A 57671-nucleotide genomic window follows, 5' to 3' on the forward strand; every position below is an offset into this window, starting at 1 on the left:
AAATATCGTTGAAAAAATGGTAACAGGTTCAGTTGAGAAATACTTGAACGAAGTTGTGCTTGAACGTCAAATGTACGTGATCGACAATGACAAGAAAGTCGCTGAAATTTTAAAAGCAACTGCAACTACAGTGGTTGAATTTGTTCGCTTTGAAGTAGGCGAAGGCATTGAGAAAAAAGCAGAAATGAGCTTCGCTGAAGAAGTTGCTGCTGCTCAAGCTGCTGCAAAATAATTTTTTGCTATACAGCTAAAAATATTTTGTAAAAAAGTCCCGAGAGGGGCTTTTTTTATGAAAAATAGAATTATAAAAAATTCAATTTTAAGGAATGCTCAAATGGCAAATAAAATGAATATGGGGATTGGTGTTGTCATTATTGTATTGATAGCGGCTTATTTGGGAATAGATTTAAAACAACAGCACAATCCTAGCCATCAGACACTGGATCAGTCTGTTTTAAAAACTGAAATTTTACCGAATTCCCATTTGGACAAAACGATCAATTCAAATCCAGTTAATGTAGCGGCTGAAAATGATGAAGATAAAATTCGACAAGCATTTAGAGATCAAAGAAGTAATATTCAAGTTCAATCGAGCGGACGCGTTAAAGCCATTTTGCGTGATGATAATGAAGGCTCACGTCATCAAAAGTTTATTTTAGAGCTTAAAAATGGCTTAACTGTTTTGGTTGCACATAATATTGATTTGAGCCCACGTTTAGATGGCTTGAAAAAAGGTGAGATTGTTGAGTTTTATGGAGAGTACGAATATAGCCATCAAGGGGGAGTCATCCATTGGACACATCATGATCCACAAAAAAAACATGCGGATGGTTGGTTGAAATATAAAGGAAGAACCTATCAATAACGGTTCTTTATCCGTATAAAACGATGATATAGCCTAAATGGCGTTCATTTGCGATTTTTGGCGTGTTTTCCATCTGGGTATAACTTTAGCTAAATAAGCATCCATGCACCATACCGGCCCAATGAGAAGGAATTGGAGGTCTTTTAAGAAAGAAGGCTTTTTCCCTTCAACTTTATGTCCATAAAACTGTCCAATCCAAGCCAAAACAAAAACTGCAATATAAAAACCGACCCCCACAGGTAAAATAACAATCAGCCAGACCATAAGCATCATAAGTGCAGCCATAGCTATGGCAAGAATCAAATCTAGTCGTGCATAAAACACTAAACTTAATACTAAGAGCAAAGCTGTTAATAGGGCACTAAAATGCATAATCATTCCAATAATTGAAAATAAAATAGCAGGTACGCATATCCAGTGAATTTTTTTATTAGTTTGGTTCTGATGACTCTCGCTGTACTCATTTAACCATTCAGCTATTGTTTTCATCTTCCACTCCTTTGGAATCACATTTATAAACTTATTTTTATTCAGTTCAAATATAAACGAGAAGGATGGACGGGTCAAAGTCTAGACGTATTTCAATAACATTCATTTTCAATTGAGTTGTCTATTTTGAAGCTAAAATTTAATTTTAAGATGAAAATTATAAAAGTTTAAGAACAAGGGATTTAGAATTAACGTAAGGGTTGTTTGAGGGGACTAGCATTTAGTGGGTGCTTTAAGCCAAGATTAAAATGAGTGGCTATGTCTATTCATATTGGCTCTAGAAGGTATGGTTTGAATATGTGAGAACAGGATGATTACTTGAGCAGACATAAAAAAGCCACCAAAAGGTGGCTTTAACGTCAAATGAATTAGGAGTTGAGTAATAGCTTATGAATTTGGACCATCTACACGTTCAATATTCACTTTGGCAGTACCTGCATTGGTAATACCCAACTGTTTAGCAGCACCATAAGACAAATCAAGTACTCGGTTACCATGGAATGGGCCGCGGTCATTTACTTTGACTACAACACTCTTACCATTATTTTTGTTGGTGACACGAATGTAACAGTTCAGAGGTAAGCTACGGTGAGCGGCTGTCATGGCATTCATATCAAAGGTTTCGCCACTTGCCGTTTTACGACCATGAAATTGACGACCGTACCAAGATGCTGCGCCAGTTTGGCTAAATTTACGTACAGTGTTAGAAGCAACATTGTTTAACTTTTCAATCACTGAAGGCTCATCTTCAGGAATTTCAATTTTTGCTGCAATAGTTTGACGACGAATTTTATCGCCAGAACGTTCAGTGATTGAAAGGCTATTTAAATTCGAAAAGTGTGAATTAAAATCTTGCGCATCTTTATTTAAAACGCGAGCAGCTAAACGTGAAGTATCGTTATCGGTATTGAATGAAGATTGTACCAGCTCTGCTTGAGAATGACTCAGGGCGAACGTGGTGGCTATAGCTAAAACATATTTAAGCGTTGACTGCATTATTAAACTCCTAAAGACTTTGACTTAATTTCGTTTAACTAATTGAAATATAAGTAATCCAGTCTGTTAATTCTCTTTTGCAACTACATTTGACGAAATGGATAATATTCATGCCACGCTTAAGCTGTCTACTTTTTAATTAAAATAATTACAAAAAGCACAGAAATATAACGTTTTTCGGTTAAAAAATAATCAATATTGTAACATTTTATTAAAATAGCGCATTATGTGCGCTATTTTGCATAAAAAATGATTGACTTTTGTGTTCTTTAGTAAAACATGTGTTTATCGGCTCGCAATTTCAGTGCCTAATTGCCACACTGCTGTGGCATACATACGACTTTTATTGTAGGTCGTAATCACTTGAAAATTAGGGTAAGTAATGTAGTAAATAGCTCCATAACGTTCTTGCAGTTGAATGATATTGACCATGTCTAAATCATCAATTTTAACAATAGGATTGATTGGACTAATATTCTGATTTTTAAGAATGCCATAAGGCGTAGGTTGTTCTAAGTTTTTAGCAATTACTGCCTCAGGATTGTTCCCTGTATATCGCGCAGCGAATCCAATCGGTTGATTACGTTGCCAACCATGTTGGGCTAAATAATTTGCAATTGAACCAATTGCATCTACTGCAGAATTTCTCAAATCAATATGTCCATTGCCGTCATAATCAACGCCAAATTTAGGAATATTACTCGGCATAAATTGAGGGTAACCAATCGCACCTGCATAAGAACCCACCACGGATTGTGTAGGCACATCATCTTTATATGACCAAGCAATCAGTGCTGAAAGTTCATCTTGAAAATATTGAGCGCGGCGTTCGTATCCAAACCCTAAAGTTGCTAAAGCATCACGGGTAATAAAATTCCCTTTATTGGCACCAAAACCAGTTTCTACACCTAAAATTCCAAGAATAACAGATTGAGGTACGCCAAATTGCTGCTCGGCACGATTTAAGGTGTCTGCATATTGATTTTTAAAGCGTATGCCGCGTTGAATGGTTCCTTCGGCCATAAAATTTGTTTTATATTCGTACCACGGTTTGCTTTCGCCAGGACGATTCATAATATTGATAATATTGGGTAGGTTTTTAGAACCATTCATTGACCAGTCTACTTGCTGTGCAGTCAGACCATAAGTTTGCATGGTTTTCTGTTTAAAACTGTTATAGCTAGGGTGATTATAAAAATCGTTGGCCTGACAGAAACTGGTAATAGAAAAAGCACCACAAAGCAAAGAAAAACGCTTAATCTTGTTATAAAAGTGAATATTTAACATATTGCTCGAAGTTCCAAAAACATGATCTGTGTACGATTAGAGAGTGCGACGCTAAAAACAGCGATTAAGGTCAAAAATTACTTCAATAATAAAGTGTAGACATACAGCCAAAATCTATATAAGAAGTAACATATCATCGACTAGTAGAGGATTAACAAATCGTCATATAAAAAACCACAAAGCGCATCTATTGATGAAGGATGCTAAATGATTATGAAGTCAATTTAAATGTAGCTATAAATTTTTAAGATAAAAATTCGACGTTATAATGCTAAAAGTCCAATTTATAGAATTCACCAGATCAGTAAATTAAATATTTTATATTTCAAGTTAATGATCCAGTTAACTAAGCTGCTATTTACTCAATCAAATAGAGCGAATTTAAAAAAAATGATTAAAATACGATAGGCAATAATGACATTTTTATTTCAATAAAAAACCTAGCAAAAGCTAGGTTTTTTAGATTTAGACATGGTTATACATGAAATAAAGTATCATGATATTCGGCCAGTTGCTTTAATTCTTCCTTGTTCAAATTGGGAATAATTTTATTCACAGCAATATGAACGGCTTTGGTCACAGCAGCAGCGCCAATATCAGCTGCTTTACGCTTAATCATACCTAAATCAAGGGTTTTGTTAAAGTCACTCATAAAGTGACGCACAGTCGCTTCAGCGAACTGTTTGTAAAGTTCGGTTAAAACTGCTTTATCAACTTCATTGCCAGCTTTAATTTCTGCAAAACTATTTTTAAGATTGATGACTAAACTTGCATCTAAAGGTTCACCGACGCGGAAATTACCATCTGCATCTTTAAATAAGCTTCTTTCAGAAAATTCGATCGATTGTTTTACCACATCATTTGAAGATTTTCCGAGCAACTGTTTCAATAACACCGCAACAGTTGATTTGATATAACCTGCAAGTTTCTCTGCGGTATCGCGTTTATCGCTAGGTGGAAAACGACGAACCAGTTCAGTCAAAACGGCATCAATAATTTCGTCATTGATCAGTAACGCTGTTTTATCACGTAAGGGATAAAGCGGTTCACTCGAATTTTTCTTTTCCTGACCTGTTTGAATACTGGCTAATAGTTCATCAGAAGGGATAAAACCAAAAAAGGGCATGTTTAAAACCTCATTGTTCTTTATTTTACTGTCGCGCCAAACGAATGGGGCGAGGCATCCATGTGAAATCTGAAACACGACAAGGATTAATATCTAATCCACCACGACGTGTATAAGTTGCATATACCATCAGCTTTTGTGGCGCAAAAATTTGCCAAAGATCTGCAAAGATTTGTTCCACACATTGCTCGTGAAAGCCATTATGCTGACGATAGGAAATAATATAAGCTAAAATACTGCGATAACAAGGTTTTTTGCCCTGATAGCGAATAAAAACTGTACCCCAGTCTGGTTGTCCCGTTACAGGGCAGTTACTCCGAAGCAAATGTGAATACAGTTGTACTTCAACATGTTCGCTATTTTCTGTATCAAGCTTTAATAGTGTCGAATCTGGATGATTTTCTAAACGTTCAGGAAGCAAGTCATCAATATTAATGCCTTCAGGTTTTGAAACCTCTAAGTCATCGGCTTGGAATAGACTTAGGCTGACCGCTGCACCTGCCGCCGCAGATAAATCTTTTTCTACGACGCTAATGAAAGTTTCTTTAGAGTCAAATTCGGTAAAGTTCATACTGTTAAAATAGAGTTTTAACGATTTTGATTCGAGCAAATTGGGAGAGGTTGCAGGTACTGAAATGCGACCAATGGCGACTTGGGGAATACCTTGTGGATTTAGCCAAGAAATTTCAAAAACATGCCACCAATCCTGCCCTTGTTGAATGCCTTCAATATGTGCATATTTTTCACGTGATTGAGCACGTGCAATAGCAAATAAAATATCTGGTTGATATTGAGTTGGATAGTGAGTGTCTTTACCGAGTAAAGAAAGTTCTACAGTCATTATTCACGCATTCCTGAACCACGAGACAGTAAATAGTAAGCAATACCGTAAAGTGCAATACAACAGCAAGTAATCACACTTAATGAAATAGACACATTGACATCGCTGTGTCCTAGAATACCAAAACGGAAAGCATTGACCATATATACGATCGGGTTAATTAAAGAGAGATTTTGCCAAAATGGCGTTAAAGCACTAATCGCATAAAATACCCCACCTAAATAAGTAAGTGGTGTTAGCACAAAGGTTGGAATAATTGAAATATCGTCAAAGGATTTGGCATAAACTGCATTAATAAGACCGCCTAAAGAAAACAATAGCGAGGTAATTAAAACGGTATAAATCGTTACAAACCAATTGGTAATGTAAAGGTCGGTGAAAAACAGGCTCATTGCAGTCACAATAATACCGACCAAGACCCCACGACAAACCCCACCAATCACATATCCCCAAAGAATCATGTGTAAAGGCACAGGACTCATAATCAGTTCTTCAATGCTTTTTTGAAACTTGGCACTAAAATAACTGGAAGACACATTGGCATAACTATTGGTAATCACTGCCATCATAATTAAGCCAGGTACGATAAACTGCATGTAGCTGAAACCACCCATTTGCCCAATACGAGATCCGACCAAATTACCAAAAATCACAAAATAAAGACTCATGGTGATGGCAGGTGGAAGTAAAGTTTGTGGCCAAATACGCATAAAGCGGCGTACTTCTTTATGTACCAAGGTATAAAGTGCTACGCATAACTGATTGAAATTCATGACGTAGCTCCTTCAAGATTTTTTTCAACCATTTTTACAAACAATTCTTCAAGTCGATTTGATTTAGTGCGCATGCTGGCTACTTGTATGCCTTGAGCTTCTAACAGTTGGAATAGCTCATTTAAAGTGTGAGCTTTGTCCATAGTGACTTCTAAGGTGACAGAGTCAATCAAATTAAAACGTACGCCAATAATGTCAATATGAATCGGTTGAATAGGTTCAACTAAATCGAAAATGAAGGATTCCTCACTCAGCTGATTGAGGAAAGATTTCATACTGGTATCTTCCTTAATCACGCCTCGATCAATAATCGCAATACGACGGCACAGCATTTCAGCTTCTTCTAAATAGTGGGTGGTTAAAATAATAGACGTGCCTTGCTCATTCATTTCAGTAAGGAAATCCCACATGGAACGACGCAATTCAATATCTACACCCGCAGTAGGTTCATCTAAAATGAGTAACTTAGGTTGATGCATCATTGCTCGTGCGATCATCAAACGTCTTTTCATGCCCCCAGACAGCATTCGGGCCTGAACGGCACGTTTATCCCAAAGTCCCAGTTTTTCTAAATATTGTTCGGCACGTTGTTCGGCAATTTTTTTGGGAATTCCGTAGTACCCAGCTTGAGTAACTAAAATATCAAAGGTTTTTTCGAATTGACCGAAATTAAATTCTTGTGGAACAACGCCTAAGCATTGTTTGGCATTAGATGGATGACTATCCAAATTATGTCCAAAAATTTCAACCGTACCCGAAGTTTTCTTGGTCAGTGAGCTAATAATGCTGATGGTGGTAGATTTACCTGCGCCATTGGGTCCAAGAAGGGCATAAAACTCACCTTCAGGCACAGTTAAGTCAATTCCTTTAAGTGCCTGAAAACCATTTCGATAAGTTTTTGATAACTCTCTCAAGGTCAATGCATCAGTCATAAAATTCTCACAGAGTGAATAATATGGGTATTGTGAGTGATCTTGCATAATAAACCAAGTAATTCAGGTGGAATTCTGCGTTTCAATATTGAGATATTGTTTAAACTATAAGCACAAAAGATGAATCAATTTATATAGGTACTTTACCTTATAGTTTTTTTTGTTATGATGTGCACGCGCGCTCATAGCTCAACTGGATAGAGTACAGGTCTCCGAAGCCTGTGGCGTGGGTTCGAGTCCCGCTGAGCGCACCATTTCCGTATTTCACTCCAGCAAATTAATTCAAAATAAAAAAATTCCCCGAATTTATTATCTGGTGTTGTCCAATAAAATATGATGAGGACGTTGTAAAAATACCTAAATGAGCAGTCCAATAAATAAGAAAATGTGCAATTAGCTCTGTTAACAATCCTGATTTTGGTTATTCAAAAACTTTAAACGAAATCAAAATATAAACTCATCGATTTTTAATTTTTATAAATGTGTTGAGCTTAAATAATTTTTTAAGCTCATTATGATCGAATAAGAAAAGTTACATACAAGATCTAAAGGGCTATAGAGCACAGAATAATCTACATGAGTGTCATGTATCTATGCCTAATTTACTGACTATGCTTCAGGTTTCTGATTTTAAAAAAATAGGCTCATCTGAAAAAGTAAACAGATGAACCTAATTTTAAAATACTGTTTGAATTAAAAATCTATTTTTGCTCTGATAGTTTTTTTAGAAACTCAGGCTCTATACATTTGTCATAAAAACAGTTCATTTGACCGTATTTATAACGTACTGGTGCATCAACTACGCCAACACGTTTGGCATAATCTGACCAGTCTTGCGCAAGTTCTTGGGTTTTACTCGGGTTTTGAGCCGCTAAATTGATACGATAAGATGGATCTAATTTACGATTGTAGAGTTCCCATTCTCCCGTGCCATAAGGTGGCACTTGAAGTTGTACTGCCCAATCGCCTTTATATAAAGCACGGCGAGTATTAAATTCCCAACCTAAAGTACGTTCAGGCAGCACTTTTCCTTTAAAAATAGGCAATAACGAACGTCCTTCCATTTTCAATACAGGTTGTCCATGCAGTGTATCTGGTCGCGTAGCACCCGTCAGTTCAAGAATGGTCGGAACAAAATCCATGACATGAATAGTTTCTGAATTTATTTGACCTGCTTTAATTTTATTCGGATAACGAATAATCGCAGGGACGTGAATGCCGCCATTTGACAGAATACTTTTGAAATAAGGCAATGGCGTAGATGAAACTTGTGCCCATTGTGGTCCTAAAGTCACATATGAATCTTTTTTACCCATATTTTCGGGGCTATTGTCAAATGTAGCATCGACCCATTCCCGGATTCCGTTTTTATCTTCAGTTGTGCCTAAAGACTCGGGTGTTGCTGATTCAGAACCATTGTCAGACATGAATAAAATGAGGGTATTGTCCAGTTCACCGGTACGTTTTAAATAGTCAATCACACGACCAATATTGTGATCCATATTGTCGATCATGGCTGCATAGATTTGCATGGTTTTGGTTTGATCTTGTTTTTGGGCTTCAGTTAATTTATCCCAAGCAGGGAATACATCCATGAGTGGATTATTCACTTTTGTTCCCTTTGGCATGATCCCCAATTGAATCATGCGTTTTAAACGGGCTTGGCGAATTTTTTCATAACCTTCTTTATAGTGACCTTCATATTTTTTAAGGTATTGATCGGGTGCTTGCAAAGGCCAATGAGGTGCAGTAAAAGCCAAATAACCGAAAAATGGTTGATCTTTTTTACGGTTATTTTCTAGGTAAGAAAGCATTTTAGTGGTAAAGAAATCACTAGAATAAAAATCTTTAGGTAAGTTAGTTTCTTTACCGTCTTCGAAATAGCGTGCTTTATAGTTGCCTGGGAACATTTGGCTCGCATCCATATGCGCAGCACCACCAGGCATTAATGTAAATGAGCGGTCAAAACCTCTGGCTTTGGCATGGCTGTCATCTGTTGCACCTAAATGCCATTTACCTGTGACAAAAGAGGCATAGCCTTGGGGTTTTAATATTTCAGCTAAAGTTATCACGCGATTATTTAAACGGCCTTCATACCCTGGTTTGCCTTTCTGTTCAGGTTGTAAAAACTCGGCCATGCTTCCAAGACCTGCTTGATGGCTGTCATTACCTGTTAATAACATCGAACGTGTCACTGAACAGGTTGGGCCTGCATGAAAGTTACTAAGTACCGCACCTTCTTTGGCCAATTTTTTTAAATTTGGCGTAGAAATTTCTCCGCCAAATGGTTGGATGTCAGAAAATCCCAAGTCATCTGCCACAATAACCAGGACATTTGGCTGTTTAGCAGGAGCAGCATGAGTGGATAAATTACAGAGTAGCGTGGGTAAAAATAACACCACTAGTGCTAATTTTTGAGTAACCATAACGAATCCTTGATAGTGGTTTTTATTTTATTGTTTGGTGACTTGTGTGATTAATTCTATGCTCAACCAGAATTAAGCGCTTACGCGACGACGTTCAACTTCAGAGCTAGGTGCAGCGTCCACATCTTTGTTCAGTTCAACATTGAACTGAATATGTTTGAATGGTTTGTCTAAGCCACGACGTGCGATCTCAGCTTCATCCGTAACATCTTCAGCTGTAGCCACTAAACCATCACGTGTTGCAAATGCGAAGTCATCCCAAAGATACTGGTCGCCTTCAATATTGAATTGCGTCGTTAACTTGCGATAGCCCGGTGCAGAAACAAAGTAATGCACATGAGATGGACGGTTTCCATGACGACCTAATTTGTCTAGCACAAACTGCGTTGTTCCTTGTGGAGGACAACCATAACCGACAGGCATCGTCGTTTGAGCAACATATTGACCTGCAGTATCTGTTAATACTGTACGACGTAAGTTGAAGTCAGACTGCGACTTATCAAAGAATGAATAATTACCTAAACTGTTGGCATGCCAGATTTCAACTTTAGCGCCTTCAATGATATTGCCTTGAGTATCCTTCACAATCCCTTCGATGAACAAGGTAGGGATTTTATCAGTTTCAGAACCATCATCCATACGGGTAAAGCCGACTGATTCAGGTGCACCTGCCACATAAAGTGGACCTTCGATGGTACGTGGTGTACCACCCGTAATCCCTGCTTTAGCATCAGCTTCATCCGCACGAAGATCAAGATAATGCTCAAGTCCCAGACCAGCAGCCAAAAGACCGAGTTCGTTGGCTTGACCTGCGTCAGTAAAATACTCCAGACCTTTCCACAATTCTGATTGTGAGATATCAAGATCTTCAATGGCTTGGAAGAAGTCACCGAGTAGGCGCACGACAATTTTTTGTACACGCGCATCGACAGGGCCAGTTGCTGTATCGACATTCATTTCTTTCACGAGAGCATCAATTTGTTGACGGTTCATTATGATCATCCTTTGATTGATGAGAAATAGATTCGAATGATCTGGAACGGACAAGAAACAGATCATTCGAAAGTGGGAGAACTCGGGAGAACGGAGTTCATTATTTTTACTTTTACATTCCGTGATGAGATTTTTGCTATTCAGCTAGAGTTTAAATTTCATCTAATATTTCAGGAATGATTAAATATGTCTAAATAAAGCGGAACGCGATTGATTAGAGGCACCATCTGCAGCACTTAAGAAACGTTCAGTATGTATATCTTTTTCAAAGAGACGACTTTGCATCAGTGTTGAAATAGCTGCATCAATCATAGGCGGTGGACCACATAAATAAGCTTTATGGCCACTGCATTTATTTTCAAAATAATCTGCTACGGCTTCATGCACAAAACCTGTAAATCCTGTCCAGTGATCTTCTGCTTTAGGGGCATTCAGTGCAGGAATGTAGCGGAAGTTTGGATAGTCTTTTACCAGTTTTTCAAATTTTGCATGGTTATACAATTCAGAAACATCACGCGCACCTTGGAACAAGTAAATGGTACGGTTATCACCTTGTTCCAATAAATCTAAAATCATTGATTGCGGGCTAGAAAGTCCAGAACCGCCAGCAATAAAGATGGCATCTTTTTCATCGGATTTACGCACAAAGAATTGTCCATAAGGTCCTGAAACGTCTAGTTCATCGCCCACTTTCAGGGTTTCATGCACATAAGTGGTGGCTGCACCGCCTTGTACTTGACGAATATGGAGTTCAATAATGCCTTCTTCACTTGGCGAATTAGCGATAGAAAATGCGCGTGTTCCTTCAATATTTGGTAATTGAAGATTGATATATTGCCCAGCCTGAAATTCCATTGGGCGGTCAATCTGTAAACGCACGCCTTTAATGGTCGGTGACAGTTGTGTGATCTCTAAAACTTTGGCTTGGTAGTCTTGGACTAAATAGCCTAAGAAATCCTCATCTTCATCCACATCGGCTTCAATCACCATGTCAGATTCAGGTTTACAACAACAGGCGAGAACTTTGTTTTCTTCACGCTCAATATCCATCAGCGCAAAAGGTGAGGCTTCGCCGACATCATAAAAACCGTCAGTGACCTGAACTTTACAGGTCCCACAGGTGCCATGACCACAGGCAAAGGGTAGCCAAACCCCTTGACGTAAAGCGGCATCTAAAATGGTTTGATCTTCTTCCACGTCAATGGTCATGCCGACAGGTTCAATCGTGACTTGATAACTCATGATCGTTCTCCCTTATACATGTGTGCCGTTGTAGCCATCTAAACCTGGCGTCACAAAGCGCAGTAGCGATTTATGATCAAAGTTTAAATCAGCCAAAGTCTGAGAAAAATCGATATCTGTTAAGCGTTCACGATTCAGGGTGAATTGCACTTTTGACCAATCGATATGTTCAAAGTCTGGATGTTGATTGAAACCCGCTTGAATTTGCTGATCAATCAAGTCCTGTAAACTTTGTTGTGGCGAGACCACAAAAGCATGTGCGGCACAAAACAGCGTGTGATGATCCCATCCTACATAGAGCAGCATGTTGTCGCCGTAATTTTTTTGTGCATCACGTGCATCAAATTCATAGTTTTTTTGAATCGCTTGTACTGGCATGAGAAAACTCCTAAATTCCTTGAGTGTGAAGCCATCTCGAAATTTTTATTCATGAGATGACTTCTGATCCTTTATTCTTTAAGTGGTTTGACCTTTCCATTTTCTCCAACGTTCTTGGTCTGGAGAACCTTCAATATCCATGTTGTCTGCGCCGACATTGAAATTGTAATAGTCACGTAAAATACTTTCTAAATCGGGACCGCCACAGTTGCCTTGTAAAATTTGGTTCACTGGCAACCACGCTTGAATATATTTTTCAGGTTCACGTTCAAAAATGTCATGACAGCCGTCTGAACAAGTGTGGTAACGCTCACCTTTATAAATACTGTCGCGGTAGCTGAACATGGTTGGGTCGCCATCCATTTCCGTAAAGGTCATTGGAATCTGACAAATTTGACACAGTTGCGGTAAGCCATTGCTATAGAAGCGTTTTCCTTCAGCTTCCAACTTACGCGCCAATTCCCATTTTGGACGGTAATATTTGTCAAAAGTATCTGGATATTTTTCAGATAACCAATCCATTTCTTCATCGGTTGGAATCCAAGTATGGAAACCTGCAGCATGACCAAAGTTATAGAAAATCCACCATGCTTGATGTGAAATATGTTCTTTTTCTTTCACAATCACGTCTGAGTATTTAGGCATACGAATACCGTAACGGCTGAGGTCTTTAAACAATGCGCCACCCGCTTCTTCGAAATAAGTTTCCCATGCTTCTTTCCAAGACATCACTTTGTTTGGCAACATGTAATCCATCATCATGCCGACAATAGACAGCAGGCGAGTACCGCGCCAGAACCATTTATCAATCCATTCCTGAACAATCGGAACGTTATCTTCATGCTGTTCAAGTAAGAATTTGACAATTTCCAAACCTAAGGTCATGTGACGTGCTTCATCCGACTGCGCACTAAAACCAAAGGTTACGGTTGCCATATCGCCGTTATATGCTGCACCTGACATAAATGGCACGAACAATAAGTTGGTGAGTACATATTCAAAGGAGAAACTAATCGCCAGTAAGAACTCAAAAGGACCTGCTGAACGCGCATCTTCAAAGAATGATTTTGGTACAGACAAGTACCAAACGCGGTCATGCATATGCGCCCAGTCTTGGAAGCCGTCAAAGAATTTGTTGTAATGGCTCATGGCATGAATTTGCGTCTGTACATGGCGCAGTTCATCAATCGATTGCATTTGCGAAGCAATACGTGCGCCGATTCCGCCAAATTGGCGCCCCACATGCGCATAACCTTGATAGGCTTGATATTCCAATGGCGTGACGGCGGTTAAAAACAGTTTAATGGCATTTAAATAGCGTTCATTACTGACATTCATCTGACCATTGTTTTGAGAAAAGGCATCAAAAATGGCATACAGTTTTTTCTCTTTTTCTGACTGATATTTCCAGTACGAATCCATGGTTAAACGGAACGGGTCTTCCCATTTTGACCAGTCCGTAATTTTAATCCCTTCAAATTCTTCGTAAGGAAAAGCCTCTTTACGATCTGCATAGGAAAAATCCCAATCCAGATCACGGGTCAACATCCGGTAGCGGTCTTTCGCATTTAGTTTTTTGGTGGCAGTTTTAGTCGCGCTTTTTGCTTGGCTATTCATCTTGATCATCCTTTTCAATCTGTTGAAGCGATTGGCTTCTTGTATTTTTTGTGTGGGATTAATTCCACTGCAAGGTGAAGGTGTCGTCATCTTCATCAACGTTGCCACCTAAGGTGATCATGTTGAGTTGCAATTCTTGAATGTCCCAATCTTGTCCTAGTTTTTCAGATACCGTTTCTGCACGAACCACAAGTTTTCCGATATTTTCCACACGGATCATGGCCGGAAGGTATTGAATGGTGGCTTCTGGGTTATCTTGTTCAATCGCTTCAATGATGTAGCGTGAAGTATCGTTATCTTGTAATGCCAAATAAACTTTTGAGCTCATGTCTGCGTATCCTTATGCAACTGAATCTAATTCAAGGGTTAAACCCGCTTTTTTACAGCGCTCTGCAATCACGGCTAAGCCATTGTCAATCGATGCATTCCCAAGTGCGGTCGTGGCCCATGCACTAAAAGCTTCTGTTACTTGAGGTAAAAGCGTATTGATCCAACCTTGAATTAAGGCTTTATTTTCTTCTGATTCAGCAACGGCTATTTTTAAAACAGGATCTGACCATTTGCGTAAATCGGTTAAACAGTCCTTCATAAATTCAGTCAACATCGCCACATCACGTGCGCCTTGTTCAACCAACCATTGATCCAATTCACCATAAACCAGTTCTTGAATTAAGCTGTCGATGATTAGGTTTTGCAGGACATACAGTTTGAACCAATCTTGTTCGGTTAAGCTTTGTTCGCATAGTTTGCGCAGCGGTTGCCAAGCGGCATCATTCATCCAACTGTCTTTGGCTTGCTGAAGCGATTCACCGGTATTGCCATCGATCAGTAAACCAATACGAGATAAATATTGCGCCATGCCTAAGCGATCCATTGCCGCATAAATACAAGCTTGAGTAATCACGGTACCATAACCATAGGCACTGCCTGACATCATGTGCAGATTGGCAGTTTGCTCGACATAACGGAATGGCAATAAGCAAGTGATGATTCTTTGTTTCACTTCATCACTTAAGTTTTCAACCAAATGGCGTTTTTCAAAAAATGAATAGCTCCCTTCAGCGGTTTCTTGTAAACGTGCACGATGCTGTACATATGAACCATAATAAAATTGACGTGGGTCTTTAAAGGCATACCAATCTTGCATCTGTAAGGCAGAATAGGTGTGATCATTTAAAGTTTTATCTTGTTTCCACAAAGGACGATAATGAAAATTGGTTGCCCCTTGTACATCAAAGCTGACTTCTTGATAACGCGTCGCTGGCTTTTTACCAAAACGACGTTCGATATAGGCATAGGTTTGACGAATCGGTTCGAGGTTGGAGGTTTTAATTTCTAAAGTCATCACGATTTCCTTATAAGTTTAAGATTGATCTTCTTGATCTAAATGTTCACGGACTTGGCTGAGCATGGTGGGTTCTACGCCATAACGCCATTTGTCTTCTTGGGCATCATTCCAAGCTTGCTGGGCTTCGGTCATTTCGATGACATGATTAATTTCACAGAAATGCTGAAAAGCTTGCTGAGGGAGAATCAATTCGACAAAAAGTGTTGGGTCGTGGATTGCAAAGTCAAATTCAACGAACTTGGCATGACGGTCACCTGTTACACGAATGTATTTGGTGAGTTGGTCATGTTGTAGCGCTTGAGTCATTGGAATCATCCTTTTATCTCTACACTGAAATCATTTCAGTGATGCAACCTTGCATTTATTGATAGAGATATATCAAAACTCATGCCAACTTTTATTAATTATTATTAATCAATTATTTATGTTTTTTTATCTGCTTTTTTATATTATTTGAGCGATAAAAATTCATTATTTGATGAACATAAAAATGTTTGATTTCATCAAATAATGAATGGTTAGGTGGGGAATTTGAAAATACTTTTTATAGGTCTAGTGATTTATATCTATATGATTTTATAGTTTTAATTCAAAAATACCTTATAGGTATAAAGTTATGATAATAAGGTAGTAAAACTTTTTAGTTAGAAGTGGGTAAGATAGGGGGGAGACCTATAGCCAAGGATGGATATTCAGTCATGCCTCAAGCCAAAGATGCGAATTTTTATACTCAAATTTTGGAGAAAAACAAAGATATTCAAGATTTACTGGATAAAATTCAGTTTGATAGTCAGCATGGAAAAATTTGGTTTGAAGAAAATCGTATGCTGCTGATGCATACCAGCATCATGGGCTTTTTAAGAAAAGATTTGTATAACATGTTGGGTTGGGAACGGACTAAGCGTTTTTTTATTCGTCTGGGTTATCAGGCTGGTGTGAGGGATGCAGAAGTCACTTCTAAATTACGTCCGAATTTAAATGAAGCTGAAGCATTTATGGCTGGACCGCAAATGCATGGTATTCGTGGCATGGTTCAAGTTGAAGTCAATGAACTTCAATTAAGTCATGATGAACATGAATTTTATGCGGATTTTAACTGGCGAAATTCATTTGAAGCGGAAGTTCATTTAAGTGAGTTTGGTGCTTCGGAAGAATCAGCTTGTTGGATGTTATTGGGTTATGCCTGTGGTTATACCAGTCTGGTCATGGGGCAAACTATTATTTATCAAGAAACCCATTGTGTTGCCAAAGGGGATGATTGTTGTCGAATTATTGGTAAACCTTTAGATGAATGGGAAAATGCCGATGAATTGATCCAGTTTATGTCACCCGATCCAGTGTCTGATGAATTAATTGCCTTACAGGCGGAACTGAATGAGTTAAAGAAAAATATTTATACAGATATAGAAGCAGACTACACCATGTTCAATTCTATTGGTGAATCAGTTGCATATCGTAAAGTCTGTGATCTTTTGAAAAAGGCAGCAGGTAGCAAGGTTGCTGTATTACTGCAAGGTGAAACTGGGGTTGGTAAGGAAGCTTTTGCACGAGGGATTCATGAAGGTAGTTCCCGTAAAGGGCAGCCATTTGTTGCTGTAAACTGTGCCTGTATTCCGCCAGATTTAATTGAAGCAGAACTTTTTGGTGTAGAAAAAGGTGCATTTACAGGTGCAACGCAAACTCGGAGTGGAAAATTTGAACGTGCCCATCAAGGAACTATTTTTTTAGATGAAGTGATTGAGCTTTCACCACGTGCACAAGCAGCTTTATTGCGGATGTTACAAGAAGGAGAATATGAGCGAGTAGGTGATCATCAAACTCGAAAGGCTGATGTGCGTCTGGTTGCAGCCACCAATGAAAATTTGGAACAAGCCGTAAAAGATGGGCGATTCCGTGCTGATTTATATTATCGATTAAACATTTTTCCAGTCATTATTCCACCGCTGCGTGAGCGCCGTGATGATATTCCGTTATTGATTACGCACTTCTTATCGCGTTTTGAAAATATGTATGGAAAGACTTTAAAAGGTTTAAGTGACAAAGCCAAAAACTTTGTGATGAACTATGAATGGCCTGGCAATATTCGGGAACTCGAAAATCTGTTGGAACGAGCGACTTTACTGACTGAGCATCAACAAGAAATTAAATTAAGCAGTTTATTTCCTCAAATTCAACATGACAGTGAATCGAAGCCTGAGAATGTAGATTTAAATGCAATCATACAAGATGGATTTTGCCTGGAAGAGCATGAAAGGCAGCTCATTCATATTGTAATGCAAAAAGTGAATCGTAATGTTTCTGAAGCAGCTCGTGTATTGGGGATTAGCCGAGCCGCTTTGGATTATCGGTTAAAAAAATATGATGCAAAATAATCTAAGATGCTTTAACGCATTAAATTAATGTTCTGATGAAATGAAAAAGACTGATTTCTATCTATTATAGAAACCAGTCTTAGAGTTTATTTATCTATTCCATATTTTTGATAAGAATAGATTAAATAGAGATTTAAAAATTATGCTTCAATCCAAGTATCTTTTACTTCTTGAGAGTCTTTATTTAAAATGACTTTCCCGTCTCGAATTTCACCTATCCAAGCAGAAGGAATCAAATGATGCTTACCATCGCCATGTTTGGTTAATTTAATATCTGAACCTTGAACATGATCTACATCACCCACTTTCGTACCACAAGCTGCAATAACGTTTGAATGTTCTTTAATATCTGTAATATTAATGGCTGTCATGTTGTACCTCTATAGAATGTATATTGGTTAAGAACAGCATTTAAGGTATATCATTTAAAAAATAAAGGGGAGAATAATAAAATAAGGCATACAAACAATAATGAAAAATTACTTTGTATGTCTGAGTTAAGTTTCATTATTTTATTGTAATAAGCATAATAATATAAAGAGCACTTTTAAATTTTAAAATTAATGACTGGATAAAGCTAAATGTAAATTTTTATTTTAAATTTATAGAAAGTCATGTTAAATGATTCAATAAAAAGATAAATATTTAATTTTAATGCGATTTAGTGGTTTTAATTTTTGATCATTAATGATTACACAATAAGAATTTTATTGGAGTGATGTGTATAAATGTTGATCGCTATTGCATAGGGAAAAATAAAGTTATATATTGATCATACAGTAGGTCGTTACAGACGCTACGAGGAAGTTGGACGGATCAATGACAGCTCGTTGAGTTTATAACCTTAAGGGTTAAACAATAAATCAGCACTAGCCTTCCAACATAAAAGCCCGCAGAAATGTGGGCTTTTTTTATTGTGCACCCATTTGAATGATTAATTTTTTGTTATTTATATTTAAAATTTACAAGACATTCTGTTTTCCTAGATAAAGAAAAAAACGTCATTAAGTGTTATAAAAAATTACATTGCCAAAAAATCTAACATTTTAAATGATGGTCTTTAAAATATCTTGTGCTATAAAAAAGATCAATTAAACACAAGAATAGGGAGTTCCAAAATGACGAAAATGATAGAGATAAAGGTTAAAGATCAATTTAGTGAAATACATGAAGTTCAAGCTTTACTTCGAGAAATTCCTCAACAAGCTGAATTGAATCAACTCTCATTGTTTCAGCGGATTGAACATATAGTTGTAAAGGGTGAAACCATTCGTCCCAGTATTGAATTACTATTTGAAAGTCGCCAGTCGGATAGTATCTATCGTGTGGTTGAATAGTTTTAAAATTAATTTAATATCATCTAAATAGAAATTGAGTTCATAAAATAATTTTTGAAATAAATCAATTATTAAAATAAAGCGTTTTTTTTGATTTTTTATATAAGAATAACTCGCTTAAGTAAATAATAGATTCTGCTGATCTCAAAAATCAAACTATGCATGCTATGAACTCATGATTTTTTGTAGTGAAAAATTGATTTGCTTTAAATGAAAATTTAACTCATTCGATGAAATTCGACTTTCTTGTAATGCCGTAATCCACTGCATTTGACATAATTTCAATTGCGCTAAATCAGAAGCCTGTAAAATACGATTAATCAGTTGTTTGGCTATTAAGCCACAATTTTGTTGGAGTAGCTGTGCCATCAACTGTTTTACTTCGTCAAAACCCAAAGTATGTAATTTGATTTCTAATGGATGATGAGTGTCTGTAATGGAAAGATCAGCCTGAATTTCAGAACTGAGATTATCGTTTACTCGATGCGTGATAATCGCATCGGTCATGTTTTCTTGATTTTTTTTGATTAACTGATTTGGATGAGTAATCTCACTTGTAGATTCGAAGCTTTTTAAGATGCTTGAAGAATTAACATGTGAAGGAGCGTCATCAGCAATCAATCCCAAATTGATTAATTGCTCCAATAATTCTGGTGAGGCAATTCGTTGTTTAAACTGTTCATTGAGTAGATCAAAATCTTCTGTACCAATGAGCAGTAAAAGCCGTCGTTGTCGAGCATTCAAATTCATAGAACGCTGTTTTAAACTTTCAATGCCTAAATCGGTTTTATAATACTGAGACATTGCTTAATTTACTCCCCCAAAATAAATTCAAGCAGATTGTAGGGGATAGATATGACAATATGATTTAAAAAATATTACAAATCAAAAGATTATAAATTGACAAGATTGGTGTTCTGTATCGCTTTACGCAGGTAGGGATCTAAATCTTCTTGGCGAAGCAGCCATTGCATATAATCAGCAGGCAAATCAGCAATCGCTGAACCGCGATGTTTACCAAAATTGATTGTGCGAGGAATACGCGCATCTTCGGAAGCCGCATAGAGTGCCTCAATATTTTGAATTTTTAAATGATGAATTTGATGCATCAAAATATTTGCCGTTAAAATAATATCCATGTCTGCACGATGGGCTTTTTTAATCATCTCACGTGCTTTTTCACTGCCTTTAGAAATCATATAAATGAGTGCTGAAATGTTATGTGCTTCAGCTTCTGGCCAAACTAATCGTGCAAGGGCAAGAGTACAGATTGCTTTAATATTCGAGGTATCGATACCACATTTTGCAATTGCACGAATGTCATAATCAATATTGTGACCAATAATATAAGTGGTATTTTCGGGAAGTTGAAACGTGGTGTAATGTGGCTGATCCACCAATTCTGATTCTAAAATATGATGAACAGCCATTGCTGCATAAGAAATCGGCTCATCGACACTGTAAAATTGATCAAAAATTTGGGTTTTATCTAGTGTGAGTTTGCCTTCATTCACTTGTATCGGTGCGTAAGCAATTTCAATCGGTTGTCCATTTAGGGTATGGGTTTCGGTATCGAGAATAATGGCTTGCATCGCTGATCACATGTGGAAGATGGCTAAAACGTCAATTTATCATTTGAATGGAACATTAACAAACGAAAGACTTATAAAAGTTACTTCTTTGGGCTTTGGGTGATGAAAATATAGCTGAATAAAAAAACTGCATAGATCTGATCAAATTTACATTTTATCAAATTAAAATAATTATCTACTGTCTGCATAACCCGTATTTGAGCTAAATCGCAACTTTTTACGAAGTATTAATTCAATTTTAAAAACAAAAAACTTTAAAGCGTTTTATTTTTCGCAAAATGTGTAATTGTCCTGTCACCCTATTGTGTTAGCTGCGAATACATGCAATAAAATTCAAATAAATATTTAAAAACAAAAACCAAGGAAGTTAGGGATGAATAAACATGTATTAACGGTTTTAATGAGCAGCGCATTTTTACTCACTGCCTGTGGTGGGGATGATGATCCTATTGTATTTGATGATGGAATACCCAAAAACAATATTGATAAGCCTTTTGTGACCTCAACTGAATATACACAAGATGGAATGTCTGAAATTGCAGCAGAAAGTCGCGTAATGACCTATAAAATGCTGGGTGTAGATGGAACGGAAACTCAAGCAACAGCGCTTATCTTTGTGCCTAAAACTGCTGCACCAGCAGGCGGGTGGAAAACGATTGTGTGGGCACATGGAACAACAGGTGTGGCCGATCAGTGTGCACCCAGTCAGCAGGGTTTAAAGGGGACAGAATTTTTATTACAACAACTTCTTGCACAAGGCTATGTCATTGTAGCACCCGATTATGAAGGTTTGGGAGAGCCAGGCGGTAAGGAGTCACATCCTTTCCTTAATGTTAAAAGTGAAGCATATTCCATTACCGATGCCGTTGTTGCAACCAGAGATTATTTAAGTCGCCAAGGAAAATTGGTCTCAAAAGATTGGCTGGCTATTGGACATTCACAAGGTGGGCAGGCAGTTCTTGGGGCGGCTCAATATGCATCACGGGCACAATTAAATTATAAAGGTACCATTGCGATTGCTCCTGCATCCAATTTAAAAACAATCTTACTAGGTGGTGAAGCGTTCGCTGTTGGCAAACCAGCAGCTGCTCAGAGTTATATTTACTCCCCGTTAGACGCATTTACATTATTAATTGTAGAAGGTATGCAAGGACATAAAACATCGATTGATTATTCGACTGTATTTAAAGGGAATTTGGCGGCACTTATACCGACAATTAAAGGGGAGTGTTTTGGCGACATAGAGGATGAGATTCAAGTTGATATGTCTGATTTCTCTATAGCTAATGGTAATAGTTTGAAAAATTATGGTCGTACCCAAACTGGGTTTATGGATTTGCCTCAAATTGATACTTTCTTAAATAAGACGTCACAACCCTTATCAGAAAAAGTTTCTACGCCTTTGATCATTTATCAAGGTGGAAGCGATCAGATTGTACCTAAAGCGGCTACAGATTTATTAAAAGCAACAGCTGAAGCCAAAGGGATGACAATTCAATACAAGGTAGATCCAAATTTAGATCATACGACTGTTTATACTAATAACTCTGCCAATTTTATCAAAGATATAAATACGTTAATGCCAAGTAAATAACTTGAATGAAATAAAAAGCTTATGGTTTTGTTAAACATAAGCTTTTTTATTTGGAAACTACACAAAGTTCATTCCCGATATTTATAAACTTCATGCTACAATACGCGCCAATCTTAGCACGGCTTAAAAGCCCTAATTCATAGGACCTCGCTAATGTTTGCCAATATCTCAATTGCTGAATTTGATCCAGAAATCGCGCAAGCAATCACAAAGGAAGATGCTCGCCAAGAAGCGCACATCGAACTGATTGCATCTGAAAACTATTGCTCTCCAGCAGTTATGGAAGCGCAAGGTTCAAAACTTACTAACAAATATGCAGAAGGCTACCCAGGCAAACGCTATTACGGCGGCTGCGAATATGTAGATGTGATTGAACAATTAGCCATTGACCGTGCTAAAGAATTGTTCGGTGCGGACTATGCAAACGTACAGCCACATGCAGGTTCACAAGCAAACTCTGCCGTATATTTAGCCCTATTAAACCCGGGTGATACTGTTTTAGGGATGAGCTTGGCGCATGGTGGTCACTTGACTCACGGTGCAAAGGTGAGCTTTTCTGGTAAAACATATAACGCAATTCAGTACGGTTTAAACACTGAAACTGGCGAAATTGATTATGAAGAAGTTGAGCGTTTGGCTGTAGAGCATAAACCACGCATGATCGTTGCGGGTTTCTCTGCATATAGTCAAATTGTAGATTGGCAACGTTTCCGTGATATCGCAGATAAAGTTGGCGCGTACCTATTTGTAGATATGGCGCATGTGGCAGGTCTAGTTGCTGCGGGTGTTTATCCAAGCCCAGTGCAAATTGCTGATGTAACAACCACAACGACCCATAAAACACTTCGTGGCCCACGTTCAGGTTTAATCCTTGCAAAAGCCAACGAAGAGATTGAGAAAAAACTTCAATCTGCTGTATTCCCGGGTAACCAAGGCGGTCCATTGGTTCACGCGGTTGCAGCGAAAGCGATTTGCTTTAAAGAAGCTATGGCGCCTGAATACAAAGAATATCAAAAACAAGTGGTCATTAATGCTAAAGCGATGGCTGAAGTATTAATTGCACGTGGGTATGATATCGTTTCTGGTGGTACAGAAAACCATTTATTCTTATTGTCATTGATTAAACAAGATGTGACAGGTAAAGAAGCAGATGCTTGGTTAGGCGCAGCTCACATTACTGTAAACAAAAATGCTGTACCGAATGATCCACGTTCTCCATTCGTAACTTCGGGTATTCGTATTGGTACACCAGCTGTTACCACGCGTGGTTTCGGTCAAGCGGAAGTCAGTGAATTGGCAGGTTGGATTGCTGATATTCTAGATGCGAAAGGTGATGAAGCAGTGATCAATACTGTGAAAGCAAAAGTTGAAACGCTTTGCGCTAAATTCCCTGTTTACGCAAACTAAGTAAACACTTGAGAAGGCTCCCTCAAGGGGGCTTTTTTTTTATATAGTGAAAAGTGATATTCTCAAAGATTATATTTCTGCTATAACAGAATAATATCTCATACCAAATATAAATCATTTTGCTGTTGCTCTAATGACATCTTTCATTCAAAGGAATCAGGTAAATGGCTAAACCCGCAATTATTATTTCTCAGCAAGATTTACAACGTTTAGAAACGATGCTTGAGCATCAATCGAAATTGACGCCAACGATGCAACATCTTGAAGATGAGTTGGCTCGTGCTGATGTGGTTGCTCCGCAAGAGATACCTGAAAATGTAGTCACCATGAACGCGCGCGTAAAAATAACGATTGCACCTGCCAATGAACCTACAGAAATTATTTTGGTTTATCCACATGATTTCCGCGGGGATAAAGGGCAGGTCAATGTGCTTGCACCAGTGGGTGCAGCAATTTTGGGACTGTCCGAAGGACAAGAAATCGAATGGCCACAACCAGATGGTCATTTAATGAAGGTTAAGATTGAAAAAGTGTTGTATCAACCAGAGCGTGAAGGCGATTATCTATAATCATAAGATCGAATCATGTAGATGCTAAAAAGCACTTTAAGTTTTTGATTTAAATGATGTGTTGATTAAAAATAAAATTTATGATGATTTGATTTATTTTAAATCGAATGAAAGCTGTACTATTTTTAAAATCATAAAAAAGGCAAAGTAAAAACTTTGCCTTTTTTTGATCTGTACAGATCTTAGTGGTGATGACCACCTGCGCCGTGTACATGACCATGTTCTAATTCTTCAGCAGAAGCTTCACGAATTTCAACAATTTCAACTTCAAAAGTTAAATCTTGACCAGCAAGTGGGAAGTTTGCATCAACAACGATGTTTTCGCCTTCAACTGCTTTAACAGTCACAATTTGAACGCCGTCATCAGTTTGCGCTTGGAATTGCATACCCGCTTGGATATTGTCCACACCTTGGAACATTTGTGCAGGAACTTCTTGAACTAATTCTGGGTTGTATTCGCCATAACCTTCAGCAGCAGGAACGTTTACAGTGAATTTTTCACCAACAGTTTTGCCCAATAAAGCGTTTTCTAAACCTGGGATGATGTTACCTGCACCGTGCAAATATGCAAGTGGCTCACCTTGTGATTGGTCGAGAGTTTCGCCCTCTGCGTTAGTCAACGTGTAGTGGAAAGAAACCACGAGGTCATTTGCAATAGCAGTCATGTCATTGATCCATTCAATTTTTAAAGGGTACATCATAAAGTGAAAAGCAGTTTTTGTAGACTATATTTATCAAAAAACTGCATTTTCCACCTTTTATATGGCGTTTTTTTATTAATAGGGACGGTTTTTTAAATTTCAATGCAATTTTATCTTAGGGCCGATTTTTCTTGTGACAAAATCTTTAGCTGTTAAAAGTCCTGCATGGGTATAGCCATGAATGGTGGCCTGATGCAAACGATACAAAGAAACATACATTGATTTGGCAATAAATCCTTGTACATTGACTTGTCCTAGTAATTCTCCCACTGCTTTGTGATGGCTTAAAGAGACGAGAGAACCTTTGTCAGAAAATTTAAACATGGGTTGAGATTTGCCTTGGATTCTCGCTTTCATCGCTTCAACGAGAAAGCTGGCTTGTTGGCTTGCGACTTGGGCGCGTGGGCCAAGTACTGGCTCATCGGCAGCCGGTTGGCAATGTGCACAGTCACCAAAGGCAAATACATTGGGATCAGAAAGGGTTTGTAAAGTCGCATACACTTTTAAACGATGAATATTGTCTTTTTGAAAGTCTTTTAACTTTTCAATCACAGCAGGCGCTTTAATGCCAGCAGCCCAGACTTTTAATTCAGCATCAATTGAGCTTCCATCGGTAAAATAAATTTTATCTTGATCGACTTTTGCTACACGATGCTGAGTCAGCAAATTAACACCAAATTGTTGTAATTGCGCATGGGTATGCTTGGCTATGGTATCAGACAGAGCAGGTAAAATTCGGTCAGCTGCTTCAATTAAGGTAATATTGACCTTGTTCGGGTCAATTTTGTTTAAGCCATATTTAAAGAAGGTTTGTTTGGCCTGAAAAAGCTCCGCAGCCAGCTCGACACCAGTTGCACCCGCACCAATAATGGCAATATTTAATGCGCGTGTATTTTCCTGATTTTGTGCTTCTAAATATAAGTGTAATAAGTCTTGCTGAAAAGTATCTGCTTGTTTACGGCTATCCAGTAAATGACAATATTGTTTAACTCCTGCAGTATTAAAATCATTTGAGGTTGAACCGACTGCAATAATCAGCGTATCGTAGTCTAAACTATGGTTTTTTATGGCCGATTCTTTTTGCTGAGCAGATGTGGTTTCAATGAGGACTTTTTTATTGCTTGGATCAACATCGATGAAGCTACCCAATACAAATTGATAATGATTTTTAGAGGCATGCACAAAGTAGTTGGTTTCTTCTGCATGCGGATTAAGGGTGCCTGCAGCAATTTCATGTAGAAGTGGTTTCCAGATGTGAGTCAGTTTTTGGTCAACCAAAGTAATCTGAGCTTTATGATTTTTACCTAAAGATTGACCCAGTTGCGTTGCCAGTTCTAAACCTCCAGCACCACCACCAATAATCACAATTTTATGAGGAAGATTCATTTTTAACCTATTTGTTATTTTGAAAATAAAAAAAGATGGCGTTAATATGCCATCTTTAATTTGCTGTTATTGTTAAAATTGTTATACAACTTACATAATTTAAATAAAAATAATTTCCTTATCCTAAAGGATAAGTTTTACTTTCTACCTGCTCATTGGAGAATAAAGTAAACAGTTGCTTGAACCAAAGCATGATTTTTTGCAAAAAATTTGCTTCTTCAATCTGTACGTGATCTTCAATATTAATGGTGCGAATAAGTTGATTATTTTGGTACACATGTACAGTGGCTAGTTGCATGACTTTGGCTAAAGGTGCAGTAAGTGATTTTTCATTTAGTTCAATATTTAAGTGTGTTTTGGTTTCTTGCAATGGTTCTACTGTTTGAAGTATGCCATTGCCTGTATTCAAGACAATACGCTGATTGACTGGATCAAAAGTTTTTAAATCTATTGCATAAGGTTGGTCATATAAAGAAGTGGTTATGATTTGAGGTTGTGTGGTTTCTAGCTTAAACATCTTAAGTGTGGATTTAATGACAGGCAATTCAGCAATCAGTTGTTTATTTTTAATTGCAATTTCATTGCGGGTATAGGTATAGCTCATATTCATTAAGTTATAAGCCACTTCCGCACGTTTTGCTGCACTCGGTGTACCTAAAACTATAACAATTAAACGACGTTCTGGATTTTCAGGATTTATAGAAGGGCGGTTAGCAGTCACTGCCAAATTATAACCTGCTGCTTTGGTGAAACCCGTTTTTAAGCCATCAACAGAAGGATCTAATTTCAACAGACTATTGGTTGCTCGGTGAAAGCGATTGTTATAAGAAAAGTTTTGCTGTTTTGAGTAATTTAAATACTCAGGTGTTTGAGTCACCAGTGCTTGTCCCAGACGTGCCAAATCGGCAGCTGTAGAATAATGTTCTGGCATAGTAATCCCTGCTGGATTTTGAAAATGTGTATCATTCATGCCTAAAGCTTGCGCTTCTTGATTCATCCTTTCAACAAAACGAGGAACGTCACCTGAAATCCGTTCTGCTAAGCTTACCGCAGCATCATTTGCGGACATGACCACCAAGCCTGCAAGCAATTGATCAATCGAAATTTGTTCACCCGGTTTTAAATACATCTGTGATTCATCCCACATGACTGTATTGACGATGGGCGTTGCCGTTAAAATATCATCCTTACGCAAATGACCTGCTGCAATTTCTTTTAAAGTAATATACGCCACCATCATTTTGGTGAGTGACGCAGGTGCGCGTTGCACATGACTATTGTGTTCTGCAATTACTTGTCCAGATTGGGTATCTAAAACAGTCCATGCTTGCGCTTCAACACTTTCAGGAACAAGGTTAAGGAGGGCGGCGTTTACCCAGCTAGAACAAAATATACTTAAAGATATAAGGAGATAAATAACAGCTTTCAATGTCGTTCCTTTATTTGTCAGTCCATTGACTAAAAAATGCAAAAAATATGGCGAATGCTATGCCTTTTTTAAAAGAATGGCTAGTCTCAATTGTAGACAAATGCGACAGTTCAGCACTGCTTTGTAAAAAATGCTAAGCTAATTGTTAGATTCTCTTTTTAAACTTTATATTGCCTATTATGTTGCATTATCAAATCGAATTTGACGATTATCGTCAGCATTTAATTCACGTGACGATTCGCTTTTTAGCAAACCCAACGCAAGTATTATCTCTTCCGACTTGGATTCCAGGAAGCTATTTAATTCGTGAGTTTTCAAAACATATAGAATCTGTGAAAGCTTATGATGAAGATGGACGCGTTTTAGAAATCAGTAAATTTGAAAAAAATAAATGGCGTTTATTTAATACCGACCATGAACTGATTACGGTTGAATATGACGTTTATGCCTATGATTTGTCGGTGCGAGGGGCGTATGTCGATCAAACTCGTTTATATGTGAACCCAGCCTGTACTTGTTTAGGCTTGGACGATCAGGAAGATAAGGCCATTGAGGTTGAAATTTTCCTACCAACTGAATTAAAGCATTTCCAATTGGCGACTGGCCTTGAAAACAAAAGCTTAGTTAAAGGCCGACATACTTTAAAAGCGAAAAACTATGCCGCACTCATCGATGCGCCTTTTGAGCTGGCAGAGCAAACTCGTTTTAGTTTTAATGCAGCTGAAATTCCACATGAGTTTGTGATTTCTGGCAAACATGCTATGAATGCAACACGCATGCAGCAAGATATTGAGAAAATCTGTAGTACAGAAATTGAGATGTTTGGTAGTGCACCTTTTCAAAATTATACGTTTATGACTATGGCAACGGGCAATAGTTATGGTGGATTAGAGCATCCCAATAGCACCAGTTTGATTATCCCCCGTGATGACTTACCCAAAGCTGATGAACCTGTCGAACCGTCCAAAGATTATCAGCGTTTTCTGGGTTTGTGCAGTCACGAGTATTTTCATTCATGGCTGGTTAAATTTATTCGACCAGAAAATTTCGTCAATTACGATTTAAACAAAGAAGGTTATACGCCACTGCTTTGGATTTTTGAAGGATTCACTTCTTATTATGATGACTTAATTTTGCTACGTAGCGGAGTCATTCATCAAGAATCATATTTGACGTTACTCAAACTACAGATTGATCGTTATTTACAAAATCCTGGTCATGCTATTCAGACTGTCGCAGAGTCAAGTTTTGATGCATGGGTAAAATTTTATCGTCAAGATGAAAACTCCAATAATGCTGAAACAAGTTACTATAACAAAGGTTGTCTGGTTGCACTTTGTCTGGATTTAGGACTACGTCTACGTGGGTCAAGCCTTGATGCCTTAATGCGTAAACTCTATGAAAATGCACAAAATGGTATTCAGGTCAATGAGCGGACTATTTTTGAGCTGTGTAAGCAATTGACGGGTCAAGATTGGGCAGAGCAAATTAATCATCTCATCAATACGACAGATGACTTGCCCTTAGAACAGTTAATGCCAGAATTTGGCCTGTCTTTTGAGCTTAAAAATGAGCAAAATTTAGCTTTCGGTTTGAAGTTTGCAGATAAAGCAGAAGGGGTATTGGTTCAAACTGTTCGCCGTCATGGTGCAGCAGCAGAAGCAGGACTTGCTGCGGGTGATATCATTATTGCGATTGATGGTTTAAAAGCCTCTGAAAAGCTTTTAACCAAATATGCAAAACAAAATGAGATGTATTGTGTTTATGCGTTCCGCCGTGATGAATTGATGCAATTTGAAATTCAAGGTAGTGAAGTTGAGTTAAGTACTGTTGAATTAAAGGTCATAGATCAAAGCAAACTTGACCAATGGTTTAAAACTAAGTAGGAAAGTTTGGTTTTATTGAATAAATTAAAAACCGATACTTGTATCGGTTTTTTTATTTAAATAAAAATCAAGATCAATCAGGTTTAAAACGTATACAGATCAATCGTTATTTTGATGATAAGCCAAGAAGATTTTATTACTGATTCTAATATGTATCACCAATATTATTTACCTTGCAATCATGCAAATAAATATATGTATTCGGTATTTTTGCTGAAATTTACCCTTCAACGTTAAAATGAGTGCAATATAGTGGCAAATAGCGCCTCCTAAACTATGCACTTTTTTGACCTAATCAGAAGAAATTTAACCCATATTTTGATATACATAATTTATTTGCATGATACCCAACATGTTCTAAGTAATTGGGCTAAAAAACATCAAATTTAGTCGTTTAACTTTTAAACAGTTTTACTTGGTTTTATTTAATTAAGTATTTAATAAATAATAATTATTTTAAAAAATACTGGAATTAATGCTGGATTGGTAAGTTGGGTTGGAGTACTTCCAAAGATCGAGAAGAGAGGTGTTTATTCGAAAAAAGATGAAATTTCAAGTAGAATATGGGCGTTGGTGAACAACACTGATGTGTATAAATATTCAGCCAGAGTCATATGAATAGTGATGACTTTGCTGAGGTGCGAAGAGCATCCATACTTTAAATGTTTTATTTAAATAAACCGGTTCGCAGGATTGAGTCACAAGCTTGATCCTCACAAACTTAATCTAAAGCAAGGGGCTATATATGGCTGGTGGAAAGTCAACAATTATTTACACACTGACCGATGAGGCGCCACTACTAGCGACCTATTCGTTACTGCCGATCATTGAGACCTTTACTAAGCCAGCTGGCGTCGAGATCGTCAAAAGTGACATTTCTGTAGCCGTACGTGTGCTTGCAGAATTCGCAGATTACCTCAGTGATGAACAGAAGGTCCCTGACACGCTCGCAGAGCTAGGTCGTCTTACTCAAGATCCAGATACTAATATTATTAAGCTCCCAAATATCAGTGCATCTGTTGGTCAATTAACAGCATGTATTAAAGAGCTTCAGTCTAAAGGATATGCAATTCCTGATTATCCTGAAAATCCAACAACTGATGAAGAAAAAGCCATTAAGGCGCGTTATAGCAAGTGCTTGGGTTCTGCTGTAAACCCAGTATTGCGTGAAGGTAACTCTGACCGTCGTGCACCTGCTGCGGTAAAAAACTATGTGAAAAAGCATCCTCACTCTATGAGCGAATGGAAGCAATGGTCACAAACACATGTTTCACACATGGAAGAAGGCGACTTCTACCACGGTGAAAAATCAATGACGCTTGACCGCGCACGCAACGTGAAAATGGAATTGATCACTCAGTCGGGCGAAACCGTTATTCTTAAGCCAAAAGTTGCGCTTAAAGATGGCGAAATTATCGACTCTATGTTCATGAGCAAAAAAGCACTGTGTGATTTCTACGAGAAACAACTCGAAGATTGTCGTGAAGCAGGTATTTTGTTCTCATTACACGTCAAAGCGACCATGATGAAAGTTTCTCATCCGATCGTATTTGGTCACTGTGTGAGAATTTATTACAAAGAAGCGTTCGAGAAGCACGGTAAATTATTCGATGAGCTTGGCATTAACGTGAATAACGGTATGTCGGGTCTTTACGAAAAAATCCAAACTTTACCGACTTCATTACGCGAAGAAATCATTGAAGATTTACACGCTTGTCAGGAACACCGTCCTGCATTAGCTATGGTCGATTCAGCTAAAGGAATTACCAACTTCCATTCACCGAACGACGTGATTGTAGATGCCTCTATGCCTGCAATGATCCGTGGTGGCGGTAAAATGTGGGGTGCTGACGGCAAGCAATACGACTGTAAAGCGGTGATGCCTGAATCAACTTTCGCACGTATTTATCAAGAAATGATTAATTTCTGTAAATGGAATGGCAATTTCGATCCGAAAACGATGGGTACTGTGCCTAACGTTGGTTTGATGGCGCAGAAAGCGGAAGAATATGGTTCTCACGATAAAACTTTTGAAATCGCTGAAGCGGGTATTGCGAACATCACTGATCTAGATACTGGTGAAGTGTTGATGACTCAAAACGTTGAGGAAGGCGATATTTGGCGTATGTGTCAGGTGAAAGATGCACCGATACGTGATTGGGTAAAACTTGCAGTAACACGTGCACGTAATTCAGGCATGCCTGCAATTTTCTGGCTTGACCCGTATCGTCCACATGAAAATGAGTTGATCAAGAAAGTCGAAGAATACTTGAAAGAGCATGACACTGAAGGTTTAGATATCCAAATCATGTCACAAGTTCGTGCGATGCGTTATACACTTGAACGTGTGGCACGTGGTCTTGATACCATTTCAGTGACGGGTAATATTTTACGTGATTACTTGACTGACTTGTTCCCAATCATGGAATTGGGTACGTCTGCGAAAATGTTGTCGATCGTACCATTGATGGCTGGCGGTGGTATGTACGAGACTGGTGCAGGTGGTTCGGCTCCGAAACATGTTCAACAGTTAGTTGAAGAAAACCATTTGCGTTGGGATTCACTGGGTGAATTCATGGCTTTGGCCGTTTCGCTAGAAGAAATGGGCATTAAAGAAAACAATGCTGGTGTAAAATTGCTTGCGAAAACACTTGACCAAGCCACGGGTAAGTTACTTGATAATGACAAGTCACCATCACGCCGTACTGGTGAGCTTGATAACCGTGGTAGTCACTTCTACTTAGCTAAGTATTGGGCTCAAGAACTTGCTGCGCAGGATGAAAATGCTGAGCTGAAAGCGAAGTTTGCTCCGCTTGCGAAAACATTGGCTGAGAACGAAGATAAAATTGTTGCTGAACTTGCTTCCGTTCAAGGTAAGTCAGTTGATATCGGTGGTTACTACGCTGTAGATCAAGAGAAAGTAGATGCGATCATGCGTCCAAGTGCTACGCTTAATGCAGCGCTTGAAGCTGCTCAAGCTTAATGTGAAATTTGGGTGAACTAGTTGCTCAAATAAAAAGCCGGTGCATATGCACCGGCTTTTTATTTAGGATATTTCAATATTTAAATTTGTTCTAAAAGAAAAATATTTAAACTAAAATTTAACGTGCATTACGTCCACGACCCCGAGGTGCTTTGCTATTCGGGCGCGTTGTACCATTGGTTTTACGACGTGGTTTATCAGCATCATCCATTTGCCAAATACGGGTCGTACCACCACCGGCTTTCTTCTTGCCTTTAAAAGGCGCTTCGCCTTTTTCTTCTCGAGCTTTATCTTTTGCCACAGAAAAGTGCTGTTTTTTTGGTGTGGTCTTTTTCGCAAAAGAGCGACCTTCATACGGTTTATCCGCGGGAACATCTTTAAAGTCAGGATAAAGTAATGGTTCAATTTCCACTTGTTCACCTGGCTGCAAACCCAGCTTGATAATACTGATGGTCCCGATTTGAGTACGAATTAAACGTAAAGTTGGAAAACCCACTGCAGAAGTCATACGACGCACTTGACGGTTACGACCTTCACAAATTTGAATTTCTACCCAAGATGTTGGCACTGATGCACGAAAACGAACGGGTGGAGTACGTTCCCATAACCAATCCGGCTCATCAATTTTTTCAGCTTTTGCGGGTAGGGTAATACCATCTTTAAGTTCAACACCTTTGCGAAGTTGTTCTAATGCTTCGTCAGTAATCTCGCCATCTACCTGAACCACATAAGTTTTAAATTTCTTACTGGCTGGGTTGGTAATAAATTGGTTTAAACCACCGTGATCAGTTAAAAACATTAAGCCTTCTGAGTCTAAATCAAGTCGACCTGCAATGCGTAAATCAGGGTCTTGAGTGAAATCAGCCATGGTTTGATGTTTCTCATCGGCACGGAACTGGGAGAGAACGTCATAAGGTTTATTCAGGATGACGATTTTCATAAAAAATAACTACTTTAATAAAGGTAAATACTGGAAACATTGCGTTTTATTTTGTAGGGAAATGTGATGATTTTCCCTCTAAATCTTAAAAACACTTAAATTCGATTAGAATATTATGCGTTAAGAACAATTGAAAGTAATGCTTATTGGCAATTATTTTTTAGATCCGCCAGCGACAAAGGGAGAATTTGTACAATGGGATACCAAAAAATCACAGTTCCTATGGATGGTAGCAAAATTACTGTAAACGCAGACTTATCACTTAATGTTCCAAACCATCCTATCATCCCTTTTATTGAAGGTGATGGAATAGGGGTTGATATTACACCAACCATGAAGGCTGTGGTAGATGCAGCGGTTCAAAAAGCCTATGGTGCAAAACGTTCGATTGAATGGATGGAAGTCTATTGCGGTGAAAAAGCAGACAAAATTTATGGAACTTACATGCCTGAAGAAACTTTCGAGGCACTGCGTGAATATGTCGTTTCGATTAAAGGCCCATTAACCACTCCAGTCGGTGGCGGTATTCGTTCACTGAACGTTGCATTACGTCAAGAACTTGATCTTTACGTGTGTGTCCGTCCAGTTCGTTGGTTTGAAGGTGTACCTTCACCTGTTCATCATCCTGAATTGACTGATATGGTGATTTTCCGTGAAAATTCTGAAGATATTTATGCAGGAATTGAATGGAAAGCAGATTCTCCAGAAGCTAAAAAAGTCATTAAGTTTCTGAAAGAAGAAATGGGGGTGACTAAAATTCGTTTCGAAGAGAACTGTGGTATCGGCATTAAACCAGTCTCTAAAGAAGGAACACAACGTCTGGTTCGTAAGGCCATTCAATTTGCAATCGACAATGACAAGCCAAGCGTAACTTTAGTTCACAAAGGCAACATCATGAAGTATACCGAAGGTGCATTTAAAGAATGGGGCTACGAAGTTGCGCTTGAGCGTTTTGGTGGAGAACTTTTGGATGGTGGTCCATGGGTCACGATTAAAAACCCGAAGAATGGCAAACATATTGTTATTAAAGACGTAATTGCTGATGCATTCTTACAGCAAATTTTAATGCGCCCTGCAGATTATTCCGTTATTGCAACGCTTAATTTAAACGGTGATTATATTTCCGATGCGCTAGCTGCTGAAGTAGGTGGAATAGGCATTGCACCCGGAGCAAACATTGGCGGCGCAATCCAAGTTTATGAAGCCACGCATGGCACAGCACCAAAATATGCAGGCCAAGATAAAGTTAACCCAGGTTCAATTATTCTTTCTGCTGAAATGATGCTCCGTGACATGGGATGGACTGAAGCAGCCAATTTAATCATTAAAGGAATTTCAGGTGCAATTGCAGCAAAAACGGTGACGTATGATTTCGAACGTTTAATGCCGGATGCAACCTTGTTACGTTGTTCAGAATTTGGTCAAGCTATTATTCATAATATGGATTAGATTTTTAGCTAAAAATTATCTTAGAAAAACCCGTATTTGATGCGGGTTTTTTCTTTACAGAAATGATATTTCTTTAAATAATTTGAAATTCATAATGTTGAGATCGCTATTATTCATCCCAATTTAATTGATAAATCCTATGTCTGAATATCAAAAAAATACCAAATGTATTCTGTGCTTCATCACTTTGATGCTGGGAATGATCACGCTATCAGGTTGTCAGCCGCCATCCTCAGGTGAAGCCGTGGGTATGCGTTATCCAATTTTGTATATGCAATTACAAAAAATGGATCTACCTACACAAGTTGCAATTCCTGTGGAAGATATTCAATCACGTCAAATAGCGGACACTTGGGGGGCAGCACGTAGCGAAGGACGTAAGCACGAAGGCGTAGATATTTTCGCGAAACGAGGAACACCAGTACTCAGTGCGACTTCAGGAATCGTATCGCGAGTGGGCACCAATCAGTTAGGTGGAAACGTGATTTGGATAATAGGGCCAAATTTAAGTCGACATTATTATGCGCACTTAGATGCATATGCAGATGACATTCAGGCGGGTGATTGGGTCGAAGTAGGACAAATTATTGGTTATGTCGGAAATACGGGAAATGCTAAAAATACACCCCCACATTTACATTATGGAATTTATCTAAATGGTCAAGGGGCCGTTAATCCCTATCCTTATTTGGTTTCTACTTCAAACCATTTATAAATTGACGACTTTATTCTGTTATTTAATTTTGTTTTTTACGAGTCATCCAAATGAGCTGTAAAGTTCCCAAAAGCAAAATAAAAGAAGCCAATAAGAATTGTTGATGATAGCTGACAGCAAAATGTTGTAAAGCACTAAAGCTTAAACCGCCAATAAGCTGAACAGAAGCAAAACATAGCGTCGCAATACTCCAGAGTTTTTTATAAGCGATGCCATAGAGTTGTAAAATCGTATAAGAGGTAAGAAATACCACTGCGGGGTTAAGCATACCGGTAAAAAATGATGAGGTCAGGGTCAACATCGGATGGGTGGCTAAAGTAGCAATAAAAATAGCCACAATATAGAGACTATATAAAATTTTGAGTGCATTGAAATTACCAAATTTTCTGGCCAGTACATAGGCCGTAAAAGCACCCAAGGCACTGCCTAAACCATAAAGAATCCAATTAAAGTTAATCCAAAACAAATTCAGGTTTAACGTATGCTGAAGATAGTCAATCCAAAATAAGGAATGTGGAATATAGGCAAAAGCGCTACTACTATAAGCAATGAGTAAGCTATAAAATAAGGCATTTAAAGGAATTTCTGTTGAACTAGCTACAGTCTCAGTCGATAAATGATGTTTAAACTGGTGTAATAAACGACTCAAGCAAATACAGATGATCAGTGCAAAACTACATAAAATGAGCCAAGCAGTGTGAGTCGAAATTTGATCTAAATACGGCAGAAATAACGTGGCCAATAAAACGCCAATGCCAATTCCACTAAAACCAATAAAATTAATTTTAAAGCGATCTTGAAGATCACAGCATTGTGCGACCACACTGGGGGATAGAATCATCAGCAAGCCACCACTAATCCCAGAAATAATACGCCAAAAAATATACCAAATCTCAGAAAAACCAGAAAATGCGCAGCATAATAAACTCAGCATGCCGGCAATAGCGGCAATTTGAATATAAAGGCTCATAATTTTAGTTTGAGGTAAACGCATCGCAATCAATGCGCCAATCAGATATCCCAGTAGATTTGCACTACTTAAAAGACTGGCAAATTGTACTGTCCATTCAAATGCTTCGCGTGTGGAAGGCAATAAAGCAGTATAAGAAAAACGTAAGATACCAATTCCCAAACACATGCTAAGGCATAAAAAAATACTGAGTCTAATGGTATTTGAAGACATGTGGATGATCACGGCTTAGGATGATTTATTAAGACTATCAATAACATGATTTGTATTGTTTTAATAGGACTGAAAAATAAATCAAAAAATTGAAATAAATGCGTTTATTGATATGCATTCATTATTTATAGACATTAAGCAGAATGTACTATTTTAAAAAAGTACCATTAAAAAAATTAAAATAATAATGCCAGTCTACGCATGGATAGACTGGCACGGGTATGTTTAATTCCTATTTCAAAAACAGAATTAACGCATTTTTGCGAGGAAACGACTTAAACGTGTGAGTGCTTCACGAAGTTCATTTTCTGCAGGTAAAAATACGACACGGAAATGGTCTGGGGTAGGCCAGTTAAAGCCTGTTCCTTGCACCAATAAGACTTTTTCAGCACGTAAAAGATCGAGCATGAGTTTTTCATCATCTTGAATAGGATAAATTTCTGGGTCAAGACGAGGGAAACAATACATTGCGCCTTCAGGTTTTACACAGGTTACCCCTGGAATTTCACTGAGCATTTCCCATGCAATATTGCGTTGTTCATACAGTCGACCGCCTGGACGAATCAAATCATTGATAGATTGATAGCCGCCTAATGCCGTTTGAATAGCATATTGTGCTTGATGATTGGCGCATAAACGCATTGAAGCCAGCATATCTAAGCCTTCAATATAGTCCATCGCACGAGATTTATCGCCAGTAATGGCCATCCAACCTGAACGGAAACCTGCAATACGATAGGCTTTAGATAAACCATTGAAGGAAATACACAATTGATCGCCAGCAAGCGCGGCCACCGCTACATGTTCAATTCCGTCATAAATCACTTTGTCATAGATTTCATCTGCAAATAAAATCAGATCATATTTTTTTGCCAGTGCAACAATTTGTTCAAGCACATGTCGCGGATAAACTGCACCGGTTGGATTGTTTGGGTTAATAATCACAATACCGCGCGTGTTTGGCGTAATTTTGCTTTCCATATCGGCAATATCAGGATACCAATAGTTTTCTTCATCGCATTTATAGTGAATTGCAGTGCCACCGGATAGATTCACCGCAGCTGTCCAGAGTGGATAATCTGGCATCGGCACGAGCATTTCATCGCCATCATCTAATAAGCCTTGCATGGCCATCACAATCAGCTCAGACACGCCATTTCCGATATACACATCATTGACATGCATATCACGGATACCTTTTTGCTGGTAATACTGGCAAATGGCTTTACGCGCAGGGAAAATACCTTTTGAATCGGTATAGCCAACCGCATTTGGCAGATTTAATGCCACATCATTGATAATTTCTTGTGGTGCTTCAAAACCGAATGGGGCGGGATTGCCGATATTCAACTTAATAATTTTATGACCGGCTTCTTCCATTTCATTGGCCGCTCGTAACACAGGTCCACGAATGTCGTAGCATACATGCTCGAGCTTAGACGATTTTTTAATTTCGCGTGGCGTAGTGTTACCTGAAACGGACATATTTCCATCCAATTATATTAGAAGTTAAGAAAATATAGATTACTGAAATATCACAATCTATTTTGAAATTTAGCTAGATATTTTATTTGCTCTAGCGTAAATATGAAGTACTGAAGCATGACACTGAACGTCAAAGATTTAAAGGAGTTAGTGATGGGAAAACTCAATAAAACAGACCGAGAATGGCAAAGAGAGTTATCACCAGACGAATTTCGCATTACGCGACAACATGGAACCGAAGCTGCCTTTACAGGAAAGTACTGGAATACTAAGCAAGCGGGGACGTATTTATGCCGATGTTGCGGCGCAGAATTATTCTCGTCCGAAACTAAATATGATAGTGGTAGTGGTTGGCCAAGTTTTTACAAACCGATCAATAACGCTGCAATTGAAGAGAATCAAGATGCCAGTCATGGTATGGTCAGAACGGAAATTATTTGTCATCATTGCGATGCACATTTAGGCCACGTTTTTGAAGATGGTCCACAACCTACGGGCTTACGCTACTGCGTGAATTCCGCTTCATTAGAATTAAAATCACAAGAAAAAAATGACGAGGAAACTTATCCATGACCAACATTTATCAGTTTGAAGCTGAGTTGCTAGATGGAAAAAATAAATCATTTGCCGATTATAAGGGTAAAGTTTTATTAATTGTAAACACCGCCAGTAAGTGTGGGTTTACACCACAATTTGCGGGGCTTGAAAAACTATATGAAAAATACAAGGATCAAGGTTTAGAGATTTTGGGTTTTCCATGTAATCAGTTTGGCGGACAAGACCCAGGTACAAATGAACAAATAGGCGATTTCTGTCAAAAAAATTATGGTGTTCATTTCCCTATGTTTGCCAAAGTAGATGTGAAAGGGCCAGAAGCACATATTTTATTTCGTTATTTGACTAATAACAGTAAAGGAATTTTAGGCAACGGGATTAAGTGGAATTTTACCAAATTTTTGATAGGTAAAGATGGCACGATTTTAAATCGTTATGCACCTACGACCAAACCTGAAACTTTAGAAAATGACATACAAGCTGCACTAGCGAAATAAATTTTTATGGATAAAAAAATCAGGGCGATTTAAACATCGCCCTGATTTTTAATACTTGTCGATATTTACAGAATAGCTTTTAGTCGTTTTACGACTTCTTTACATTGTTCAAGATCTGCCACCAAAGCCAAACGAACATGATTTTCACCTGGATTGCCGTGCTCTGTTTCACGAGATAGATAACGCCCAGGCAGTACTTTAATGTGTGCTTTTTCCATTAAAAGACGAGCAAATTTTTCATCATTGTCCACTTTTAACCAATAATAAAAACCTGCATCTGGTTTTTTTAGTGGTAGTAAATGACCAAGTTCTGTTTGGAAAAGTTCGAATTTTGCACGATATTGTTGACGGTTTTCTTCCACATGGGTTTCATCATTCCAAGCTGCAATCGAAGCCAGTTGATGTTGAACCGACAGCGCTGCACCATGATAAGTCCGATATTGTAAATAAGGTTTAAGCAATGCAGCATCACCTGCAATAAAACCTGAACGCATGCCGGGCAAGTTTGAGCGTTTGGAGAGTGAATGAAATACGACACAGTTTTTATAGTCATCACGGCCCATTTCAGCACAAACTTCTAATAAACCTATGGGTGCTTCATCAAACCAAAGTTCGGAATAACATTCATCCGATGCAATCACAAAATTATATTGATCAGACAGCGCAATTAATTTTTTAAATTGTTCTGCTGATAATACAGCGCCAGTAGGATTGCCAGGTGTACACACAAAGAGTAATGCTGTTTTTTCCCAGACTTCAGCAGGCACTGAATCAAAATCACCAAGGTAATGGTTTTCTTCCGTGCAGTTAATAAAGTAGGGTTGAGCACCCGCTAAAAGTGCTGCACCTTCATAGATTTGATAGAACGGATTAGGCATTACCACATAAGGTGCATCTTCACGATTGACCAAGGCTTGAACAAAAGAAAAAATTCCTTCACGTGTTCCTGAAACGGGAAGAATATGGGTTTCAGCATTGATACTATTGAGCTTGAAACGACGTGTAAGCCAATCTGCAATACTTTGGCGTAATTCAGGTAGACCTTTGCTATTTGGATAAGTCGATAAATGGTGAAAGTTGTCAATAATTGCTTGCTTTACAAACTCAGGTGCAGGATGTTTAGGTTCACCAATGGATAATGGAATGAGGGGTAAATTTGCAGGTTGAATATCCTGAAAAAGTGTATTGAGCTTTTCAAAAGGATAGGGATGCAATAATGACAAACTTGAATTCATGAAATCGATACCGCTTAATCTAAATTAATGTTGACCAGAAACTTGGTTAGATGCTTCATCCAATGCTGATTTTAATTGTGCAGCAAAAGTTTTGGCTTCTGAATTCGACATGGGAATATTGTCTTTTTTAGTGACAAAGAAAATATCTTCAGCACGCTCCCCTAAAGTGGCAATTCTGGCTGAATGAATATCTAAACCTTGCATCATAAATAAACCCCCAATTTTGGCAAGTAAACCCGGATGATCTAGGGTCGCAATTTCCACCATATTTTGTTGCAATGCAGCATTTAAAGTAATATCGACGGTATTTTCAATATCAAAATGGCGTAATTGACGAGGAATACGACGTTGCATTAAATTTGGATATTTATCAGATTGGCTCAACGCTTTCACTAAAGCTTCAATCACTGTTTTTGCGCGGTCAGGGTCAGTGAGTAAAGTACCAAATCGATCTAGCACAACATAAGTATCTAAACTAAATGCAGTGGTGGCGGTAATAATACGTGCATCTTGAACGTCCAAATTCATACGATCAAAAACGGCAACTGTGGTGGCAAACAAATTTGGCTGATCTTGTGTATAAATAAAGAGTTGAACAGCATCTTGCGCAAATTGTCTGTGAGCACGCATAAGAACTAAAGGTTCGGGATTATTGCCATGTTGTAAAATAGCACGGGTATGCCATGCGATTTCATCAGCGGATTCTTTAATGAAGTATTCATCACCCAGTTCTTGCCAAACTGTTTCAACATCATATAAAGAAAAATCATTCACCAGCAGCTCACTGGCTGCAAATTTAGTGTCTTCAATTAACATTTGATAATCTACAGGACGACCTAAACCTGAACGAATGACGTCACGGGCATGGGTATAGAGTTGACGCATGAGTGACGCACGCCACGAATTCCAAAGCTTTGGATTGGTCGCATTAATGTCGGCGACAGTTAAGGTATATAAATAATCCAGATGCTCCATATCTCCCAGTTTTTCTGCAAAAGCTTGTACCACATCTGGATCTGAAATATCTTTTTTCTGCGCAGTCATAGACATAAGCAAGTGGTTTTGAATTAACCATGCAACAAGTTTGCATTCACGTTCAGTAAAGCCATGGGTGCGACAGAATTTAATCGCATCTTCTGCACCCAATTCACTATGATCACCACCACGACCTTTAGCAATGTCGTGAAATAAGGCGGCTAAATAAACAATATCACGTCGTGCAAGACGTTGAAAAACAGAACTTACCACAGGGAAATCTTTAGCAAATTCACGCGCTTTAAAGCGATTTAAATTACGAAGTAATAATAATGTGTGCGCATCGACAGTATAAATATGGAACAAATCATATTGCATCAATCCCATAATTTGTCCAAATGCTGGAATATAGTTGCCTAAAACACTATAGCGTTTCATAGCAACTAAGGTGTCATACAGACGATGCGGTGAACGAATAATTGCCATGAACAAAGCTTGATGTTCAGGGTTGTTACGATAGTTTTGATCGATTCGTTTTGCTGCAAGGGTGAGAAGTCGTAAGGTACGTGCGCGAATACCTTCAATATCAGGACGGTTTGCCAAGATATAAAATAATTCTAAGATGGCACTTGGACGTTCTGAAAATATTTTATGATGTTGTACGGCAAGTTTGCCATCGACCAGTTTGAAATTTTCATTAATTTCTTCAATCTTACGTTCATAATGCGGTAAACGTGGCGTAATGACAGATTCATTAAAATAGGCCAGTAGCATTTCATTTAACGTTGACACTTGCTGTGCGCTACGATAATAACGTTTCATGAATTGTTCAATCGGATAATTCGGCGATTGATGCTCTGTTCGGCTATAACCAAACAGCGTCGCAATATCACGTTGATAATCGAACAATAAACGGTTTTCATCGCGCTTGGTTAAGCGGTGTAAATGATGGCGGATTTCCCATAAAAAACTTTCAGCTTCTTCTAATACACCCAGTTCAAATTCTGAAATAAAGCCCAAATGCACCAAATCATAAATGCGATTGACGCGAAAATGGCGCTTCGCAATCCAGCCAATTTGATTAATATCGCGTATCCCACCTGGTGCATTTTTAATATCGGGTTCTAAATTACTTTCAGTATAATTGTGTGCCGCATAGCGCTTGGCCTGCTCATCCATTTTTGCATCAAAAAAAGTTTTGTCTGTCCACGTTTGCGACACAATACGACGTGGCCATTTGGTCAAATGTATATTGCCAATAATCAAGCGTGATTCAATCAATGCAGTCGCAACGGTCAAATCATTGGTGGCCTGTTCTACACAATCAGAAATTGTACGAACGCTAATGGCAGGTTTAAAATTACCGACATCCCAAAGTGAAGAGATAAAAATCGAAATTAATTTTTCTTGATCAGAGGTGATTTCATCTTGCGATAAAATCATAATATCGACATCAGAATAGGGCAACATTTCCCGACGGCCATAACCACCCACGGCAAATAAACCCAAATCGGTCTGATCCAGTTCTGCATGTTTCCATAAGAACTGTAATGCTTCATCAATCAGGTTGGAGCGCGTTAAAATAACTTCACGAATGCTCTGTCCATTTTCAAAACCCTCTTGAAGTTGCTTTTCAACGTCAGTTCGCCATTGATTAATGGCTTGAATATCGTGGTTACTCTTAACGTAATGCAACAGCGGAGAGGTATTGATCATGAACAGAAATCCATAAATAAAGTCACAAGTTTAGTTTTGGTGAATACTGATTTGCGCTGCAGTCTGTTGAGCCAGTTCGCGTGCTTGATCTGTTGTTTCAGCACGTGCAGTGGCAACGCCCATACGACGACGTTTAAATCCTTCGGGTTTCCCAAAGAGGCGTAAATCTGTATCTGGATGTACTAATGCAAGATTTAAGCCAGAAAATGATAAATTAAGATCATCGACACCTGCATAAATGACCGCACTGGCAGCCATGCTATGGCGTGTTGTATTAACGGGTAAACCTAAAATAGCACGTGCATGTAGTTCAAATTCACTTTGGAATTGTGATGCAAGTGTCACTAGTCCAGTATCGTGCGGACGTGGTGAGACTTCGCTAAACCAGACTTTATCACCTTTGATAAATAATTCGACGCCAAAAATTCCGCAGCCGCCTAGAGCTGTTGTGACTTTATGCGCGATACGTTTAGATTCTTCTAATGCCGCAGCTGTCATCGCTTGAGGTTGCCAGCTTTCGACATAATCTCCAGCATCTTGACGATGCCCAATCGGGTCACAATATTGAGTTTCAATCTCACCTGTTTCAGCATTTTTTGCGCGAACCGTTAATAAGGTAATTTCAAAATCAAAGTCAATTTGGGCTTCGACAATCACAGTACCCTGATTCACACGACCGCCTGTTTGTGCATATTCCCAAGCAGCATCGACTTCATCAAAATTTTTGACGCGGGATTGCCCTTTACCTGAAGATGACATCACGGGTTTGACAAAGTTGGGATAACCAATGTCGTCACAGGCTGCACGGAAAGAGTCGAGTGAGTCTGCAAAACGGTACGCTGAAGTTGGAAGCCCGAGTTCTTCTGCGGCTAAACGGCGAATACCTTCACGGTTCATGGTCAGATTCACTGCTTTGGCTGAGGGAATGACCGTTGCAATATTTTGTCGTTCTACTTCAACTAAAACTTCAGTCGCAATCGCTTCAATTTCTGGAATAATTAAATGAGGTTTAACCTGTTGGATGAGTTGTTTGAGTTCTTCGGCATTTGCCATATTCAAGGTATAAGAAAAATGTGCAACTTGCATGGCTGGCGCACCATCATAACGATCGGCAGCATGGACTTCGACTCCAAGGCGTTGTAAAGAAATCACGACTTCTTTACCTAACTCTCCAGAGCCTAAAAGTAAAACTTTAAAAGCTGAAGATTGAAGGGGAGTACCAATAATCACGCTCATATACATCATCCTTGCTGAATTGAGCTTTTAGCATAGCAGAACTGACTTCAGTGTTAAGTCTTGATTGAAAGAAAATAATCATATTGTCTAACAAATGTATTGATAAATTTAGTCTGGATTTAAATTTGATTTCCTAAAATCAATTATTTTGATTCACTCAGCGATTTTAGGATAAATAACACATTTTTTAGATTGGTCATTGTCGCGTGTTATTTTTAGAATTTGGCGTTCAGTCGCTTAGCGCATGGCTTCTTATATGCTTGCTGAGTAGTATATAGGTTATAAATATTAAGTTTTGATTTGGGTGCGGATGTTTATCAAGCTTTAAATTATGAATAAAGACAGTCCTACATATCGCATGAATGGACGAATTCAGAATAAAGAAATAGGGAGTATTGATTCATTAAAAAACATATTGATCAGTTTCTTCTTTAAAAAGGGAAAGGCAGATAGGTATAAATTACACCATAGCTGACCGCAGCGATTAAAGTGGCAGGGACAATTTTTTTAAATTTAAAATATAGTCCTGCTAAAGTGATAAAACCCATCAGCATGGCAAAACTTTTATTGGGTGTTTCCATTAAAGGCGGCAATGTAGCAACCACCAACATGGAACTAATCGCTGCAATACCAATACTGCTTAATGCAATTTTGATCCAAAGTGAACCACGTTTTTGCGAGCTTTGTTGATGTTTTTGAATGACGTAGAAGGGTCCAAAACGAGAAATGAAATTGGCGACTCCTACAATTAATCCGATCAGAATAATTTCAAGATTCATGAGACTCTCCAATATCATGGTCGTATTGTTTTAAAATATAATGTTTAAACAAACCTGCCAAAATACCCGACAAAATACCAATGAAAATTGCAGCCGATAAATTAATAAAATAACAGGCGATCGCTGAAACAATTAAACAGATAGCGACGACAAAGGTATATTTTTTTTCAAAAGCAGCCAATAAAAAACTCAAGAATAAAGCGGGTAATAAGAAATCCAGTGCAGCTTGTAAAAATTGTGGCATGGCACTGACTTGGTCGGCAAATAATCCACCTAAAAGTGAACCGAATGCCCAAGACAGCCAACTAAAGAGACTTAAGCCCAGCATCCATGATTCAGACCATTGTTGTCGACGCTGCGATAATTGAATCATTCCTGAAGCAAAAACTTCATCAGTTAAACCCCAAGCCCAGATTGCAGTTTTTTTTAAGTTTAATTTCTCTTGGATTAAGTTTTGTAGTGCTGGGCCATAGAGTAAATGACGAATATCTAATGCAATGACTGTAAGAGCCGTCATCCAGATAGATGTACCGCTGCCGAGTAACGCAACCACCAAAAATTGACTGGCGCCTGCGTACATCGAGCAAGACAAAAATAGTGCTTCCCATGGAGTGAAGCCAAACTGTGTAGCAGACACACCAAATGCAAAAGAAACAGGAAGATAAGTAAAGATAATGGCTTGACTATCTTTAGCACCTTGCCAAAAGCCAGCAGGTTTTACAAAAAGAACTTTGTGCTCAGACACGACACACCTAAGGCAGATTAAACACGGAAAGGCAAAATGATGATTGAGTATTCTACCTGAATTCACTAGCATAGTGCCGAAATGTTTGTCGAGCTTGCTGATATGTTTACGTTAAGATCCCATGTAATGGTGGTGATTTCAGTCCTCTTGAGTGGTTTGCTCTTGCAAGCATGTGGCCAGTCATCTGAACAAGCCAAGCCGAAAGTTGAAATTAAGGCTGCACCGAAATTAACCAACGATGCAACCACTTATGCCAATGCAGCTTGGACATTGATGAATCAGGTTGACGGCTTGGTGTACAGCAAGCAATTGGATGTATTGGATGTGCAGGTACGCCAACCTGCACGTAAACTCAGTACAGATTGGCGTATTAATGTCAAAATGACAGATTCTGTGACTGAAGGAAAATATGCTTTGTGTCGTAAAGCATTAACCAGTTTAGAAATATGGGCACGAGAAACACTTGAGCAGGGTTCATCGCTGGCTCAAAAGCAATCAGATTACGAACGGGATAAACAACAGTGCAAGGGTGCAATCGACCATCCAGAATTAGGTAATACTGACCCGAAAAAGAAAGGGATTTAAATCGTTTAAAATAAGTCTAAAATATCATTTTTTATGGTTTTCACCTTCAGTTTTGAAAGCATAAAAATGTTAAAGATATCGTGAGGTGAATACATCTGATGACTCGATAAGTTAATCATGTTTGGGAAAGTCATGAGCAATTCGCTCTAATGCTGTGATATCTAAAATTTCAATTTTACGAAACGATAAGCGTAAAATATTTTGCTTTTCTAAACGTTGTAATTCTTGATTCACCGTTTGTCTGGAACAGGTGAGCATTTGTGCCAACTGTTCTTGAGACAAATGAATCATATTTTTTTCAATTATCAAATGATTACCATAGCCGTTTAAAATAAACATTAAACGCTGGGCTAAACGTTGAGTCATGTTTTGAGTTTGAATTGAAATTAGTTCCAGAAAAGCAAAGCGTAATTTTTGCGTGGTCAATTGTGCAATGTGATACCAGAAAATGGGTTGTTCTATCAGTAATTGCTGAATAGCGGCACTTGGAATATGTAAAATTAAACTTTTTTCAAGACAGGTAGCATCGTGCGAACGAGGTTGGTAATCTACCAATGATATTTCCCCAAACCACATAATCGGTTCAACAATGGCAGCCACTGATTCATTGCCTTCAATATCAATATAGCCTAAGCGAACTACACCTGCTAAAACCGCATAGAGTCCATCAAATGAATCCCCTGAATGAAAGATCGTTTGTTGTTTCTGATAAGTTTGCTGAACTGCATGATGAACAATAAAGGTTTTAAATAGAGTCGGTAATTGAGAAAACCAAGTATTGGATTCCAAATGCTGGATATATTCAGGTTCAAGCATTGTGATTCCTTTTTATTAATCGTTTTAAACATGAACTTTGTCGGCTAAAAGACAACTTTGCTTTTTAGTTTTTTATATAGTGAGAATATCAGTCTAGCAAGGACAAAGGATATGACAAAATTAGAACGGTTGCTCAGCCAATATGCAGCTTATCATTTAAATCATAAAAATATTTTGACGCATTTTATTGGTATTCCTCTCATTGTTTTTTCTATTTTATGTTTAACAGCACGAGTGGGATTCATCGGGGTAGGGATCGAACTGACACTTGCTTTGGGGCTTATTGTCGTCACCAGTATTTATTATTTGAGTTTAGATCGTATTTTCGCTTTCATTATGTTGGTTATTTTATTGGCAATGTATCCGCTCGCATTAAAAATTGCACATCTGGATTGGATGCTTTGGTTAAGTTTAAGTATCGGTATTTTTGTGGTGGGATGGCTATTTCAATTTGTGGGGCATTTCTATGAAAAGAAAAAACCTGCATTTACGGATGATATTATTGGTTTGGCCATTGGCCCTTTATTTGTCTTGGCAGAAATGATCTTTATGCTTGGATTTCGTAAAAACTTAGAAGAAAGAATTTTAGCGCAGGCGCGCATAGTGAGGGCGGACATGGAAAGTAAACAGATTAGGGCAAGTTTACATTAAGCAAAAATCATCTTGGTATAAAAAAGCCCCGAATATTTCAGGGCTTTTGAATATTAAGACTTAAACATTAAAACGGAAGTGTAAAACATCACCGTCTTGTACGATGTAAGTTTTGCCTTCTAAACGCCATTTTCCTGCTTCTTTTGCACCAGATTCGCCGTTGTATTGTACGAAGTCGTCATAAGCAACACATTCTGCACGAATAAAGCCTTTTTCAAAGTCAGTATGAATCACACCCGCTGCTTGAGGTGCAGTTGCACCGACTTTCACTGTCCATGCGCGTACTTCTTGTACGCCAGCAGTAAAGTAAGTTTGAAGACCTAAAAGTGAATAACCTGCACGAATCACGACATTTAGACCTGGTTCTTCCATGTCCATTGCTTCTAGAAATTCAGCACGATCTTCATCTTCTAACAACGAAATTTCAGCTTCAATTTGGTTGCATAACGGAACCACAATCGCATTTTCTTCAGCCGCTAACTTCTTAACTGCATCTAAATGTGGATTGTTTTCAAAACCGTCCTCGGCCACATTGGCAATATACATGGTTGGTTTTAAAGTCATTAAACCAAAACCACGAACCAGTTTACGTTCATCATCATCTAAATCTGTTGCACGGGCAGGTTTGCCTTCGTCAAGTACAGGTTGAATTTTTTCTAAAACAGCTTTGGTTGCGATTGCTTCTTTATCGCCACTTTTTGCAGATTTTGTTAAACGTGTAATGGCTTTAGCCACAGTTTCAAGATCGGCAAGGGCAAGTTCAGTATTAATGGTCGCAATGTCATCTAGAGGATCAATTTTACCATTAACGTGAATGACGTTTTCATCTTCAAAACAACGTACCACATGCGCAATTGCATCTGTTTCACGAATATTAGCCAAAAATTGGTTACCCAAACCTTCACCTTTAGATGCGCCTGCCACCAATCCTGCGATATCTACAAATTCCATTGTGGTTGGAATTACGCGTTGTGGTTTTACAATAGCAGTCAGTTTGTCTAAACGTGGATCAGGCACAGGTACAATCCCTGTGTTCGGTTCAATGGTACAGAACGGAAAGTTTTCTGCAGCAATCGCAGCTTTGGTCAACGCATTGAAAAGTGTAGATTTACCTACGTTCGGCAAGCCGACAATACCGCAATTAAAACCCATGAAATGACTCACAACGTATAATTTAAAAATTGTGGCTGATTTTACATGAAAGCCACTACAAAGTCAGGTCATGGCTCTGATGTTTCTTGAAAATGCCCTAAGTCGATTAGGCTTTAAATTTTCATTGGTAATGGTTTAACAAAGCAGTTGATAAATTCACGTGAGGAGTGATCTACATTATCAGTGTTGGAAAATGATGAATCTTTGCTTGATCATTATAAAATATACAGTTTCATTGCCAGCTTTATCTGGATGATCAGGATATTTTGAATAATACAACTTGATGATTTTGTTTTCTTATTCAGATTTCTGATTTAGATTCTGGTTTAGATCATTCATTAAGTTGAAATCAAATTTGAGATAACACGTGGTAAACCCTTTTTAGAATAAAAGTGTATTGTATTTCTGAAATAGGGTGACTAAAGTACCCACTATAGTCGGGGTTCAATTGATACCCGAATGACAAAAAGAACTGCGGAGATTTTATGCGGACTTTATACCAGTTTCCTTTATCTCATTTTTGTGAAAAAGCGCGCTGGTTGCTCGATTATAAAGAGTTAGATTTTGTGGCGCACAATCTCATTCCTGGTGTACATCGTGCATTTGCACAATTAAAAACTGGACAAAATCGCTTACCGATTTTACGCGATCAGCATTGTTGGGTGGCGGATTCAACAGGCATTGCCTTGTATCTAGATGAAATATATCCAGAACATTCCTTGCTGCGTCCAAATAGTGCAGAACGTGATTTAGCTTTAGATATTAATGCGCAGGCATCTGAATTGGGCTTACACGTTCGCCGATGGGGGTTGGCACATAGTTTGATTGAAGGTGAGGAATCTTTAGATATTATGATCGGTGAAAAAGGTTATTTACGTCAATTTGAAAAATACTCCAAGCCTTTTATGAAAGCCTTACTGTCAAAAAGTTATCAGTTGGATGTCGAAAAAGTAGCGGAATCTAAACAACAGATCGATACGATTGTGGAACAGTTAAATCAGCGTTTAATTGACAATCATGGACGTTATTTTGTGGGAGAGCGTCTAGGTTTGGCCGATATTTCAGTCTGTTCGATGCTTGCACCATTGCTTGATATTGCGGGTACACCGTGGGAAAAAGAGCATACAGAAACTTTATCCAAAGAATTTAAAGATTATAAAGAACGCTTAACTCAATTACCGATCGGACAATATGTGCTCAGAGTTTACCAAACAGAACGTAACGCTCGTGTAGATTGGCGAGGAATTTAAAAGTTAAAGCTTACTGTGTGCTCTAATAAAACCATTATTTTATGAATTTTTCTTTATTCTGTTAATTTTCGAATTAAATTTCCTGAATTGCTGTTTTATTAAAAGAAAAATATAAAAAAAGTATAATATAGAAAAATAATTTTGAATGTGAAGATGAGTTTTTTATTCAGATGTGGACGTAAAAAACTAAATTTTGATCAATTCATGAATGTATTTGATAGGGAGTTTGTAATGGAACTGGATCGTTTTGATAAACAGATCGTTGAAATATTAAATCAGGAAGATGTAAATTTAAATGAACTTTCTGAACGTATTAATCTATCGGTCAGTTCTGTACATCGACGCATCAAACATTTAATTGAAGCCAAGATTATGACCCATTTAAAGCGGGACATTAATTATGCTAAGTTAGGTTTTAGTCTACATGTTCTATTGCAGGTTTCTTTAAATAAACATGATACCGACACTTTCGCTCAATTTTTAGAAGAACTCGAAAATATTCCAGAAGTCATTAATGCTTTTTTAGTCACAGGACAATCCGCCGATTTTATTGTTGAAGTCGTGGCTAAAGATATGGAAAATTATAGTGACATCCTCTTAAAGCGGATCGGTAAAATTGAACATGTGGTTGCGCTACATTCTAGTTTTGTAATTAAAGAATATAATGTGCTTAACTGTAGTGGTTTACTGAATAGAGTTTAAAATTGAATTGGCAGAGGGCGCTTAAATATGTTTTATAGCTCTTTCGTTTTAATCAAGAAGAAGATGAAAAACACCAGTAAATATTCTATTCTGAATGCGTAAGAGTTTTATCCGCTAGATAAAGTTTTTGAACCCATTTAAAAGATGATTTTAAAACAGGTTCAAAGCATAACTAAAGTGGCATCCGTGCCAAAAACTTGGTGTAAATTCCTTTATTTCAAGCAACTTTTCAGTGAGAAAATATCAATCCTATTCAAGGAAGTTTGATGATCATAGCGTTGATTTATTCATCTAGTTGCGCGAGAACTTCATCTGAAAATTCAACGTTGGTATAGACATTTTGAACATCATCTAAGTCTTCAAACATATCAATCATTTTCATGATTTTTTTCGCTTGATCGATGTCTGTAATTTCGGCTTTGGTTGATGGGTTCATCACCACTTCAGCATTATCAGATTTAAGGCCAGCAGCAGTTAAAGCATCCTGCACCTCACCAAATGTTTCTGGGGTGGTAATAACCAAAATTTCATTTTCTGAAACTTCGATATCTTCTGCGCCCGCTTCCAAAGCAACATCCATGATTTTATCTTCTAAAGAGACATCTTCAAAAGTAATTTCACCGCGTTTCGTGAATAGGAATGCGACTGAACCATTGGTGCCTAAGTTGCCATCTGTTTTCGAAAAACAGTGGCGTACATCAGGTACGGTACGGTTTAAATTATCCGTCATGGTTTCAATAATAACTGCAACACCACCCACGCCATAACCTTCGTAGGTTACTTCTTTTAAATCGTCGTTATCTTCACCACCAGCACCACGTTGAATGGCACGGTTAATCACATCACGCGTCATGTTTACCGATAAGGCTTTTTCAACAACAGCACGTAGACGAGGGTTACTGCCTGCATCTGGGCCACCGAGTTTTGCAGCTGTGGTTAATTCACGAATGTATTTGGTAAAAACTTTACCACGACTAGCATCTTGTCTTGCTTTGCGATGCTTAATATTAGCCCACTTGGAATGACCCGCCATGCGAAATATGCTCCTTTTAGATTGGCTTTATGCCGAATCGAATGTGATAAATTCTACCATAAGCCCTTTTTTATTAGGAAGAGCTGGCTTTTAGGTTTTTGAACAAATAGCGTTTAGTTGAGAGATTCTGGAATAACAATATCCAAACCAACTTTATCTTTGTACATTTGTTTTAGTAAAGCCAAATCATGATTGATTTCAGTGGGATAAATTTTGCCTAAAATTCCACCTTGTTTTGTTTTTGAGTTGGCATACATCAAAATAATGGGAACGTTAGCTGCTTTGGCAATATGCCAAAAACCAGTACGAATAGGGCGACGCGTTTCACCTGTTTTGGCGCGTGTTGCTTCTGGAGCGATCACGAGGTTGAATTTTTCATTTTTTTGAAAATATTCAACCATCAGCGACACAATATCTGTATTGGCTTTACGATCAACAGCAATACCTCCAATCGCGTCCAAGATGGGTTTCATTGGACCTTTGAACAACTCTTTTTTGATCAGTGTATGAATTTTCATATCGAGTATTTGAAAAAGCGCCAGTGAAAGTATTGCATCCATCATGGAGGTATGTTCAAAACCAACAATCACCTGCTTATCTTCAAGTAGGTTTGGCTCTACATGGTAATTCCATCCGGCAAGTTTGAATGCTGATTCGCCTATCATTTTTTTTAGCATAGAAAATTACAATACAATTTTAAAGAGTGGTAATTTCTGCTTGTTCTTAAGAGGAGTCAAGAGCAGCTTTGTTCAAACTGATCAATAAATATTGCCACAAAAAAAAAGTTTTTATTGGTTTAAAGTATAAATAAACGCTGATGCATCTTTAAAAACACTGATTCGATCTAAAATAACTATGAATTATGATCAAAAATGCCTATCCAGATTAAAGATAACCTATTAGACTTTTGTCTAAGATCGAACGTATATCAGCAGCATGTTCGACTTTAGGTGTATTTTATCAGGGATGAAAATAATGACGTATTTCTCTACTTTTTTACTGGCATTGATTTTGTTTGTACTGATTGTGCTGTGGTCTTTAATCGAAATTACTCTAGAATATCGCAAGCAACGTAAGTTTAGTTCACTCAAAAAATCAAAAATTCAGCTTTATTAAATATCGATACTTTTATTTTTCTTGTCAAAATAATGAGTGGTATCTTTTAATCATGAAATATTAAGACTTTAAAAGTATAGTTAAAATGAAGTGGTATTGATTGCTTTTAGATACAGATGAGTGATTAAGCTATTTAAATGGTACATTTCATCAATCCATCATCAGTTTTTATAAAAAAATAATTTTTAACAATGAATAATCAATACCTAAAAATGATAAAAATATTCAAAAATAAGTGGGAACTTAACTTTTTAACATGTCCATTGATAATTAAAAAATGAGAGTAAATAATAATTTTTCAATCCCTTAGTTTTATATTAATATTTGAATTAAAGCTGAAATTTAACAATGCTCGCTATTATGAAAAGTCGCATTAACTCTATTAAGACTGCTAAAATTGTTCCAATTACATGATGACAAATGAATTTTTATTGTTTTATGCACTATCATAGGTTATGAAACAGTCGCAAAGAAAATTAGTCGCTCCAACCTCAGAATGGACCATCGAACAAGATATTTACTTGATCGAAAATAGTGCATTGAATTTGAATGAGCTCTGTAAACACTTACCTTATACCGAAGATCAAATTAGACAACGTAAATAAATTTTAGGTCTGATTAGACGTAAACGGCAAATGAGACCCTTTAAGTAAATACATGATTAAAAATTGCTGAGTTTACTAGATCACTTATTTATAATATTTCACACAACTAGAACATAAACGTTATTCTAAAATACAACGTTACACGAATGATGATCGTTCGCTATTGAATCAAACCATCAAATGTTTGAGGATGGTCTTTTCTCGGTTAAATAAGTGATGGATCGCCATGATAGATGAAGAAAAGCCTTTAGATTTTGAAGATGATGATGAGCCTCAGGATTTCGAAGATGAAGAATTTCTCGACGATAAGAAAGAGGATGAAATGTATAACCCTATTACTAAAGATGGATCAAGTATCGATCCCGCAGAGGATGGTAAACGCCATATTCGCCCTGAAGATGGTGACCCTATAGAAATCGAACAGTGAAGAAGAAGCCCAATTTCAAATTGGGCTTTTAAAATATTTGCTAAAATCGAGATTTGTAGAGTTATAAATATTATAAAAACTTTAGATTTTTTGATGAGTGAAATTTTTAAGCATTAGACTAGTCTGAGAACATAATGACTCAAAAATATAACAATAACCCAAAGTTAAGTTGATTGAACAAAGATCAAGATGAGGTATATTTTTATTTAGCCCAATGAATTCAGGATGTTTATATGAGTATATGGATAGCCAATAGGAATCAGAATAATCAATATATTTTTACCGAAGGATTAGAACTTCAACAGCAGGAATTGGAAGAAGTGCGGGTGGGTGCCGAAAAATACTATCGCAATATTATTCATGATTCAGCGCATACTTTTTATGTCTATACAGTTGAAAAATTAGCAGGCGAAGAGCTAACAAAATTACACAGTGAATGGAATAGATTTTGCTCTCTATAAATTGACTCAACATAATTAATTTTAACATCTCTTTAAAAATGCTTTTTAGGCCTAAATGATAAAGTCATGCTTATAAAAATCATTTTGATAAATATGTTCATTTCAACAAATCAACTCTAATTCTATGTTTTAGTTTGCTCATAGTTTAAATGCATTTTTAATATTTTAAATATTTTTTAATTAAATAATTTATTGATTTTTATCCAATATTTTTTTCTTGGAGATTCTTACTTTAATACAGAATCAGAGTTGGATTATTTATTACATTTCTTTAATTTTATATTCGCCTAACACTATATTCTCAATCCTGTTCAGGATTTCACGTAAATTTTGCTCACTGATTTTGAGATGATCTGAGTTTATGTTTTGATCATCGTCGCTTTGATGATTGAGTAAATTATTCATTGTATGTGGGTCATTATCTAATGTTTCAGCAATAATGCTAAATGTGCGTCTTAAATCTTGAAAGTTAAACTCAATTCCAGATAACGCACTAATTTTTTGACATACTTTTGAAATATTACTGATGTGGCCTGTTTTAGATTTAACCGATGGAAATACCCATTTACACGTAATATGAGCTCGTCTTTTTCTCATCAAGGAAAATAAGAAATCTCCCATCGGTAAAGAATGAGTTTTTCGACTGTTTGAATCTCTTAAGTGAATCCACCCATTTTTTAAGTCGATGTTAGACCAAGACAAAGATTCACATTCTTCACGTCTAAAACCAGTCAGCACGAGAGTCAGTAAAAAGTCTCGATTGGTATGATTTTTTTGTCCGCGATCTTGATATTCAAACACTGCTTTAGTCCATGCTGATATCTGATCTTGATTAAGGTGATTTTTGCGAAGACGAATTTTATTCCATGAGTTTTTTCTATTTAGGATTGTGACTGGATTAAGAGTGTTAAGAATGGGTTGATCATTTTTATCTAAATAATGTTCAATTGAATAATTATAAATTGCGCGGAAAACACGCATTGCCATATTGGCCTGAGATTCACTTTGTAAAGAAAGGTGGGTGTGCTTTGCTTGAATCATGCGAGGTGAAATCGCATCAATTTTGTAAGATTTCCAATCCTGAAGATATCGATCAATGACTATCCTATAATCATGAAGGGTTCGTTGTTTTAATTTTTTATGACTTAGATAGTTTTGAAAGGCTTGTTCAAGTGTAGGTTTATTTTTAGGTAAATCGTTTTTTACATTTTCATTTAAAGTAGCAGTACGTTTTATTGTATTGGGATGAATACCTTGCCTCATTTCACTCAGTTTGCTTTGAGCAATATTTCGCGCTTGTATAGAGGTTAAATTACCGTGTAAACCGATGGTAGAGCGAACCGTTTTGCCTGATACTTTTTTTTCAACAATATAAGTTTTACAGGTCAAATTTACTCGAATTGCAAAACCAATCAGCTCGCTATCTCGAAAAATGGCGGGTGTCATTTCGAGTTGATCAATAAATGTCTCCGTGAGCTTTACTCTTGATGATGACATCGCTAGAATCGCTAACCATTGCAATACTTCAAAATATAGCACAATAATTTCTTGCGTCTAGCTTAAGTCTACATGTAAAAAATGCTTGCTCAAGAATGAAATGTTAGATAGTATTGGTTCGCAAACAAACTATTGATAATAGTGGGTTTGATAGCATAAAAGGGCCTATAGCTCAGTTGGTTAGAGCAGCGGACTCATAATCCGTTGGTCGACAGTTCAAGTCTGTCTGGGCCCACCAGATAAAACAACCACTTAGGTGTACTAATCCTAAGTGGTTTTTTAATGTCTAATTTTATGTAAATAGAATTAAGTATTTCATACTAATAAGATTTTGGTGTTTAAGTCATTTAATTTTTCCATAAATTTGCTTGAAAAATTATTGTAAATTTACTTGAGTTATTTGGAAAATATGCTAATAAATAGAAGTGAGTTATTTTTAACTATATTAATGTTTCAGGATGAAATGTCTTTTTTAAATTTTAAATTTGAAAACAATCCAATAAGGAGTTTTGGAAATGCTTCAATTGCTTATGAAATTATTTTGTTTGCATGTCTACGAGTATGAGTATATGCAAGAAATAGGTGAGCATAAGGAATGTAGAAAGTGTGGCATAAATAAGTCACTTTAGCTGATATTATTGATCATTATTAGTGGGCGTAAAGCTCACTTTTTTATTTTTAGGCTGTGCTAAATTAAATTTCGTGTTTCATTATTTAGTTTGAAAGGCTTTTATTCTTTTTGTGAAAACTGAATATTAATCAAAAAAATGGTATAAAAATAATATGAAAATTTAATCAAAATCATTACATTTGCTTTTCGTTTATATCTAAAATTTGTTTAGAAAAAATAACTGTGAATTTCTATATATGAGCAAAAATTTTAAATCGCTAACTTATATTGTCGATGAACATTTAACTGATACTTTATCTTGGCTATGCCATCATCAAGATACTTTTGATTCGTTTATTTACAATGCTCTTACTCAAGAGTTAGCGGTGCAGCATGCAAATGGAACAGATATTATCCGAGTAGGGGATTATCTCAATGCCAGCTATGGCATTTTGCTCACGGCGCATAACTTTGCTGAATAATGTTCTAATAAAAAAAGCCCGAAGTGGGCTTTTTGATAGATGACACAGAACAATAAGTTAGCTTGCCATAGCATCGACTGATAATTGTTTCACATTGGGTTTTGCTTTTTCAGCAATTAAACCTAATTTATCAAATAACTGTTTATCTCTGCCTTCACCTGCATTTGGTGTCGTTAATAGCTTTTCGCCTGAAAAGAGAGAATTT

The 57671-nt window shown here is 37.6% G+C and carries 57 protein-coding genes and 2 tRNA genes (2 of these 59 running past the window's edge); 24 read left to right on the forward strand and 35 right to left on the reverse strand.

Annotation, left to right across the window (positions count from 1 at the left end; genetic code table 11):
- Together tsf and GA0116959_RS02075 are read left to right on the forward strand one after the other, a co-directional pair.
- A protein-coding gene (tsf, locus tag GA0116959_RS02070) for a translation elongation factor Ts (RefSeq protein WP_053579943.1) crosses the window boundary here: on the forward strand, nucleotides 1-232 show its 3' end. Its footprint begins 644 nt before the window's first position; only the last 232 of its 876 coding nucleotides appear in the window; its start codon lies beyond the left edge, outside the window; it ends in the stop codon at nucleotides 230-232.
- A gap of 102 nt (nucleotides 233-334) precedes the next feature.
- The gene (locus GA0116959_RS02075) at nucleotides 335-865 is read left to right on the forward strand and encodes a DUF3465 domain-containing protein (protein ID WP_092717855.1); all 531 of its coding nucleotides are present in this window, start codon (nucleotides 335-337) and stop codon (nucleotides 863-865) included.
- A 33-nt stretch (nucleotides 866-898) separates the two neighbouring features.
- Here the strand turns inward: GA0116959_RS02075 and GA0116959_RS02080 are convergent, their stop codons facing one another.
- From GA0116959_RS02080 to GA0116959_RS02110, 7 genes are all read right to left on the reverse strand, one after another.
- Entirely contained in the window at nucleotides 899-1354 is a 456-nt protein-coding gene (locus tag GA0116959_RS02080) for an Mpo1 family 2-hydroxy fatty acid dioxygenase (RefSeq protein ID WP_092717857.1), read from the reverse strand.
- Between the two features lie 387 nt (nucleotides 1355-1741).
- Nucleotides 1742-2350 (reverse strand): septal ring lytic transglycosylase RlpA family protein, encoded by a 609-nt coding sequence (locus tag GA0116959_RS02085; RefSeq protein ID WP_053579946.1) that lies wholly within the window; start codon nucleotides 2348-2350, stop codon nucleotides 1742-1744.
- Nucleotides 2351-2635: 285 nt separating this feature from the next.
- Entirely contained in the window at nucleotides 2636-3637 is a 1002-nt protein-coding gene (mltB, locus tag GA0116959_RS02090) for a lytic murein transglycosylase B (RefSeq protein WP_092717859.1), read from the reverse strand.
- Nucleotides 3638-4112: 475 nt separating this feature from the next.
- Nucleotides 4113-4763, reverse strand: coding sequence for a hypothetical protein (locus GA0116959_RS02095; RefSeq protein ID WP_092717861.1), 651 nt, complete (start codon nucleotides 4761-4763; stop codon nucleotides 4113-4115).
- A 25-nt stretch (nucleotides 4764-4788) separates the two neighbouring features.
- Nucleotides 4789-5604, reverse strand: coding sequence for an NADPH-dependent 7-cyano-7-deazaguanine reductase QueF (gene queF, locus GA0116959_RS02100; protein ID WP_092717864.1), 816 nt, complete (start codon nucleotides 5602-5604; stop codon nucleotides 4789-4791).
- On the reverse strand, nucleotides 5604-6377 hold the full coding sequence (locus GA0116959_RS02105) for an ABC transporter permease (protein ID WP_053579950.1): 774 nt from the start codon (nucleotides 6375-6377) through the stop codon (nucleotides 5604-5606). The genes queF and GA0116959_RS02105 overlap by 1 nt, the downstream gene beginning before the upstream one ends.
- On the reverse strand, nucleotides 6374-7309 hold the full coding sequence (locus GA0116959_RS02110; RefSeq protein ID WP_092717866.1) for an ABC transporter ATP-binding protein: 936 nt from the start codon (nucleotides 7307-7309) through the stop codon (nucleotides 6374-6376). Before GA0116959_RS02110 ends, GA0116959_RS02105 begins: the two co-directional genes overlap by 4 nt.
- 178 nt (nucleotides 7310-7487) lie before the next feature.
- On the opposite strand from GA0116959_RS02110, the gene GA0116959_RS02115 reads away from it, so the two are divergent.
- A tRNA-Arg gene (locus GA0116959_RS02115) sits at nucleotides 7488-7563 on the forward strand.
- Nucleotides 7564-8010: 447 nt separating this feature from the next.
- On the opposite strand, the gene GA0116959_RS02120 is transcribed toward GA0116959_RS02115, so the two are convergent.
- The 8 genes from GA0116959_RS02120 to GA0116959_RS02155 form a co-directional block, all read right to left on the reverse strand.
- Complete coding sequence (locus tag GA0116959_RS02120; RefSeq protein WP_092717869.1) at nucleotides 8011-9735, reverse strand: arylsulfatase; 1725 nt, start codon at nucleotides 9733-9735, stop codon at nucleotides 8011-8013.
- A 72-nt stretch (nucleotides 9736-9807) separates the two neighbouring features.
- Nucleotides 9808-10728: a catechol 1,2-dioxygenase gene (catA, locus tag GA0116959_RS02125; protein ID WP_092717872.1), complete on the reverse strand. Its 921-nt coding sequence runs from the start codon at nucleotides 10726-10728 to the stop codon at nucleotides 9808-9810.
- 180 nt (nucleotides 10729-10908) lie between these two features.
- Complete coding sequence (locus tag GA0116959_RS02130) at nucleotides 10909-11970, reverse strand: NADH:ubiquinone reductase (Na(+)-transporting) subunit F (RefSeq protein WP_092717874.1); 1062 nt, start codon at nucleotides 11968-11970, stop codon at nucleotides 10909-10911.
- A gap of 12 nt (nucleotides 11971-11982) precedes the next feature.
- Nucleotides 11983-12348: a phenol hydroxylase subunit P4 gene (locus GA0116959_RS02135; protein WP_092717876.1), complete on the reverse strand. Its 366-nt coding sequence runs from the start codon at nucleotides 12346-12348 to the stop codon at nucleotides 11983-11985.
- Between the two features lie 78 nt (nucleotides 12349-12426).
- Nucleotides 12427-13965, reverse strand: a complete 1539-nt coding sequence (locus GA0116959_RS02140) for an aromatic/alkene/methane monooxygenase hydroxylase/oxygenase subunit alpha (RefSeq protein WP_092717879.1) — start codon at nucleotides 13963-13965, stop codon at nucleotides 12427-12429.
- A gap of 58 nt (nucleotides 13966-14023) precedes the next feature.
- The gene (locus tag GA0116959_RS02145) at nucleotides 14024-14293 is read right to left on the reverse strand and encodes an MmoB/DmpM family protein (protein ID WP_068886232.1); all 270 of its coding nucleotides are present in this window, start codon (nucleotides 14291-14293) and stop codon (nucleotides 14024-14026) included.
- Nucleotides 14294-14305: 12 nt separating this feature from the next.
- Nucleotides 14306-15310: an aromatic/alkene monooxygenase hydroxylase subunit beta gene (locus GA0116959_RS02150; protein ID WP_092717883.1), complete on the reverse strand. Its 1005-nt coding sequence runs from the start codon at nucleotides 15308-15310 to the stop codon at nucleotides 14306-14308.
- An 18-nt stretch (nucleotides 15311-15328) separates the two neighbouring features.
- Nucleotides 15329-15619 carry a phenol hydroxylase subunit gene (locus GA0116959_RS02155; protein WP_092717886.1) on the reverse strand — a complete coding sequence of 97 codons (291 nt, stop codon included), beginning with the start codon at nucleotides 15617-15619 and terminating at the stop codon, nucleotides 15329-15331.
- A 392-nt stretch (nucleotides 15620-16011) separates the two neighbouring features.
- On the opposite strand from GA0116959_RS02155, the gene mobR reads away from it, so the two are divergent.
- Nucleotides 16012-17685, forward strand: coding sequence for a phenol degradation transcriptional regulator MobR (gene mobR / locus GA0116959_RS02160; RefSeq protein WP_092717889.1), 1674 nt, complete (start codon nucleotides 16012-16014; stop codon nucleotides 17683-17685).
- Between the two features lie 140 nt (nucleotides 17686-17825).
- Here the strand turns inward: mobR and GA0116959_RS02165 are convergent, their stop codons facing one another.
- On the reverse strand, nucleotides 17826-18056 hold the full coding sequence (locus tag GA0116959_RS02165) for a DUF2171 domain-containing protein (RefSeq protein ID WP_092717894.1): 231 nt from the start codon (nucleotides 18054-18056) through the stop codon (nucleotides 17826-17828).
- 747 nt (nucleotides 18057-18803) lie between these two features.
- Between GA0116959_RS02165 and GA0116959_RS02170 the strand changes: the two genes are divergently transcribed.
- The gene (locus GA0116959_RS02170) at nucleotides 18804-19022 is read left to right on the forward strand and encodes a hypothetical protein (RefSeq protein WP_053579954.1); all 219 of its coding nucleotides are present in this window, start codon (nucleotides 18804-18806) and stop codon (nucleotides 19020-19022) included.
- A 165-nt stretch (nucleotides 19023-19187) separates the two neighbouring features.
- Here GA0116959_RS02170 and GA0116959_RS02175 read toward each other — a convergent pair whose 3' ends face one another.
- Complete coding sequence (locus tag GA0116959_RS02175; RefSeq protein ID WP_092717897.1) at nucleotides 19188-19826, reverse strand: hypothetical protein; 639 nt, start codon at nucleotides 19824-19826, stop codon at nucleotides 19188-19190.
- Between the two features lie 89 nt (nucleotides 19827-19915).
- The gene (locus GA0116959_RS02180; protein WP_092717900.1) at nucleotides 19916-20614 is read right to left on the reverse strand and encodes an exonuclease domain-containing protein; all 699 of its coding nucleotides are present in this window, start codon (nucleotides 20612-20614) and stop codon (nucleotides 19916-19918) included.
- A 373-nt stretch (nucleotides 20615-20987) separates the two neighbouring features.
- On the opposite strand from GA0116959_RS02180, the gene GA0116959_RS02185 reads away from it, so the two are divergent.
- From GA0116959_RS02185 to rnk, 3 genes are all read left to right on the forward strand, one after another.
- On the forward strand, nucleotides 20988-22208 hold the full coding sequence (locus GA0116959_RS02185) for an alpha/beta hydrolase family protein (RefSeq protein ID WP_092717903.1): 1221 nt from the start codon (nucleotides 20988-20990) through the stop codon (nucleotides 22206-22208).
- A 153-nt stretch (nucleotides 22209-22361) separates the two neighbouring features.
- Nucleotides 22362-23615, forward strand: a complete 1254-nt coding sequence (glyA, locus tag GA0116959_RS02190; RefSeq protein ID WP_092717905.1) for a serine hydroxymethyltransferase — start codon at nucleotides 22362-22364, stop codon at nucleotides 23613-23615.
- Nucleotides 23616-23779: 164 nt separating this feature from the next.
- A complete protein-coding gene (gene rnk / locus GA0116959_RS02195) occupies nucleotides 23780-24184 on the forward strand; it encodes a nucleoside diphosphate kinase regulator (protein WP_053579959.1) in 405 nt (134 codons plus the stop codon).
- Nucleotides 24185-24366: 182 nt separating this feature from the next.
- Here rnk and slyD read toward each other — a convergent pair whose 3' ends face one another.
- From slyD to GA0116959_RS02210, 3 genes are all read right to left on the reverse strand, one after another.
- Entirely contained in the window at nucleotides 24367-24849 is a 483-nt protein-coding gene (gene slyD / locus GA0116959_RS02200) for a peptidylprolyl isomerase (RefSeq protein WP_053580321.1), read from the reverse strand.
- Nucleotides 24850-24984: 135 nt separating this feature from the next.
- Entirely contained in the window at nucleotides 24985-26271 is a 1287-nt protein-coding gene (locus tag GA0116959_RS02205) for an NAD(P)/FAD-dependent oxidoreductase (protein ID WP_092717908.1), read from the reverse strand.
- A 118-nt stretch (nucleotides 26272-26389) separates the two neighbouring features.
- Nucleotides 26390-27700, reverse strand: coding sequence for a D-alanyl-D-alanine carboxypeptidase PBP6B (locus tag GA0116959_RS02210; protein WP_092717911.1), 1311 nt, complete (start codon nucleotides 27698-27700; stop codon nucleotides 26390-26392).
- 179 nt (nucleotides 27701-27879) lie between these two features.
- On the opposite strand from GA0116959_RS02210, the gene GA0116959_RS02215 reads away from it, so the two are divergent.
- Both GA0116959_RS02215 and GA0116959_RS02220 read left to right on the forward strand, forming a co-directional pair.
- Nucleotides 27880-29586, forward strand: coding sequence for a M61 family metallopeptidase (locus tag GA0116959_RS02215; RefSeq protein WP_092717914.1), 1707 nt, complete (start codon nucleotides 27880-27882; stop codon nucleotides 29584-29586).
- 745 nt (nucleotides 29587-30331) lie between these two features.
- Nucleotides 30332-32569: an NADP-dependent isocitrate dehydrogenase gene (locus GA0116959_RS02220; protein WP_092717917.1), complete on the forward strand. Its 2238-nt coding sequence runs from the start codon at nucleotides 30332-30334 to the stop codon at nucleotides 32567-32569.
- 118 nt (nucleotides 32570-32687) lie between these two features.
- On the opposite strand, the gene GA0116959_RS02225 is transcribed toward GA0116959_RS02220, so the two are convergent.
- The gene (locus tag GA0116959_RS02225; RefSeq protein ID WP_092717919.1) at nucleotides 32688-33509 is read right to left on the reverse strand and encodes an rRNA large subunit pseudouridine synthase E; all 822 of its coding nucleotides are present in this window, start codon (nucleotides 33507-33509) and stop codon (nucleotides 32688-32690) included.
- A 195-nt stretch (nucleotides 33510-33704) separates the two neighbouring features.
- Here GA0116959_RS02225 and icd point away from each other — a divergent pair, with 195 nt between their 5' ends.
- Both icd and GA0116959_RS02235 read left to right on the forward strand, forming a co-directional pair.
- The gene (gene icd / locus GA0116959_RS02230; protein WP_092717924.1) at nucleotides 33705-34958 is read left to right on the forward strand and encodes an NADP-dependent isocitrate dehydrogenase; all 1254 of its coding nucleotides are present in this window, start codon (nucleotides 33705-33707) and stop codon (nucleotides 34956-34958) included.
- A gap of 190 nt (nucleotides 34959-35148) precedes the next feature.
- Complete coding sequence (locus GA0116959_RS02235) at nucleotides 35149-35673, forward strand: M23 family metallopeptidase (RefSeq protein WP_244878554.1); 525 nt, start codon at nucleotides 35149-35151, stop codon at nucleotides 35671-35673.
- Nucleotides 35674-35695: 22 nt separating this feature from the next.
- Here GA0116959_RS02235 and GA0116959_RS02240 read toward each other — a convergent pair whose 3' ends face one another.
- Nucleotides 35696-36856, reverse strand: a complete 1161-nt coding sequence (locus GA0116959_RS02240) for a YbfB/YjiJ family MFS transporter (RefSeq protein WP_092717930.1) — start codon at nucleotides 36854-36856, stop codon at nucleotides 35696-35698.
- 249 nt (nucleotides 36857-37105) lie between these two features.
- Nucleotides 37106-38341: a pyridoxal phosphate-dependent aminotransferase gene (locus GA0116959_RS02245; RefSeq protein ID WP_053580029.1), complete on the reverse strand. Its 1236-nt coding sequence runs from the start codon at nucleotides 38339-38341 to the stop codon at nucleotides 37106-37108.
- 153 nt (nucleotides 38342-38494) lie between these two features.
- Between GA0116959_RS02245 and msrB the strand changes: the two genes are divergently transcribed.
- Together msrB and GA0116959_RS02255 are read left to right on the forward strand one after the other, a co-directional pair.
- Complete coding sequence (gene msrB, locus GA0116959_RS02250; protein WP_053580030.1) at nucleotides 38495-38914, forward strand: peptide-methionine (R)-S-oxide reductase MsrB; 420 nt, start codon at nucleotides 38495-38497, stop codon at nucleotides 38912-38914.
- Complete coding sequence (locus tag GA0116959_RS02255; RefSeq protein WP_092717933.1) at nucleotides 38911-39393, forward strand: glutathione peroxidase; 483 nt, start codon at nucleotides 38911-38913, stop codon at nucleotides 39391-39393. Before msrB ends, GA0116959_RS02255 begins: the two co-directional genes overlap by 4 nt.
- Nucleotides 39394-39458: 65 nt before the next feature.
- Here GA0116959_RS02255 and dapC read toward each other — a convergent pair whose 3' ends face one another.
- The 5 genes from dapC to GA0116959_RS02280 all read right to left on the reverse strand — a co-directional run bounded on the left by dapC (nucleotide 39459) and on the right by GA0116959_RS02280 (nucleotide 46079).
- Entirely contained in the window at nucleotides 39459-40628 is a 1170-nt protein-coding gene (dapC, locus tag GA0116959_RS02260) for a succinyldiaminopimelate transaminase (protein WP_092717936.1), read from the reverse strand.
- Nucleotides 40629-40652: 24 nt separating this feature from the next.
- Nucleotides 40653-43319: a [protein-PII] uridylyltransferase gene (gene glnD / locus GA0116959_RS02265; RefSeq protein ID WP_092717940.1), complete on the reverse strand. Its 2667-nt coding sequence runs from the start codon at nucleotides 43317-43319 to the stop codon at nucleotides 40653-40655.
- 30 nt (nucleotides 43320-43349) lie between these two features.
- Nucleotides 43350-44564 carry a formate-dependent phosphoribosylglycinamide formyltransferase gene (gene purT, locus GA0116959_RS02270; RefSeq protein ID WP_171256846.1) on the reverse strand — a complete coding sequence of 405 codons (1215 nt, stop codon included), beginning with the start codon at nucleotides 44562-44564 and terminating at the stop codon, nucleotides 43350-43352.
- 422 nt (nucleotides 44565-44986) lie between these two features.
- Nucleotides 44987-45334 (reverse strand): L-valine transporter subunit YgaH, encoded by a 348-nt coding sequence (ygaH, locus tag GA0116959_RS02275; protein WP_092717946.1) that lies wholly within the window; start codon nucleotides 45332-45334, stop codon nucleotides 44987-44989.
- The gene (locus GA0116959_RS02280) at nucleotides 45324-46079 is read right to left on the reverse strand and encodes an AzlC family ABC transporter permease (RefSeq protein WP_092717949.1); all 756 of its coding nucleotides are present in this window, start codon (nucleotides 46077-46079) and stop codon (nucleotides 45324-45326) included. The genes ygaH and GA0116959_RS02280 overlap by 11 nt, the downstream gene beginning before the upstream one ends.
- Before the next feature lie 102 nt (nucleotides 46080-46181).
- Between GA0116959_RS02280 and GA0116959_RS02285 the strand changes: the two genes are divergently transcribed.
- Nucleotides 46182-46664 (forward strand): hypothetical protein, encoded by a 483-nt coding sequence (locus GA0116959_RS02285; RefSeq protein WP_092718082.1) that lies wholly within the window; start codon nucleotides 46182-46184, stop codon nucleotides 46662-46664.
- 111 nt (nucleotides 46665-46775) lie between these two features.
- Here the strand turns inward: GA0116959_RS02285 and GA0116959_RS02290 are convergent, their stop codons facing one another.
- Nucleotides 46776-47480 (reverse strand): Crp/Fnr family transcriptional regulator, encoded by a 705-nt coding sequence (locus GA0116959_RS02290; RefSeq protein ID WP_092717952.1) that lies wholly within the window; start codon nucleotides 47478-47480, stop codon nucleotides 46776-46778.
- Between the two features lie 111 nt (nucleotides 47481-47591).
- Between GA0116959_RS02290 and GA0116959_RS02295 the strand changes: the two genes are divergently transcribed.
- Entirely contained in the window at nucleotides 47592-48131 is a 540-nt protein-coding gene (locus GA0116959_RS02295; protein WP_092717955.1) for an Mpo1 family 2-hydroxy fatty acid dioxygenase, read from the forward strand.
- A 60-nt stretch (nucleotides 48132-48191) separates the two neighbouring features.
- Here GA0116959_RS02295 and ychF read toward each other — a convergent pair whose 3' ends face one another.
- Nucleotides 48192-49283, reverse strand: a complete 1092-nt coding sequence (gene ychF, locus GA0116959_RS02300) for a redox-regulated ATPase YchF (RefSeq protein WP_092717957.1) — start codon at nucleotides 49281-49283, stop codon at nucleotides 48192-48194.
- 485 nt (nucleotides 49284-49768) lie between these two features.
- On the opposite strand from ychF, the gene GA0116959_RS02305 reads away from it, so the two are divergent.
- Nucleotides 49769-50533 (forward strand): glutathione S-transferase family protein, encoded by a 765-nt coding sequence (locus GA0116959_RS02305; protein WP_092717960.1) that lies wholly within the window; start codon nucleotides 49769-49771, stop codon nucleotides 50531-50533.
- 231 nt (nucleotides 50534-50764) lie between these two features.
- Nucleotides 50765-51235 (forward strand): Lrp/AsnC family transcriptional regulator, encoded by a 471-nt coding sequence (locus GA0116959_RS02310; RefSeq protein WP_053580041.1) that lies wholly within the window; start codon nucleotides 50765-50767, stop codon nucleotides 51233-51235.
- A 283-nt stretch (nucleotides 51236-51518) separates the two neighbouring features.
- Here GA0116959_RS02310 and GA0116959_RS02315 read toward each other — a convergent pair whose 3' ends face one another.
- Both GA0116959_RS02315 and GA0116959_RS02320 read right to left on the reverse strand, forming a co-directional pair.
- Nucleotides 51519-52268 (reverse strand): YebC/PmpR family DNA-binding transcriptional regulator, encoded by a 750-nt coding sequence (locus GA0116959_RS02315; RefSeq protein WP_092717962.1) that lies wholly within the window; start codon nucleotides 52266-52268, stop codon nucleotides 51519-51521.
- A 113-nt stretch (nucleotides 52269-52381) separates the two neighbouring features.
- Entirely contained in the window at nucleotides 52382-52945 is a 564-nt protein-coding gene (locus GA0116959_RS02320; protein ID WP_092717965.1) for a 1-acyl-sn-glycerol-3-phosphate acyltransferase, read from the reverse strand.
- 298 nt (nucleotides 52946-53243) lie between these two features.
- Between GA0116959_RS02320 and GA0116959_RS14235 the strand changes: the two genes are divergently transcribed.
- From GA0116959_RS14235 to GA0116959_RS02330, 4 genes are all read left to right on the forward strand, one after another.
- Complete coding sequence (locus GA0116959_RS14235) at nucleotides 53244-53384, forward strand: hypothetical protein (protein WP_171250331.1); 141 nt, start codon at nucleotides 53244-53246, stop codon at nucleotides 53382-53384.
- A 455-nt stretch (nucleotides 53385-53839) separates the two neighbouring features.
- Nucleotides 53840-53989 (forward strand): acyl-CoA thioesterase, encoded by a 150-nt coding sequence (locus tag GA0116959_RS14165; protein WP_141684222.1) that lies wholly within the window; start codon nucleotides 53840-53842, stop codon nucleotides 53987-53989.
- Between the two features lie 226 nt (nucleotides 53990-54215).
- Nucleotides 54216-54416 carry a hypothetical protein gene (locus tag GA0116959_RS02325; protein ID WP_053580045.1) on the forward strand — a complete coding sequence of 67 codons (201 nt, stop codon included), beginning with the start codon at nucleotides 54216-54218 and terminating at the stop codon, nucleotides 54414-54416.
- 233 nt (nucleotides 54417-54649) lie between these two features.
- Nucleotides 54650-54877, forward strand: coding sequence for a hypothetical protein (locus GA0116959_RS02330; protein ID WP_092717968.1), 228 nt, complete (start codon nucleotides 54650-54652; stop codon nucleotides 54875-54877).
- Between the two features lie 261 nt (nucleotides 54878-55138).
- On the opposite strand, the gene GA0116959_RS02335 is transcribed toward GA0116959_RS02330, so the two are convergent.
- On the reverse strand, nucleotides 55139-56416 hold the full coding sequence (locus tag GA0116959_RS02335) for an integrase family protein (RefSeq protein ID WP_244878552.1): 1278 nt from the start codon (nucleotides 56414-56416) through the stop codon (nucleotides 55139-55141).
- Nucleotides 56417-56535: 119 nt separating this feature from the next.
- Here GA0116959_RS02335 and GA0116959_RS02340 point away from each other — a divergent pair.
- Nucleotides 56536-56612: transfer RNA gene (locus GA0116959_RS02340), tRNA-Ile, on the forward strand.
- Between the two features lie 629 nt (nucleotides 56613-57241).
- Nucleotides 57242-57466: a hypothetical protein gene (locus GA0116959_RS02345; protein WP_053580048.1), complete on the forward strand. Its 225-nt coding sequence runs from the start codon at nucleotides 57242-57244 to the stop codon at nucleotides 57464-57466.
- Between the two features lie 57 nt (nucleotides 57467-57523).
- Here the strand turns inward: GA0116959_RS02345 and bioB are convergent, their stop codons facing one another.
- Nucleotides 57524-57671: the end of a biotin synthase BioB gene (gene bioB / locus GA0116959_RS02350; protein ID WP_053580049.1), read on the reverse strand. The gene runs 845 nt beyond the window's last position; the window shows 148 of its 993 coding nt (coding positions 846-993); its start codon lies beyond the right edge, outside the window; it ends in the stop codon at nucleotides 57524-57526.

It is taken from the genome of Acinetobacter albensis (assembly GCF_900095025.1).
GTDB classification, from domain to species: domain Bacteria; phylum Pseudomonadota; class Gammaproteobacteria; order Pseudomonadales; family Moraxellaceae; genus Acinetobacter; species Acinetobacter albensis.

Coding starts and splice junctions, on each gene's coding strand:
- GA0116959_RS02075 (WP_092717855.1), top strand. CDS start 335: ATGGCAAATAAAATGAATATGGGGATTGGTGTTGTCATTATTGTATTG.
- GA0116959_RS02080 (WP_092717857.1), bottom strand. CDS start 1,354: ATGAAAACAATAGCTGAATGGTTAAATGAGTACAGCGAGAGTCATCAG.
- GA0116959_RS02085 (WP_053579946.1), bottom strand. CDS start 2,350: ATGCAGTCAACGCTTAAATATGTTTTAGCTATAGCCACCACGTTCGCC.
- mltB (WP_092717859.1), bottom strand. CDS start 3,637: ATGTTAAATATTCACTTTTATAACAAGATTAAGCGTTTTTCTTTGCTT.
- GA0116959_RS02095 (WP_092717861.1), bottom strand. CDS start 4,763: ATGCCCTTTTTTGGTTTTATCCCTTCTGATGAACTATTAGCCAGTATT.
- queF (WP_092717864.1), bottom strand. CDS start 5,604: ATGACTGTAGAACTTTCTTTACTCGGTAAAGACACTCACTATCCAACT.
- GA0116959_RS02105 (WP_053579950.1), bottom strand. CDS start 6,377: ATGAATTTCAATCAGTTATGCGTAGCACTTTATACCTTGGTACATAAA.
- GA0116959_RS02110 (WP_092717866.1), bottom strand. CDS start 7,309: ATGACTGATGCATTGACCTTGAGAGAGTTATCAAAAACTTATCGAAAT.
- GA0116959_RS02120 (WP_092717869.1), bottom strand. CDS start 9,735: ATGGTTACTCAAAAATTAGCACTAGTGGTGTTATTTTTACCCACGCTA.
- catA (WP_092717872.1), bottom strand. CDS start 10,728: ATGAACCGTCAACAAATTGATGCTCTCGTGAAAGAAATGAATGTCGAT.
- GA0116959_RS02130 (WP_092717874.1), bottom strand. CDS start 11,970: ATGAGTTATCAAGTCACGATTGAACCTGTCGGCATGACCATTGACGTG.
- GA0116959_RS02135 (WP_092717876.1), bottom strand. CDS start 12,348: ATGCCAGTACAAGCGATTCAAAAAAACTATGAATTTGATGCACGTGAT.
- GA0116959_RS02140 (WP_092717879.1), bottom strand. CDS start 13,965: ATGAATAGCCAAGCAAAAAGCGCGACTAAAACTGCCACCAAAAAACTA.
- GA0116959_RS02145 (WP_068886232.1), bottom strand. CDS start 14,293: ATGAGCTCAAAAGTTTATTTGGCATTACAAGATAACGATACTTCACGC.
- GA0116959_RS02150 (WP_092717883.1), bottom strand. CDS start 15,310: ATGACTTTAGAAATTAAAACCTCCAACCTCGAACCGATTCGTCAAACC.
- GA0116959_RS02155 (WP_092717886.1), bottom strand. CDS start 15,619: ATGACTCAAGCGCTACAACATGACCAACTCACCAAATACATTCGTGTA.
- mobR (WP_092717889.1), top strand. CDS start 16,012: ATGCCTCAAGCCAAAGATGCGAATTTTTATACTCAAATTTTGGAGAAA.
- GA0116959_RS02165 (WP_092717894.1), bottom strand. CDS start 18,056: ATGACAGCCATTAATATTACAGATATTAAAGAACATTCAAACGTTATT.
- GA0116959_RS02170 (WP_053579954.1), top strand. CDS start 18,804: ATGACGAAAATGATAGAGATAAAGGTTAAAGATCAATTTAGTGAAATA.
- GA0116959_RS02175 (WP_092717897.1), bottom strand. CDS start 19,826: ATGTCTCAGTATTATAAAACCGATTTAGGCATTGAAAGTTTAAAACAG.
- GA0116959_RS02180 (WP_092717900.1), bottom strand. CDS start 20,614: ATGCAAGCCATTATTCTCGATACCGAAACCCATACCCTAAATGGACAA.
- GA0116959_RS02185 (WP_092717903.1), top strand. CDS start 20,988: ATGAATAAACATGTATTAACGGTTTTAATGAGCAGCGCATTTTTACTC.
- glyA (WP_092717905.1), top strand. CDS start 22,362: ATGTTTGCCAATATCTCAATTGCTGAATTTGATCCAGAAATCGCGCAA.
- rnk (WP_053579959.1), top strand. CDS start 23,780: ATGGCTAAACCCGCAATTATTATTTCTCAGCAAGATTTACAACGTTTA.
- slyD (WP_053580321.1), bottom strand. CDS start 24,849: ATGACTGCTATTGCAAATGACCTCGTGGTTTCTTTCCACTACACGTTG.
- GA0116959_RS02205 (WP_092717908.1), bottom strand. CDS start 26,271: ATGAATCTTCCTCATAAAATTGTGATTATTGGTGGTGGTGCTGGAGGT.
- GA0116959_RS02215 (WP_092717914.1), top strand. CDS start 27,880: ATGTTGCATTATCAAATCGAATTTGACGATTATCGTCAGCATTTAATT.
- GA0116959_RS02220 (WP_092717917.1), top strand. CDS start 30,332: ATGGCTGGTGGAAAGTCAACAATTATTTACACACTGACCGATGAGGCG.
- GA0116959_RS02225 (WP_092717919.1), bottom strand. CDS start 33,509: ATGAAAATCGTCATCCTGAATAAACCTTATGACGTTCTCTCCCAGTTC.
- icd (WP_092717924.1), top strand. CDS start 33,705: ATGGGATACCAAAAAATCACAGTTCCTATGGATGGTAGCAAAATTACT.
- GA0116959_RS02235 (WP_244878554.1), top strand. CDS start 35,149: ATGCTGGGAATGATCACGCTATCAGGTTGTCAGCCGCCATCCTCAGGT.
- GA0116959_RS02240 (WP_092717930.1), bottom strand. CDS start 36,856: ATGTCTTCAAATACCATTAGACTCAGTATTTTTTTATGCCTTAGCATG.
- GA0116959_RS02245 (WP_053580029.1), bottom strand. CDS start 38,341: ATGTCCGTTTCAGGTAACACTACGCCACGCGAAATTAAAAAATCGTCT.
- msrB (WP_053580030.1), top strand. CDS start 38,495: ATGGGAAAACTCAATAAAACAGACCGAGAATGGCAAAGAGAGTTATCA.
- GA0116959_RS02255 (WP_092717933.1), top strand. CDS start 38,911: ATGACCAACATTTATCAGTTTGAAGCTGAGTTGCTAGATGGAAAAAAT.
- dapC (WP_092717936.1), bottom strand. CDS start 40,628: ATGAATTCAAGTTTGTCATTATTGCATCCCTATCCTTTTGAAAAGCTC.
- glnD (WP_092717940.1), bottom strand. CDS start 43,319: ATGATCAATACCTCTCCGCTGTTGCATTACGTTAAGAGTAACCACGAT.
- purT (WP_171256846.1), bottom strand. CDS start 44,564: ATGATGTATATGAGCGTGATTATTGGTACTCCCCTTCAATCTTCAGCT.
- ygaH (WP_092717946.1), bottom strand. CDS start 45,334: ATGAATCTTGAAATTATTCTGATCGGATTAATTGTAGGAGTCGCCAAT.
- GA0116959_RS02285 (WP_092718082.1), top strand. CDS start 46,182: ATGTTTACGTTAAGATCCCATGTAATGGTGGTGATTTCAGTCCTCTTG.
- GA0116959_RS02290 (WP_092717952.1), bottom strand. CDS start 47,480: ATGCTTGAACCTGAATATATCCAGCATTTGGAATCCAATACTTGGTTT.
- GA0116959_RS02295 (WP_092717955.1), top strand. CDS start 47,592: ATGACAAAATTAGAACGGTTGCTCAGCCAATATGCAGCTTATCATTTA.
- ychF (WP_092717957.1), bottom strand. CDS start 49,283: ATGGGTTTTAATTGCGGTATTGTCGGCTTGCCGAACGTAGGTAAATCT.
- GA0116959_RS02305 (WP_092717960.1), top strand. CDS start 49,769: ATGCGGACTTTATACCAGTTTCCTTTATCTCATTTTTGTGAAAAAGCG.
- GA0116959_RS02310 (WP_053580041.1), top strand. CDS start 50,765: ATGGAACTGGATCGTTTTGATAAACAGATCGTTGAAATATTAAATCAG.
- GA0116959_RS02315 (WP_092717962.1), bottom strand. CDS start 52,268: ATGGCGGGTCATTCCAAGTGGGCTAATATTAAGCATCGCAAAGCAAGA.
- GA0116959_RS02320 (WP_092717965.1), bottom strand. CDS start 52,945: ATGCTAAAAAAAATGATAGGCGAATCAGCATTCAAACTTGCCGGATGG.
- GA0116959_RS14235 (WP_171250331.1), top strand. CDS start 53,244: ATGACGTATTTCTCTACTTTTTTACTGGCATTGATTTTGTTTGTACTG.
- GA0116959_RS14165 (WP_141684222.1), top strand. CDS start 53,840: ATGAAACAGTCGCAAAGAAAATTAGTCGCTCCAACCTCAGAATGGACC.
- GA0116959_RS02325 (WP_053580045.1), top strand. CDS start 54,216: ATGATAGATGAAGAAAAGCCTTTAGATTTTGAAGATGATGATGAGCCT.
- GA0116959_RS02330 (WP_092717968.1), top strand. CDS start 54,650: ATGAGTATATGGATAGCCAATAGGAATCAGAATAATCAATATATTTTT.
- GA0116959_RS02345 (WP_053580048.1), top strand. CDS start 57,242: ATGAGCAAAAATTTTAAATCGCTAACTTATATTGTCGATGAACATTTA.